Source organism: Spirochaetae bacterium HGW-Spirochaetae-1 (assembly GCA_002839375.1).
In the GTDB taxonomy this organism is placed as follows: domain Bacteria; phylum Spirochaetota; class UBA4802; order UBA4802; family UBA5550; genus PGXY01.
In genome coordinates this window covers 1-57,162 of sequence record PGXY01000009.1, presented here as the reverse complement: position 1 = coordinate 57,162, position 57,162 = coordinate 1, and the positions used below count along the sequence as shown (strand labels likewise).

The 57,162-nt window shown below is 45.1% G+C and carries 60 protein-coding genes, 3 tRNA genes and 1 pseudogene (1 of these 64 only partly in view); 23 read left to right on the top strand and 41 right to left on the bottom strand.

What is annotated here, in order from left to right; translation table 11 throughout:
* The 13 genes from CVV44_17525 to CVV44_17465 all read right to left on the bottom strand — a co-directional run.
* Positions 1-761, bottom strand: the 5' portion of a protein-coding gene (locus tag CVV44_17525; GenBank protein PKL36022.1) for a hypothetical protein. Its footprint begins 511 nt before the window's first position; the window shows 761 of its 1,272 coding nt (coding positions 1-761); its start codon is at positions 759-761; its stop codon lies beyond the left edge, outside the window.
* Positions 745-1,782, bottom strand: a complete 1,038-nt coding sequence (locus tag CVV44_17520; GenBank protein PKL36021.1) for an Lrp/AsnC family transcriptional regulator — start codon at positions 1,780-1,782, stop codon at positions 745-747. Before CVV44_17520 ends, CVV44_17525 begins: the two co-directional genes overlap by 17 nt.
* Entirely contained in the window at positions 1,746-2,834 is a 1,089-nt protein-coding gene (gene ahbD / locus CVV44_17515; protein ID PKL36268.1) for a heme b synthase, read from the bottom strand. Before ahbD ends, CVV44_17520 begins: the two co-directional genes overlap by 37 nt.
* 2 nt (positions 2,835-2,836) lie before the next feature.
* Positions 2,837-4,144 (bottom strand): glutamyl-tRNA reductase, encoded by a 1,308-nt coding sequence (locus CVV44_17510; GenBank protein ID PKL36020.1) that lies wholly within the window; start codon positions 4,142-4,144, stop codon positions 2,837-2,839.
* A gap of 97 nt (positions 4,145-4,241) precedes the next feature.
* Entirely contained in the window at positions 4,242-5,534 is a 1,293-nt protein-coding gene (gene hemL / locus CVV44_17505; GenBank protein PKL36019.1) for a glutamate-1-semialdehyde-2,1-aminomutase, read from the bottom strand.
* A gap of 182 nt (positions 5,535-5,716) precedes the next feature.
* Positions 5,717-6,685, bottom strand: coding sequence for a porphobilinogen synthase (locus CVV44_17500; protein ID PKL36018.1), 969 nt, complete (start codon positions 6,683-6,685; stop codon positions 5,717-5,719).
* A 20-nt stretch (positions 6,686-6,705) separates the two neighbouring features.
* Positions 6,706-8,202: a uroporphyrinogen-III C-methyltransferase gene (gene cobA / locus CVV44_17495; GenBank protein ID PKL36017.1), complete on the bottom strand. Its 1,497-nt coding sequence runs from the start codon at positions 8,200-8,202 to the stop codon at positions 6,706-6,708.
* Positions 8,199-9,101 carry a hydroxymethylbilane synthase gene (locus CVV44_17490; GenBank protein PKL36016.1) on the bottom strand — a complete coding sequence of 301 codons (903 nt, stop codon included), beginning with the start codon at positions 9,099-9,101 and terminating at the stop codon, positions 8,199-8,201. The genes cobA and CVV44_17490 overlap by 4 nt, the downstream gene beginning before the upstream one ends.
* 318 nt (positions 9,102-9,419) lie before the next feature.
* Entirely contained in the window at positions 9,420-9,743 is a 324-nt protein-coding gene (locus tag CVV44_17485; GenBank protein PKL36015.1) for a plasmid stabilization protein, read from the bottom strand.
* A complete protein-coding gene (locus tag CVV44_17480) occupies positions 9,740-10,018 on the bottom strand; it encodes a prevent-host-death protein (GenBank protein ID PKL36014.1) in 279 nt (92 codons plus the stop codon). The genes CVV44_17485 and CVV44_17480 overlap by 4 nt, the downstream gene beginning before the upstream one ends.
* Positions 10,019-10,277: 259 nt before the next feature.
* Positions 10,278-13,328 (bottom strand): hypothetical protein, encoded by a 3,051-nt coding sequence (locus CVV44_17475; protein ID PKL36013.1) that lies wholly within the window; start codon positions 13,326-13,328, stop codon positions 10,278-10,280.
* Positions 13,325-13,519, bottom strand: coding sequence for a hypothetical protein (locus CVV44_17470; GenBank protein PKL36012.1), 195 nt, complete (start codon positions 13,517-13,519; stop codon positions 13,325-13,327). Before CVV44_17470 ends, CVV44_17475 begins: the two co-directional genes overlap by 4 nt.
* Before the next feature lie 147 nt (positions 13,520-13,666).
* A complete protein-coding gene (locus CVV44_17465; GenBank protein PKL36011.1) occupies positions 13,667-14,878 on the bottom strand; it encodes a hypothetical protein in 1,212 nt (403 codons plus the stop codon).
* 227 nt (positions 14,879-15,105) lie between these two features.
* Between CVV44_17465 and CVV44_17460 the strand changes: the two genes are divergently transcribed.
* A complete protein-coding gene (locus CVV44_17460) occupies positions 15,106-15,285 on the top strand; it encodes a hypothetical protein (GenBank protein PKL36010.1) in 180 nt (59 codons plus the stop codon).
* A 26-nt stretch (positions 15,286-15,311) separates the two neighbouring features.
* On the top strand, positions 15,312-15,518 hold the full coding sequence (locus tag CVV44_17455) for a hypothetical protein (GenBank protein ID PKL36009.1): 207 nt from the start codon (positions 15,312-15,314) through the stop codon (positions 15,516-15,518).
* A 20-nt stretch (positions 15,519-15,538) separates the two neighbouring features.
* Here the strand turns inward: CVV44_17455 and CVV44_17450 are convergent, their stop codons facing one another.
* Entirely contained in the window at positions 15,539-15,817 is a 279-nt protein-coding gene (locus CVV44_17450; GenBank protein ID PKL36008.1) for a hypothetical protein, read from the bottom strand.
* Between the two features lie 103 nt (positions 15,818-15,920).
* Between CVV44_17450 and CVV44_17445 the strand changes: the two genes are divergently transcribed.
* Positions 15,921-16,379, top strand: a complete 459-nt coding sequence (locus CVV44_17445; GenBank protein PKL36007.1) for a hypothetical protein — start codon at positions 15,921-15,923, stop codon at positions 16,377-16,379.
* Between the two features lie 299 nt (positions 16,380-16,678).
* Here the strand turns inward: CVV44_17445 and CVV44_17440 are convergent, their stop codons facing one another.
* The 3 genes from CVV44_17440 to CVV44_17430 form a co-directional block, all read right to left on the bottom strand.
* Entirely contained in the window at positions 16,679-17,614 is a 936-nt protein-coding gene (locus CVV44_17440; GenBank protein ID PKL36006.1) for a hypothetical protein, read from the bottom strand.
* 525 nt (positions 17,615-18,139) lie between these two features.
* Positions 18,140-18,391, bottom strand: coding sequence for a hypothetical protein (locus CVV44_17435; protein PKL36005.1), 252 nt, complete (start codon positions 18,389-18,391; stop codon positions 18,140-18,142).
* A gap of 203 nt (positions 18,392-18,594) precedes the next feature.
* Positions 18,595-19,509 carry a hypothetical protein gene (locus tag CVV44_17430; GenBank protein ID PKL36004.1) on the bottom strand — a complete coding sequence of 305 codons (915 nt, stop codon included), beginning with the start codon at positions 19,507-19,509 and terminating at the stop codon, positions 18,595-18,597.
* A 326-nt stretch (positions 19,510-19,835) separates the two neighbouring features.
* Here CVV44_17430 and CVV44_17425 point away from each other — a divergent pair, with 326 nt between their 5' ends.
* Complete coding sequence (locus CVV44_17425; GenBank protein ID PKL36003.1) at positions 19,836-20,126, top strand: hypothetical protein; 291 nt, start codon at positions 19,836-19,838, stop codon at positions 20,124-20,126.
* 259 nt (positions 20,127-20,385) lie between these two features.
* Here the strand turns inward: CVV44_17425 and CVV44_17420 are convergent, their stop codons facing one another.
* The gene (locus CVV44_17420) at positions 20,386-20,973 is read right to left on the bottom strand and encodes a hypothetical protein (protein PKL36002.1); all 588 of its coding nucleotides are present in this window, start codon (positions 20,971-20,973) and stop codon (positions 20,386-20,388) included.
* A gap of 226 nt (positions 20,974-21,199) precedes the next feature.
* Between CVV44_17420 and CVV44_17415 the strand changes: the two genes are divergently transcribed.
* Positions 21,200-22,879, top strand: a complete 1,680-nt coding sequence (locus CVV44_17415; protein PKL36001.1) for an FAD-binding dehydrogenase — start codon at positions 21,200-21,202, stop codon at positions 22,877-22,879.
* An 83-nt stretch (positions 22,880-22,962) separates the two neighbouring features.
* On the top strand, positions 22,963-23,397 hold the full coding sequence (locus tag CVV44_17410) for a hypothetical protein (protein ID PKL36000.1): 435 nt from the start codon (positions 22,963-22,965) through the stop codon (positions 23,395-23,397).
* 527 nt (positions 23,398-23,924) lie between these two features.
* Here the strand turns inward: CVV44_17410 and CVV44_17405 are convergent.
* From CVV44_17405 to CVV44_17395, 3 genes are all read right to left on the bottom strand, one after another.
* A complete protein-coding gene (locus CVV44_17405) occupies positions 23,925-24,242 on the bottom strand; it encodes a hypothetical protein (protein ID PKL35999.1) in 318 nt (105 codons plus the stop codon).
* 65 nt (positions 24,243-24,307) lie between these two features.
* The gene (locus CVV44_17400; GenBank protein PKL35998.1) at positions 24,308-24,676 is read right to left on the bottom strand and encodes a hypothetical protein; all 369 of its coding nucleotides are present in this window, start codon (positions 24,674-24,676) and stop codon (positions 24,308-24,310) included.
* Between the two features lie 38 nt (positions 24,677-24,714).
* Complete coding sequence (locus CVV44_17395; GenBank protein ID PKL35997.1) at positions 24,715-24,975, bottom strand: hypothetical protein; 261 nt, start codon at positions 24,973-24,975, stop codon at positions 24,715-24,717.
* Positions 24,976-25,219: 244 nt separating this feature from the next.
* Between CVV44_17395 and pepF the strand changes: the two genes are divergently transcribed.
* On the top strand, positions 25,220-27,025 hold the full coding sequence (gene pepF, locus CVV44_17390) for an oligoendopeptidase F (GenBank protein PKL35996.1): 1,806 nt from the start codon (positions 25,220-25,222) through the stop codon (positions 27,023-27,025).
* Positions 27,026-27,341: 316 nt separating this feature from the next.
* Here the strand turns inward: pepF and CVV44_17385 are convergent, their stop codons facing one another.
* Entirely contained in the window at positions 27,342-27,668 is a 327-nt protein-coding gene (locus tag CVV44_17385) for a hypothetical protein (GenBank protein PKL35995.1), read from the bottom strand.
* Between CVV44_17385 and CVV44_17380 the strand changes: the two genes are divergently transcribed.
* Together CVV44_17380 and CVV44_17375 are read left to right on the top strand one after the other, a co-directional pair.
* The gene (locus CVV44_17380) at positions 27,633-28,064 is read left to right on the top strand and encodes a hypothetical protein (GenBank protein ID PKL35994.1); all 432 of its coding nucleotides are present in this window, start codon (positions 27,633-27,635) and stop codon (positions 28,062-28,064) included. The two genes, CVV44_17385 and CVV44_17380, sit on opposite strands and share 36 nt — an antisense overlap.
* A 58-nt stretch (positions 28,065-28,122) precedes the next feature.
* Entirely contained in the window at positions 28,123-29,526 is a 1,404-nt protein-coding gene (locus CVV44_17375; protein ID PKL35993.1) for a hypothetical protein, read from the top strand.
* Here CVV44_17375 and CVV44_17370 read toward each other — a convergent pair whose 3' ends face one another.
* Both CVV44_17370 and CVV44_17365 read right to left on the bottom strand, forming a co-directional pair.
* Entirely contained in the window at positions 29,527-30,624 is a 1,098-nt protein-coding gene (locus CVV44_17370; GenBank protein ID PKL35992.1) for a hypothetical protein, read from the bottom strand.
* Between the two features lie 275 nt (positions 30,625-30,899).
* Entirely contained in the window at positions 30,900-31,193 is a 294-nt protein-coding gene (locus CVV44_17365) for a hypothetical protein (GenBank protein PKL35991.1), read from the bottom strand.
* Positions 31,194-31,392: 199 nt separating this feature from the next.
* Here CVV44_17365 and CVV44_17360 point away from each other — a divergent pair, with 199 nt between their 5' ends.
* The 3 genes from CVV44_17360 (at position 31,393) to CVV44_17350 (ending at position 33,284) form a co-directional block, all read left to right on the top strand.
* Positions 31,393-32,046, top strand: a complete 654-nt coding sequence (locus CVV44_17360) for a 7-carboxy-7-deazaguanine synthase QueE (GenBank protein PKL35990.1) — start codon at positions 31,393-31,395, stop codon at positions 32,044-32,046.
* A gap of 139 nt (positions 32,047-32,185) precedes the next feature.
* Positions 32,186-33,064 carry a radical SAM protein gene (locus CVV44_17355; GenBank protein ID PKL35989.1) on the top strand — a complete coding sequence of 293 codons (879 nt, stop codon included), beginning with the start codon at positions 32,186-32,188 and terminating at the stop codon, positions 33,062-33,064.
* 7 nt (positions 33,065-33,071) lie between these two features.
* Entirely contained in the window at positions 33,072-33,284 is a 213-nt protein-coding gene (locus CVV44_17350) for a hypothetical protein (GenBank protein PKL35988.1), read from the top strand.
* Between the two features lie 2 nt (positions 33,285-33,286).
* Here CVV44_17350 and CVV44_17345 read toward each other — a convergent pair whose 3' ends face one another.
* From CVV44_17345 to CVV44_17335, 3 genes are all read right to left on the bottom strand, one after another.
* Positions 33,287-33,805: a hypothetical protein gene (locus tag CVV44_17345; protein ID PKL35987.1), complete on the bottom strand. Its 519-nt coding sequence runs from the start codon at positions 33,803-33,805 to the stop codon at positions 33,287-33,289.
* Between the two features lie 25 nt (positions 33,806-33,830).
* Positions 33,831-35,207 (bottom strand): hypothetical protein, encoded by a 1,377-nt coding sequence (locus tag CVV44_17340; GenBank protein PKL35986.1) that lies wholly within the window; start codon positions 35,205-35,207, stop codon positions 33,831-33,833.
* A 96-nt stretch (positions 35,208-35,303) separates the two neighbouring features.
* Entirely contained in the window at positions 35,304-35,780 is a 477-nt protein-coding gene (locus tag CVV44_17335) for a methylglyoxal synthase (GenBank protein ID PKL35985.1), read from the bottom strand.
* A gap of 175 nt (positions 35,781-35,955) precedes the next feature.
* Between CVV44_17335 and argB the strand changes: the two genes are divergently transcribed.
* On the top strand, positions 35,956-36,819 hold the full coding sequence (argB, locus tag CVV44_17330; GenBank protein PKL36267.1) for an acetylglutamate kinase: 864 nt from the start codon (positions 35,956-35,958) through the stop codon (positions 36,817-36,819).
* Between the two features lie 27 nt (positions 36,820-36,846).
* On the opposite strand, the gene CVV44_17325 is transcribed toward argB, so the two are convergent.
* Both CVV44_17325 and CVV44_17320 read right to left on the bottom strand, forming a co-directional pair.
* The gene (locus CVV44_17325) at positions 36,847-39,102 is read right to left on the bottom strand and encodes a hypothetical protein (GenBank protein ID PKL35984.1); all 2,256 of its coding nucleotides are present in this window, start codon (positions 39,100-39,102) and stop codon (positions 36,847-36,849) included.
* 294 nt (positions 39,103-39,396) lie between these two features.
* Positions 39,397-40,185: a hypothetical protein gene (locus tag CVV44_17320; GenBank protein ID PKL35983.1), complete on the bottom strand. Its 789-nt coding sequence runs from the start codon at positions 40,183-40,185 to the stop codon at positions 39,397-39,399.
* A gap of 268 nt (positions 40,186-40,453) precedes the next feature.
* Here CVV44_17320 and CVV44_17315 point away from each other — a divergent pair, with 268 nt between their 5' ends.
* From CVV44_17315 to CVV44_17275, 9 genes and pseudogenes are all read left to right on the top strand, one after another.
* Positions 40,454-41,344 carry a hypothetical protein gene (locus tag CVV44_17315; GenBank protein PKL35982.1) on the top strand — a complete coding sequence of 297 codons (891 nt, stop codon included), beginning with the start codon at positions 40,454-40,456 and terminating at the stop codon, positions 41,342-41,344.
* A gap of 66 nt (positions 41,345-41,410) precedes the next feature.
* A tRNA-Ser gene (locus tag CVV44_17310) sits at positions 41,411-41,494 on the top strand.
* Positions 41,495-41,554: 60 nt separating this feature from the next.
* A tRNA-Ser gene (locus CVV44_17305) sits at positions 41,555-41,639 on the top strand.
* A 48-nt stretch (positions 41,640-41,687) separates the two neighbouring features.
* Complete coding sequence (locus tag CVV44_17300; GenBank protein PKL35981.1) at positions 41,688-42,167, top strand: hypothetical protein; 480 nt, start codon at positions 41,688-41,690, stop codon at positions 42,165-42,167.
* A 12-nt stretch (positions 42,168-42,179) separates the two neighbouring features.
* Positions 42,180-42,253 (top strand) — tRNA-Arg (locus tag CVV44_17295).
* A gap of 149 nt (positions 42,254-42,402) precedes the next feature.
* A complete protein-coding gene (locus tag CVV44_17290) occupies positions 42,403-42,666 on the top strand; it encodes a hypothetical protein (GenBank protein ID PKL35980.1) in 264 nt (87 codons plus the stop codon).
* A 196-nt stretch (positions 42,667-42,862) separates the two neighbouring features.
* Positions 42,863-43,666, top strand: a pseudogene (locus tag CVV44_17285) (DNA-binding protein).
* A 14-nt stretch (positions 43,667-43,680) separates the two neighbouring features.
* Complete coding sequence (locus tag CVV44_17280; GenBank protein PKL35979.1) at positions 43,681-44,037, top strand: hypothetical protein; 357 nt, start codon at positions 43,681-43,683, stop codon at positions 44,035-44,037.
* A 26-nt stretch (positions 44,038-44,063) separates the two neighbouring features.
* Positions 44,064-44,714: a hypothetical protein gene (locus tag CVV44_17275; protein ID PKL36266.1), complete on the top strand. Its 651-nt coding sequence runs from the start codon at positions 44,064-44,066 to the stop codon at positions 44,712-44,714.
* 276 nt (positions 44,715-44,990) lie between these two features.
* On the opposite strand, the gene CVV44_17270 is transcribed toward CVV44_17275, so the two are convergent.
* The 8 genes from CVV44_17270 to CVV44_17235 form a co-directional block, all read right to left on the bottom strand.
* Positions 44,991-45,311 (bottom strand): nucleotidyltransferase, encoded by a 321-nt coding sequence (locus tag CVV44_17270; GenBank protein PKL35978.1) that lies wholly within the window; start codon positions 45,309-45,311, stop codon positions 44,991-44,993.
* Positions 45,281-45,682 (bottom strand): DNA-binding protein, encoded by a 402-nt coding sequence (locus tag CVV44_17265; GenBank protein PKL35977.1) that lies wholly within the window; start codon positions 45,680-45,682, stop codon positions 45,281-45,283. Before CVV44_17265 ends, CVV44_17270 begins: the two co-directional genes overlap by 31 nt.
* 494 nt (positions 45,683-46,176) lie before the next feature.
* Positions 46,177-46,518, bottom strand: coding sequence for a hypothetical protein (locus CVV44_17260; protein ID PKL35976.1), 342 nt, complete (start codon positions 46,516-46,518; stop codon positions 46,177-46,179).
* A gap of 45 nt (positions 46,519-46,563) precedes the next feature.
* On the bottom strand, positions 46,564-47,061 hold the full coding sequence (locus CVV44_17255) for a hypothetical protein (GenBank protein PKL35975.1): 498 nt from the start codon (positions 47,059-47,061) through the stop codon (positions 46,564-46,566).
* A 42-nt stretch (positions 47,062-47,103) separates the two neighbouring features.
* Positions 47,104-48,675: a hypothetical protein gene (locus CVV44_17250; GenBank protein PKL35974.1), complete on the bottom strand. Its 1,572-nt coding sequence runs from the start codon at positions 48,673-48,675 to the stop codon at positions 47,104-47,106.
* Positions 48,676-48,958: 283 nt separating this feature from the next.
* A complete protein-coding gene (locus CVV44_17245; protein PKL35973.1) occupies positions 48,959-49,447 on the bottom strand; it encodes a hypothetical protein in 489 nt (162 codons plus the stop codon).
* 250 nt (positions 49,448-49,697) lie between these two features.
* A complete protein-coding gene (locus CVV44_17240) occupies positions 49,698-49,913 on the bottom strand; it encodes a hypothetical protein (protein PKL35972.1) in 216 nt (71 codons plus the stop codon).
* A gap of 167 nt (positions 49,914-50,080) precedes the next feature.
* Positions 50,081-50,422, bottom strand: a complete 342-nt coding sequence (locus CVV44_17235) for a hypothetical protein (GenBank protein ID PKL35971.1) — start codon at positions 50,420-50,422, stop codon at positions 50,081-50,083.
* Between the two features lie 195 nt (positions 50,423-50,617).
* Between CVV44_17235 and CVV44_17230 the strand changes: the two genes are divergently transcribed.
* Positions 50,618-50,980, top strand: coding sequence for a hypothetical protein (locus tag CVV44_17230; GenBank protein ID PKL35970.1), 363 nt, complete (start codon positions 50,618-50,620; stop codon positions 50,978-50,980).
* A gap of 235 nt (positions 50,981-51,215) precedes the next feature.
* Here the strand turns inward: CVV44_17230 and CVV44_17225 are convergent, their stop codons facing one another.
* The 4 genes from CVV44_17225 to CVV44_17210 form a co-directional block, all read right to left on the bottom strand.
* Positions 51,216-53,510, bottom strand: a complete 2,295-nt coding sequence (locus CVV44_17225; protein ID PKL35969.1) for a hypothetical protein — start codon at positions 53,508-53,510, stop codon at positions 51,216-51,218.
* A 59-nt stretch (positions 53,511-53,569) separates the two neighbouring features.
* Positions 53,570-54,577 carry a hypothetical protein gene (locus CVV44_17220; protein ID PKL35968.1) on the bottom strand — a complete coding sequence of 336 codons (1,008 nt, stop codon included), beginning with the start codon at positions 54,575-54,577 and terminating at the stop codon, positions 53,570-53,572.
* A 130-nt stretch (positions 54,578-54,707) separates the two neighbouring features.
* Positions 54,708-55,427, bottom strand: a complete 720-nt coding sequence (locus tag CVV44_17215; protein PKL35967.1) for a hypothetical protein — start codon at positions 55,425-55,427, stop codon at positions 54,708-54,710.
* Positions 55,424-55,948: a hypothetical protein gene (locus tag CVV44_17210; protein PKL35966.1), complete on the bottom strand. Its 525-nt coding sequence runs from the start codon at positions 55,946-55,948 to the stop codon at positions 55,424-55,426. Before CVV44_17210 ends, CVV44_17215 begins: the two co-directional genes overlap by 4 nt.
* Positions 55,949-57,162: the final 1,214 nt, after the last annotated feature.

Genomic DNA, 57,162 nt, shown 5'->3' with positions numbered 1-57,162 from the left:
GAAAAATAATCATCGGTGCGTTCAATGATGATATCCATGGCATGACGGGACTCCCGGTAGGTCAGGTCGTCATTGAACATGCTGCTGCCCCTGCCTGAATAGACCAGGTGATAGAAACAGGCCCGGTTTATCCCCTCGGTCTCGATAAAATCAAAAATGCGGTGCAGGTCCTGATAATTCCGCTTTGTCAGGGTGAGCCGCAGGCCCACGCGCTGATCGGCGTTACGGCAGTTTTCAAATCCCTTCATGGCCTTTTTATAGGCCCCTTCTACGCCGCGGAAGCTGTCGTTTACCTCTTCCATGCCGTCCAGGCTTATCCCCACGTATACAACGCCGGCATTCTTGATGTCTCTGGCCGTGTCCTTGTCGATGAGGGTCCCGTTGGTTGAAATGACGGGACGCACATTTTTTTTGGCTGCGTATTCGATAAGCTTGAAGAGGTCATGCCGCATCAGGGGCTCCCCGCCGGAAAAAAGAAGTGACGGGATGGAAAAATCAGCCAGTTCATCAATGAGCTGCAGTCCCTCCTCGGTAGTCAGTTCACCGGCGTATTTCTGGTTATCAGAATCGGTATAGCAGTGAACGCACCTGAGGTTGCAGGTACGCGTGGTGCTCCACACGACAATGGGACGCCTGTCACTGGCCAGGGTGGCCACGCGGTGCGGGGCGTTTCCGTGCGAATCGGCGGTAGCCTTGGTACCGTACCTGAGTCCGTCTCCCGTTGAACTTCCACCGCAGTATATTTTACCTATATCTATCATAATACAACCTTTTCCATTCCTGAAATTCCGGTGAAAAATATATCACCTTCTTTTTTTTATATTCATGAACCGACCTGAGCACAAGCCTTTCGGTCAGCCCCGAATCCCCTGCGAGCTTTTCCAGAACCGACTCCAGTTCTTCGCTGCTTTTTGCATGAACCATGGCAAAGAGAGGGAATTCCCAACGGCCGGGAACCACCGTACGCAGGTACAGATGGGTCACGGACCGCTCTTCCATGAAAGGCCGTATCCTTTCATCGGCATTGACATCGTTCCCGAGTTTCCACGCCGTCATGGCATTATGGGTAAACCCGGCCTTTTTGTGCCGCAGTACGGCCGCGTATCGCCTCATGACGCCCATCTCCAGAAGCCGCCTGCCCGTCTCAATAAGCGAACTCCCGCTGAAACGATCGCTCTTTTCCGCAAGCGCATCGAAGGGCCGGTCTACGAGCGGCAGGTCCGACTGGAGCAGATACACCGCCTCGCGGTCCTCCCGGCTCAGGGTTCCCCTGAATGGTTCGGTTCTGACTCCGGAACCCGTCTGCTCAGATCCCGTATCATCCTCCCCGATGGCAAGCATGAATCCGATCTTGAAAAGCTTTTCATTGCGGAGCATGAGAAAATCTTCGGCACCGCATTTTTTCGCGATGGTTCCTGCGCTCTCCCGCAGGCTATCCTCATCCTCCTCGGCCAGGGTGAACCACAAATTAAAATCATTATCGCGAAGATAATTATGACTCACGCCGGGATGGCTGTTGATGACCGAGGCCGCCTCGTCGGTCTTCTCCTTCGGTACCCTGAGAGCCACCAGGCTCAGGTGATAGCCCAGACTCTCGCCGTTGAAAATACCGGCTATATTACGTATTATATTGCGCTCTTTCAGGTCCTTCACGAGCCGCAGAACTTCCCCGCCGGAGACCCCTGCTGCGGAACCCATCTCTTCAAAAGGCTTCTCCGTAAGAGGAAAGTCCCTCTGGACCAGGTTCAGGATTTTTGCTTCGCTGCTGCTGAATTCCGGCATTGTTCTTTCCCCTTCGGCTCATACAGGCAGTACGGCTCTTCGTCCAGGTAACGGCCCGTGGCATAGTGCGCCCTGGCCCGGCAGCCCCCGCATACCATGCGGTATCCGCATTCGCCGCATTTACCTTCGAGACGGTCAGCGTCGCGCAGCGACAGGAAGAGCTCCGACTCCTCCCATATTTTTTTAAAATCATCAGCCAGGACATTCCCCGCCACCAGTGGCAGGTATCCGCAGGGCTGAACGTCGCCGCGGTGTGAAATGAAGCATACGCCGCTTCCGGCCAGACATCCCCTGGTCATGGCAGCCATGCCGTCATGCTCAAAGGACAGGGTGCGGCCTTCTTCCCGGGCCCGCTGGCGTATAACACGATAATAATGAGGAGCGCACGTTGCCTTGAGTTCCATCTTCGTGTCTTTCGAGCGGTCGTAAAACCAGTTCAGAACTTCCTCGTATTTTTCGCTGGATATCATGTCGGTTTCGGCGATTTCAACACCGCAGCCCACGGGGACCAGCATGAATATATGCAGGGCCGCGGCACCTTCTCCAACGGCGAATTTCAGAATATCCTCGATCTCATGAACATTTCTTTTTGTCACGGTGGTGTTGAACTGAAATTCCACCCCCTGTTCCCTGAGAAGACGGGCTCCGCGCACGGCGCCGTCAAATGAACCGGGGATACCGCGAAAATCGTCGTGTGAGGCGGCCGTGCTTCCGTCAATGGAAATGCTGACGCGGGCGATACCGGCATCCCTTATTTTAGCGGCGCAATCGGTGTCAATAAGCGTGCCATTGGTTGCCAGGGCCACGCGGAGTTTTTTTTCACCGGCGTACCGGGCAATATCAAAAACATCATGCCGATACAGGGGCTCGCCACCGGTGAGGACCAGTATGGGACTGGAAAAATCCGCTATGTCATCGATTATTTTTTTTACCTGGTCCAGCTCAAGCTCTCCGCCGTAATCGATGTTTTCAGCCTCGGCGCGGCAGTGTTTACATGCCAAATTGCATTGCTTTGTCAGTTCCCAGAATATGAGCCTGGGTTTATCGGGCATTTTCATTTTTTGCTGAATAACTCCTCTATAAACTTGGTCTGAAGGCGCAGGTGTTCTTTTTCAGAATGATCATCACCGGAAGCGCGGTGATAGCGCTTCAGATTCATAATGGGATTATGAAGCGTCTTCGTCATAATCTGTCTGGTCAAATCCTCTATCAGTGCGAAATCATCATCACTGAGATGTTTCAATTTTTTCTTCCTGTAGCGACCCAGCTCCTTCGAGCGGATTTCATCAAAGGTGTTCTGTATGGAGACGATCGTGGGAGCCACGGACAGTTCCTGGAACCACTCAAAAAAATCTTTTACGTTAGTCTCGATAAACTCCCGGGCAAGGTCGACCTCCTTGATCCTGCTCTTCAGATTATCATCGGCGATGTCCTGGAGGCTGTCTATATTGTAGAGATGAACACCCTCCACGTCGGCCACTTCGGGATCAATATTCCTGGGGACAGCTATATCGATAAGAAACAACGGGCGGTTTTTCCTTATCTTCATGATTTCCCTGGCCATCTCGGCGGTTACCATGTAATGGGGCGCCGTAACCGATGTAATCACGATATCGACTTCGGCTGCCGTTTCGGTAATATCCTCCAGAAGCACAATCTCGGCTTCACGATTGATTTCTGCGGCAATCCTCTCAGAATTATGGATCGAGCGGTTGGCGATAGTGACGTGGCCTATATCGTACTTGGTAAAATATTTCAGTATAAGCTCTCCCATTTCACCGGCGCCCACAAGCAGCGCTTTTCGATTCTGAAAATCGGGAAAAAGTTTCCGTGCCAGATCAGCAGCGATATAGGCCACAGACAGGGGATTGCGCGAGATATCGGTTTCGGTTTTCACCTGCTTCGCGGTGCGGAAGGCCTGATGAAAGAGCTTGTTCAGGACGGGACCCACAGCCTTGTTATACACGGCATGGGTAAAGGCGTCCTTCACCTGGCCCACAATCTCATTCTCGCCCAGCACCATGCTGTCCAGGGAGGATATGACCGAAAGAAGGTGATGAACGGCCTCCCGGGAAGTTTTCACATAGAGGTGATCCTTGAATTCATCATACGGCATGCCGGATATCTCTTCATACATCGCGGTAATCTTTTCAATGTCTTTCTTCACGGAACGAGATGCTATGTAGGTCTCAACGCGGTTGCATGTGGCCATATATACGGCCTCATCAATGGCATGTTCCCTCATTTTCCCGTAGAGTTCCGGCAGAATGTCATAGTGAATCGAGAAACACTCCCGTTTTTCCACGGGCGCCGTTTTATGACTGAAACCTATTACCGCTATATCAGCTGTTTTATGCCCCATCTCATTTATCCTGTTCGTTTTGCCTTCATAATAACATGGTACGCGATGCGTTGTAAATAACTATTCTATCGCCCTTACGAAACCGGCCCCGGCACGATCATCCCAGGACCGCTGCCAGTGAATGACTCACGGCGTCGGCCGTTCGTATCAGATCTTCGTCGCTGTGAGCCAGGGAAATGAATCCCACCTCATATCCCGATGGTGCGAGATACACTCCCTTTGACAGCATCTCATGATGAAACCTGGCAAAGAGTTTCATATCGCCCTTTTTTATATCATCCACGGAGATGATAGTCTTTTTGTCCGTGAAGCAGAATGAAAAAACCGATCCTATCTGCTGAAACAGGAAACGCCCCTCGTATTTCGCCAGGGAAGGCTTCAGTATATCGCGGAAATAATCGGCCTTATGCTGAAGCATGACATAGGGAGAACCGTTGACCAGCTTTTTCAGGGTGGCAATCCCCGCGGCCATGGCCAGGGGGTTGCCTGACAGGGTGCCTGCCTGGTACACAGGACCATCGGGAGCCACCATTTTCATGATATCCTCCCTGCCGCCGTAAGCCCCCACGGGAAGGCCGCCGCCGATTATCTTGCCCAGCGTGGTCAGGTCCGCCTCAATGCCGTAATATTTCTGAGCGCCACCGTCGGAGAGCCGGTAGCCCGTAATAACCTCATCGAAAATCAGTACCACGTTGTGCCGGGTACAGAGAGACCGGACACCCTGGAGATATTTTTCCGACGGCATGATGAGGCCATAATTGCAGGGAACGGGTTCCATGATGACAGCGGCAACAAGAGAATCATTTTCTGACAGGCATGCCGCGAGAGCATCCAGGTCATTGAAGGGGAGTACGATGGTGTCCCCGGCATTGGCGGCCGTCACCCCGGCGGAATCGGGCGTGCCCAGGGTAGCCAGGCCTGACCCGGCCGCCACGAGCAGATGGTCGGCATGACCATGATAGCATCCGTCGAACTTGATGAATTTGTCCCTCCCCGTAAAACCCCGGGCCAGGCGTATGGCACTCATGACGGCTTCGGTGCCGGAGTTGACAAAACGGATTTTTTTTATGCTCGGAAAAGAGCCGGTCACCAGTTTTGCCAGCTCCACCTCATACTTATGGGGTGTGCCGAAACTGGTTCCACTCTCGGCCGTTATCTGAACGGCCTTGACTACATCGGGATCGGCATGGCCCAGGATCAGCGGACCCCATGACATACAGTAATCTATGTATTCATTGTTATCTTCATCGAATATACGGGACCCGACTCCCCTCTTCATGAAGAGCGGGTCGCCTCCCACGGAGCGGAAGGCGCGCACCGGCGAATCGACCCCGCCGGGGAGGAGCTTCAAAGCCTCGGCATACAGCAAAGCGGAATTTTTTGTATTCATAAAATCAACTCCAGTTTAAAGTTCATTCTCCCCGGCCCCCGATGCAGGGATAAACTTAATTCAGCAAGACCCCGGCAAAGTGATTCATAGGATATATAAATAGAAACCCGCCACCCCTGTAAGGGGTTTAAAATATACCTTTTACAAGTCCCCCTCCGGAAGATTTAGGGGGCCTGTGTCATCTACAGCCACTTATTCTTCAGCAGATCCCTGGTGTGATATGAAATCACCATGTCGGCCCCGGCCCTGAATATGGACGTCAGTATTTCCAACGTCAGCCGCCGCTCATCACCCAGGCCGAGACGCGCAGCCGCCTTGACCATGGAGTATTCGCCGCTCACGTTATAGGCGCACACCGGCACGGGAGAAATCTCCTTTACCCGGTATATTATGTCAAGATAGGACAGCGCCGGCTTCACCATGACGATATCGGCTCCCTCGTCGAGATCCAGGATTACCTCGCGCTCGGCCTCCCGGGCGTTGCGGCAGTCCATCTGGTAGCTCTGGCGGTCGCCGAACTGCGGGGCGCTCCCCGCGGCGTCCCTGAAGGGACCGTAAAAAGCCGAGGCGTACTTGGCCGAATAGGCCATGATTGCCGTTTCGTCAAAACCACCGCCGTCCAGTGCATCGCGGATGGCCCCGACCCTACCGTCCATCATGTCCGACGGGGCCACCATGTCTGCCCCGGCAGCGGCATGGGAAAGGGCCGTCCTGGCCAGAAGCTCCAGGGTGGGATCATTGAGGACCCGGCTGTCGCTCACGATACCGCAATGGCCGTGACTGGTGTATTCACAGAGACACACGTCGGTGATAACGCAGATTCCGGGGAAGCGTTTTTTTATTTCCCGGACCGCCTGCTGGACGATTCCCGATTCATCCCAGGCCCCGGTCCCCTTTTCATCCTTCTCATCGGGAATACCGAAAAGAAGAACCATAGTGATTCCCAGGTTAAGATCCGATTCAATGTCTTTTATGAGATTGTCGAGGGAAACACGGTCGATGCCGGGCATGGAAGTAATTGCCTCTCGTATATCTTTTCCCTCGCGGACAAAATGTGGCATGATGAGTTTCGAAGGCATGACAACCGTTTCGGAAACGAGGTCCCGTATGGTTTTCGTTGTTCTGAGTCGTCGCGGCCTGTAGGTTGGCATCGTCTATCCTCCCCTTCTTCTTAATTCTTTTCCCGGTAATAATCGGTGATGGCCTGCACCAGGCCGTCGATGGTATACTCCCCGGCTTCCACAACGGGCGCATGGCCCAGTTCACGCAGCGTCGACGACGTCACAGGGCCGATGCTGGCCGCAACAGCTTTCGTTTCGGGAACCATATCGAAAAAATGCCGAACCGTTGACGAGCTGGCGAAGGTGATCATATGGGCATTCCTCACTTCTTCCATTTCCTCAACCGGTACCGGTTCCGGTTTTTCCGGACGATAGATATGGATGCGGTCAACGCGGGCTCCCAGCTTTTTCATTCCCTCGTACAGGGTATCCCGGGCGTCTTCGGAGCAGGGCAGCAGGATAGTGCCGTCGGTGATACCGGTCTTTTCCAGGGAGGCCAGGAGGCTCTCGGCCACGAATTCTTCCGGCACCACGTCGGGCTTCAGTCCGTACCGCAGCAGTTCGTCGCCCGTGGCCTTCCCGATGACGGCTATGTAACAGCCCGCCAGGGAACGGGTGTCCCTGCCCATGGCAAACAGATGTTTGAAAAATATATTCACGGCATTCTGGGACGTGAAAACAATCCAGTTATAGTTACCCAGCTTCTCAATGGCCCCATGAAGGGGCCCCGCGTCTTCCATTTCCCGTATCTCCAGGGCGGGCAGCTCGATGACACGGGCGCCAAGAGACGCCAGCTTTTTCGTCAGTTTCGAGGCCTGCTGCCGGGTACGGGTCACCACGATCTTTTTGCCGAAAAGGGGCAGCGTGTCAAACCACCGGAGTTTTTCCCGGAGGAGCACCACGCGGCCCACGACGATGATGGCGGGCGGCCGCACACCGGACCTGGTCACTTCCCCGGCAATGGTGGTCAGAGTTCCCGTGACTACCTGCTGTTCCGGCCTGGTTCCCCAGGATATGATCGCAACAGGCGTATCGGCCGGAAAATTTTTTTCTTTTATCAGCGAAGCCGCTATGTGGGCAAGGTTCTTCATGCCCATGAGGAACGCGTAGGAACGGCATGGATCATAATCGGGGAAATTGACGTCCTCTTCGTCGGAGGCGTCGCTCCGCCGGTGTCCCGTGATAACCTCAAAGGCATTGGCGTAATCGCGGTGCGTCAGGGGAATGCCCGCATAGGCCGGCGCTGAATAAAAAGACGATATGCCCGGAACAACGCAGAAGGGAATACCGGCATCCACCAGGTCCTCGGCCTCCTCGCCGCCACGGCCGAATATATAGGGATCGCCGCCCTTGAGGCGCACAATGATCTTTCCCTCCCTGGCCTTGCGTACCAGGAGATCGTTTATCTCTTCCTGGGGCAGGGTATGATCGCCGCCCTGCTTGCCCACGTAAATTTTTTCACAGGTATAGCTGCGCAGAAGCGACGCGTTGGCAAGATAGTCATAGATGATGCAGTCCGCTTCCTCCAGGGCCTCCAGGGCCTTCACGGTTATAAGCCCCGGATCACCGGGACCGGCACCCACGAGATACACAAAACCGGTTTTCATATCAGCCTGTCCGCTCCTTTATCCTTTAATAGCCGGGCGAGCCTTGATCCGGCGCTTTCCGGGTCCGTATCGGTTATCTCCTCCCTGAGGGATTTGCTGCCGTCCGTGGAGGCCACAACCCCATGAAGCCGTATCGCACCGGCCTCGTCCACGGCAAAGGCGCCCAGGGGGATATGGCAGCCGCCGCCGAAATGACGGAGAAAGGCACGCTCAGCCGAAACAAGCCGTTCGGTTCCGCCGTGATTCAGGGGAGCCACGGCGCGAAGCGTATCATCGTCATCTTCGCGGATCTGAAGGCCCAGAGCCCCCTGTCCCGGCGCCGGCAGGAATATATCCGTGCCCAGGACAATCGATTTAAAATCATCCACTGCCAGGTCTATCCGCTTTATGCCCGCCGCCGCCAGCACGATGCCGTCATAGCGCCCTTCACGCAGTTTCCGTATCCTCGTGTTCACATTTCCCCGGAGAGGTTCAATGAGGAGATCGCTGCGGAGAAATTTCAGCTGGGCCATCCTGCGCATGGAACTGGTACCGATCACGGCATTCTCTTTCAGATGCAGCGGCATATCGTCATCCCAGGCTTCGGGACTCATGAGCAGCCGGTCCGCGGGGTCCTCGCGTTCCGGAATTGCCGCGATGACCAGTCCCGCGGGATTTTCCGTAGGCAGGTCTTTCAGGGAATGGACCGCCAGGTCTATCCTCTTATCCAGCAGGGCCTCTTCTATTTCCTTGGTGAAGAAACCCTTGCCTTCCATCTTGTCAAAAGAGACGTTCTGGATTGCATCACCCTGGGTTTTTATTACTATGATCTCGGTGCGTTCCGGACCGATGAGACCGGCCACAAAGCGGGCCTGCCACATGGCCAACTCGCTTCCCCGCGTACCTATTTTAATTTTCATATATTCCTGATATTCCACTAAAATACTGAAATGATATCACTTCAGTTGAAAGAATGGTGAATTTATGTCAAATGTTTTATTCCTCCGCTGTCCTTCGCAGACAGACCACCGTCAAAATCAGCCCTGGGTATACAAAAAGTAAACAGATGGGATTAAATTGCCGGAATGCCCTTCGGGGATATATATCTATACATTAAGAATACTCAGTCTGCCCTTCAGCTCTTCAGGATATTGGCACGCCGGTGGACCCGGTTGCCCTTCACCGGTATTGCAACTGAAAAGGGACTTTCTGCCAGTACCGGCCGGGATATTATCCTGTTATCGCAGTAATCTTTTTGCCAGAAGGTCCTGAAGATCACGCCTTCCGTCAAGAATACAATGAATGAAGACTTTCCTGCCGTCAATCTCGTAGATTATCCGATAGGGTTTGAAGTGAACTTCGAGAAAGTGGGAAACATTTATTCTCGACAATTCCGGCGGGACATGCCGCCTCTGCGGCAGTTGTTCCAGGCTCGCGCAGACTTTTTCTATCTCATTCAGCACGTACTCGGCGTTATGGGAGGAATCGTGCGAAAGGATGTATGTGTAAATTTCGAAAAGATCGTCTTCCGCGTCACTGACGATATTTACCTGGTAGTTCACGAAAGATCCTTTACACGGTCTCGAACCGATTTGAATGATTGCCTGCTGGTTTTAAATTTTCCTTCTTTTTTGCTTACCATACTCTGCGCGAGCATTTTCAGCATGGCAAGACTATCCTGCGTTTCTTCATAGGTCTCCAGATCCTGAACAATGACCTTTGCCTCTCCGTTTTGCGTAATGATCAATGTCTTTCGGTCTTCCGAAACCTCACGCACCAGTTCTGAGGCATGGGCCTTCAGGTAGCTGATGGGTTTAATCGCTTCACTCAGTTTCATTTTCCACCTCTGACCATAATTTAGTCCAAATTCAGGTCAAGTCAAGCTATTTATTCGTGGGGAGAGACGAAGAGCGCCAAGTTTTTCAATCCAGAAGCAATGTGAGGTGGACTGAAGGATCAGATAACAGGTCTTATCGGAAGGCCGTTCCTGATGACCAATATGTCAAATTATTAACAGAAAGTTCCCGGCAGGCAAGACTTTTTAAAAATTTGATAGAACAATTCTTAATTTAATTACTTTCCTGTATCCTCAGAATTTAATATTGGTCAAGCACTCCCCGAATTTTTTTTGTAAAATCAATAATTGAGAATGGTTTTTGAATGAACTGAATGGCCGGATCAAGAACGCCGTGGTGAATGATTACGTTACTCGGATAGCCTGACATGTATAAAACTTTTATGCTGGTATGCCCACCACTGAGATTTTCATAAGGCTCCCGACCGTTTCCATCAGGTAGTATTACATCCGTTATCAGAAGATGAATATCACCTCGATGCAAATCTGCGGTTTTAATGGCGGTTTTTAAGTCGTCAGCTTCCAGCACCATGTATCCGCAGTCTTTGAGAATCTCAACTGCAAGGGTCCGTACATTTTTCTGATCCTCTACAACCATTAGTGTTTCATTACCGGACAGCGGTGCATCCTGTTTCAGGACAGGTTTGGCGATCATAGCCGAGTCGCTATGCAGCGGGAAATACACACTGAAAGTAGCTCCCATCCCCTCTTCACTGTAGACAGAGATGTGCCCTCCGTGCTGCTTAACAATGCCGTAGACTGTTGCAAGACCGAGACCAGTACCTAAACCTTCTTTGGTAGTAAAGAATGGTTCGAATACTTTTTTACAGATTTCCGGATCAATTCCCTCTCCTGTATCAGCAATCTCCATGACATTATATAAACCTGCTTCTACATCCTCATGTTTCATGGCGTAATCATCATCAAGTTTTATCATTGAAGTTGTTATGAATAAATCACCGCCTTCTGGCATGGCATCCTGTGCATTGACCGCAAGGTTAAGCACTATCTGTTCGACCTGCCCCACATCAGCCATGATTGATCCCTGTGAAATCCCAAGATTGATTACTAACTTAATGTTTTCATGAAGGGTGCTTCGAAGCATATTCTCAAATCCGGTGATTATACTATTCAAATCAACATTGCTCATTTCAAGCGGCTGTTTGCGTGCGAAGGCTAAAAGCTGGCGAACAAGGTCCCGGCATCTTTCGGATGCACGGATAATCACATCCAGCTTTTTTTGCCTTGGATCTTCCTGTGACAGGCTATTTTTAACCAATTCCGCATACCCGAGAATCGGGGTAAGCATATTGTTAAAGTCGTGGGCTACCCCACCAGCCAGCCTTCCCACGGTTTCCATCTTCTGCGCCTGGATCAGTTTTTCTTCCAGCTTTTTACGGTCTTCCAAATCATGCCTGCGCTCAATAATCCGCCACATTCCTTCCATCAGCAGGGTCAGCTGCTGAATATCGGTTTCATCATAGTCATTTGCCTTATTGCCGACACCCGCAAGTAGAACAATCTTTGATCTCACTATCAACGGAATGTTCATATGCCGTTTGATAGCGACATGCCCTTCCGGGCACCCTTTTTTTAATTGATCAGGGGCGTTATAGTCATTGGTGATAATAGCCCTGCGCTGCCGTATCGCTTCGCCCCACAGTCCGGCGTTTTTAACCGAAAAATGTAAAAACTTGTCGGCTGTTTCGCATGCAGCCATTACATCACGGGACCAGGCCTGTACCTCCATCTCTGTCTCATCATCATTCATAAGTCCCAGGTAACCCATTTCACTCTGTGTTAATTTGACAGCTTCTTCGAAAGCATATTCTATGATTTCATTAAGAGGGGCATCAGTCATCTGGTTTATTTTCAGCAGGGTTTCAGTTCGTTCAGCGTTGAGCCTGAGGGCCCCTTCAGCCCGCTTTTGCCCGGTAATATCAACAAGCGTTTCAACGGCACCAATGATGACGCCATCCGCGTTCCGAAACGGAGCTGCGGTGAAATACAACCATGTCCCGCCCTTCATCTCCGGGAAAAAGTCGATGGCTTCAAAAGCATCTTTTATCAGTCTGGAATGACGATACTTGCCGGCATACCACTGAGTTACCCTGTCTATTAAACCATCTACCAGCAGATCGGCCATACACGGACGCTCCTGGCCATAGAACGCCCGCCACTGCTGGTTTGTGCCGATAAAATCCTCCGATTTAAACCCGCTATACGCCTCCAGAGCCCTGTTCCAGTGAATGATACAGTGATTCCTGTCTATAACGAACTGCGGAATTGGAGAACCATCTACAATCGCTTTAAACTGATGCTCACTCGCCCTAAGGGCGTCTTCTGCCCGTCTGCGCATGGTAATATCCCGGAATACTCCCTCAACACCTGCAACATCACCTGCATCGTTAAAGTAGAGATGACTGCTCGTTTCAACAATAACAGGTGTACCGTCTTTTCTCTTCAAAACAACTTCATAATTTGTCACTCTTCCATGTTCTTTGATTTTCTCTAGAAATTCAGCGCGTTTTTCAGGATTGTAATATAATGTCTCTGCAATCGGTTTGCCAAGGCAATCTTCAAGAGATTCATGCCCGAGGAGAGTCAAAAGGCTGGGGCTTGCCATAATGAGATTACCCATGGCATCGCTGCGATAAAAGACATCCTGTATATTCTCTATAACGCTGCAGTAATTTGCTTCACTTTTTTCCAGATCGTCGTAGTGCTTATGCAGTTTTATATTGGCTTCTTCAAGATTTTTCCCTGCAAGCCCCATTTCGCCGATGAGGCGGGCAAGACGGGAAAAAAAATCCATCATCGTTTTTACCCTATCCTCGGAAAAAACCGGAACCCGATCCAACGCAGCAAGATAATCCGTTTTATCAAATCCGAATTCCTCTGCCTGACGGATGAAGTATTCTTTATCCGGCGGTTCAAAGAAAAACTGACCTGTAAAAAAATTAGCGACATGTTCTCCACTGATCATAATGGGTACAGCAACGTCAACAAGGCCGTTTTTGCATTTGTATACGTTATAGTATTCTCCCTTTTCAAGTCGGCTGGCTAAAATGGTATCGCTTTCTCTGCAACGGTTTGCAGTAATGGCATTTACACGATGAAATTGTGTGCACAGATCCTGCCATCCGGTGGCGATCAGTATATTTCCTTCCAGGTCAAGAATAGCTGTCACTGTGCCGGTGATTGCCGTAAAGCTCTCACATAATCCGCGTAGTTCATCTATGTTTACTAGTTCCAAAAAACGAAGATTCGTTCTTGTAACTTCATTTTTCATGACCTGCTCCTTAACATATCTTCATAAATAAACCATATCTTATTTATGGATATATGGCCCGCATTCATTAACAGGATAAATGTTTTAATAATTAATAATATTTCTTTTCCGAAAGGAAAACAATAATTTCTGTTCGAAATATTTTGATACATAGGAAATTCCGCCACCAGAAACCGGTTCAGGGAACACAACAGGTCTTATTGGAAGGCCGTTCCTGATGACCAATATGTCAAATAATTAACAGAAAGCACCCTGCAGTCAATGAGGAGCGGGTTGGTGAGCCTACTGGCACCGGTCTAATTAAAGATTATAATTAAGCATAGAGAACAGCGGGTAAATTAACTTTTCATCTGCAAAAAGGCCATAAGAACCTTCCACGACATGTTCAGCCGTTTCTCAGTGCCAAAAACCTTAAACATCATTTTCTCGGCCATGATGATATCTTTATAGGATTTTTTAATATACCGGTAGATATCCCACTTACGATAATTTTTTAATACTTCCTTTTTAAAATTACTCTGCCAGAAATTTGTATCACTGTGCTGTTTTTTCATGACTTCACGAACCCAGAAATCCGCCTGGGCCATACCGAAATAGAGACCGGAAGAACCGTTTGCTTCACTGAATCCGATCGTATCTCCCATAAATATTAAGCCACCATTTTCATGAGGAATAACATCTTCAAAAAGGAACCTGTTCGAAATAACCGTTAACTTTTTGTAGCCTGTTTTCGCATTCTTAAAGAAATGTGAAAAACCGGGATAGCTTTCAGTCAGTTTGTCCCATACCTGCATCATAAGTTTTTCATCAGGAATCTCGATTCCCTTGATGGCATCCAGCTGGCTCAGTCGAAGCATGAGGCCGGCTTCCATTTCACCATCTTTTAATGGAAAAACATAGGCCACGGCCGGGGGAAGTTTTGGAGCAAAGTCGAGCATCTTTGGGGGTATAATATACATTTGAAGATAGGGATATTCTGAGAGTTTTACATTGGGGGCATTGCTGCTGAGATATTTAATTGTCGGACAGTCAACAGTGGTTCTTTCAATGCCGAAGTCTTTACCCAGGGGATCGGTGTGTCCCATACATCCGAAAATTGTATTTCCCCTTATTTCAAGATTAGCATTTTTTTTGTGATTATAGTGCAGGCCCACACAGCGGTTGTCCTCTTCGATAACTCCTGTTACCTCTGATTCAAAAAGAAATTCAGCTCCCGCCTCGCGGGCAAGTTTTTCCATGTGTTTCATCAGGGTATTCCAGCGAAAGAAGTAGTAAGGCTGACGAACATCAATGAGAGTATTTTTTTTGTCCCAGGGGCTGTGGAAGCGCCGGTAAGGGGGATCAGTCAAACAGTTATTTTTAAGCCAGTCTTTTCCTAAAAGTTCATTCATGAAGGGATACTGGGCAATACTCTCTCCCCGTGGTTCAGGCCCCGGGGTTTTACCTTTTTCAAGAACAATGCATGATGCACCAAGCCGTCCGGCGCTTATGGCTGCGGCAAGACCGACCGGTCCGGCGCCTGCGATAATGAAGTCATACTTTTTGTTCATAGCAACCTCGGTACTGATTTTTTTGCCGGTCCGTTTTCAGGTTTCTAATTGCCTTTTTGAGCCGTAATAGTTTAAACTTATATAAAGTTTTACATGGCCGGGGATTTTTGTCAATATTTTAACATTCTGAAAAGATGGAAGTCCCGGCTTATCCCCTTGACATGGAGATTTTTATAATATAGAATTCATCTTCTTGCATCTCCAATTCTCCCAATGTAACAGGAAACATGACAGATCTTCGTGAGTATTCCATTATGGGAAGCTGGACTCTTATAACCGGTTTTATCATCATATTCATGGGCTCTGTTCCCGGGCCGGTGGCACTGGCTGTCTCCATCGGAGGCGGGTTGATTCTTTTTTCTCTTTCCAGTTACCTGTCCGGGAATGCAGGGAGTAAGGAAGCGTGAACAGGATAATTCAGGAAGAATTATCAATGAGCAGCGGTAATCTTTCAATCCAGTTGAAAAAGCTTGGTGATGAATCATATATTACTATTAAAAAGAAATTTAAAGAAAACAAGCCCCTGACTTTTGCAAGATTGACACAGACTGGGTATTCGGCCCTCGAGGAATACCTTGATGAAATGGAGAGTATCATTAAAAGTATCCGGGTCAGGAAGCAGAACAGCAGCGAAATCTGAGTAAAACAAGTATGGCAATTTTACTTTGGGACCGCTTCCCGGGCTTTTCCCAGGATAGCTTCATGAACCACCATGACCCTTCCAAGCTTTACCGGGCCGAGGGCCTCTATTCTGGCCTTGATAGATTCTACGGCCTTAGTGCTCATGTTTTTATATGTTTTTTCAATGAACTGTGGGCTGACTCCCTTCAGGGCAATGGCAAGTTCTTCTGCGTCCAGGGACCGCAGTATTATCTGAAATTCAGCATCATCAAGATGTACAAGGTCTTCAATTGTTTTGAGTGTCATAACTTCCTCCATACTGTTATCAATGTAGCGCTATCTTTCAGAGCCTGTAAAATATTCCTTGCAAAGCATAATCTTTTTATAATACTATATGTACCATGTTTCAGGAGAAAAAACCATGAAAAAAGTACTGTCTGCTCTCTGCATAAGCTTCTTTCTAATCCCTTCATGCACGGGAAATTCTCAAAAACAGGAAAACCGTGAAGGCTTCATTGACGAACACACATTCAGGGTTGTGGCTACAGGGGTCGCAGTGCCATCTGAAAAAGATATAACAAAGCGAAAAGAGCAGGCCTTGAAGGCGGCCCTTCTTGCCTGTCAGTACCGGATGTTAGAAAAGTTCCGGGGGTACTGTATTCAGCTGGTCCCCTTCTACCGTCCGGCGGGGACTCCCCCTGAGGTGCTTGAAGAAGACCGTCGCATACTCAAAAAGAACAGGGAACTTTTCAGAAAACTGGCGGATCAGGTCAAAGACGGGAAGGCCGTTACCGCGCTCTATGATGAACACCAGGTATGCACGATTGTCTACCAGGTCAGGATACAGAATCTCAAGGTGCTGCTTACCCGGTGCTACTAAAACCGGGAATTCTAATCCTGCCCGGGCTGTTTATTTCTCTGTTTGATACATAGATAATTCCGCCACCAGAAACCGGTTCAGGGGACACAAGATGTCTTATCGGAAGGCCGTTCCCGAACAACGCTAAGTTAATGTATTGACAAAATATTCCGGGAAGGCAAGGCTTTTTTAAATTTTGTCCCGATTGTGCCAAAAATATTGTTTCCCGGCATTCATATTAAGGATGAGGAAAAATAAATTCTTTTTTTTAAGAGAGGTTCATCCATGGAAAATTCAGGCTTTCCATGGATGAGTAATCTTTACAGTTTACTCCCTTTTTCAACATATGATACCTTTCCGATAATACAGGGCTTATCGTTTTTCTCTATGCAGTAATCAAATCGTGTAATATCATTTTTTACCGAACGCATGACATAACTTTTTCTTTCGATAAAAAGCGGTCCTTTAAAAGCAAGATCAACCCTTAGCGGCTTCCTGTAGTTTTGTAATTTCAGTTTCCCGATAGAATAGGCGGTTGCCCACATGGCATGCGCTATATCCCTTTTGAATCCGAAAAGTTTAGCCATAAATTTAGAAATATGGATAGGGTTATAATCGCTGCATATCTTTGCATATCTCTTCCCTATCTTTTTAGGAATAACTGAATCTGAAATTTTTTCTGCGTCAGATATCGGTTCTATTAAATTGCCTCTCTGAGGTATCTGGAAATCCTTGCCGAATTTTCCCTGTTTTAAATATGTTGTAATACTGTTCCATACAGCTTCACCACCAGATTTTACTGTAATAAGATAATCAAATTCAAAACCCTGCTTTACTATTCTATGCTCATCAAGTCGTACTTCAACATTGAGTACTTCATCAGATTTTATAGGGCGATGCTGAATAAGGTGATTCCGGTAATGAAGCATCCCGAGGAGCGGTATAGGAAAATCTTTATTGCTCAATATTGCCATATGAAGGGGGGCTGTAAACACGTGAGGGTAAAGTATCGGGAGATTTCCATCATCCTCCAGCTCGCAGATCTCCCTGTATGCCTTTAGTTTTTCCTGATTGATGGAAATATTATTAATAACGGCTTTAATATCAGGAAAGCTATCCCCTGGTTTAAATCCCTTTTTTCTTGAAAAAAGTATTTTTAGATAGATAGGCAGGATTCCTGGTATATTATTAAACTCAAGTTCTGTTTGCATAGAGACTCTCCGGATATAATATTTTATTGAAAAGATCTGAAACATAAAGCACTCAACGGATGAAATAGCACATAATCTGATATTTCGAAGAAGCGATAGCGACTGAGAAATCTGATTCTTGAAATGAATTTTAAGATTTCTCACATGCGTTCGAAATGACAAGTTCTAATTAAACCGTTAACTGCTATAGTCAAAAAACTTGAATAACCTTGTATCAGGGTTTGTTCTTTTTTCAAGAAATTTCTTTGTTAGTAATAAATTGTTTCATGTTTTTTATAATTATATGTTTGATCAATAGCCGCGCTGTTAATCATCTTCTTTTAAAATGTGCCGGTATGACTTTATTGAAACAGCGTTTGTTCATTAACGGGATTTACACCGGGAATATAGGGGAAAACTACAAAAATAATGCATTTATAAAGGCAAAGCTTTTAAAAAATTTTGACTGATAACAGCAAAAAGGGCTTCCCTAAGGAGGCCCTTTTTTCATTACATTCGTACCGAGTATATAAAAAGAGGAGCAATTTTCAGAGAAGAGCTCTTCCTGTATTTGGCATCTGGGTCCCGTATTTACAATGAATCACAGTAGTCCTCGAAATCCTGAACGGCCGTTATATATTGTGACGATGTGGACCAAGAAAATTTTTGTCCGTTTACCTCGAAATAACCGTCACCAGATGAATCTCCACAGATTTTTATTTGCAGATTACTGCATGTGGGATCGCTGTCGATGACGTTGCATTCCATATCGTCTTCAAAACACCCGGACAGTAGCAGGAATGAAAAAGAAAAAGTGATTAAAAGGATAAGAATTTTTTTCATAAAGTCTCCATAGTGTGATGTAATACTTGGTAATTTCAGCAAAACAAACAACACTAAAGAGTCAAGCTGTTTTTAATACATGGGAAACTCCGCCACCAGAACCCGGTCCAGGGGACAGTAAATAAAAGTTGCAAGTATCAAGTAAAAAGGAACAGGGCCGGGGCCGGGTATGCATCGACAATAAAAGTTTTTCCACGGATATGTCAAAATATGCCGGTGACCATTACATGTACCGAATAGATAAAGTAACCCATTGTGGCGAAACCACCTGTCATGTTCATCAGTGTTCTTGGCGGTTGTAATGCCATCATGATTCTTACCGGAATAATTCCACTTACCAGAAGATAGACAAACATGCCCGGCACTGAGACTGTCTTATTGTGTGACAGAGCGCCATTAATTCTTCCCCAGAGGTATAATTCTTCCCAGATGCAGAGAAATGCCAGCACAATGAAAGGGAATACTGATTTCATGAAATTTTGATAAAATGCGCTTAGGGGTTTCTCCCCCTGCTCATCAAGAACATTTGATAATTTTATACATCCCAGGGCGCAGACGAACACAAGGATAAAGCATATAAAGGTAAAGCCTATATTATCGATGAAAATTCCCCCAAAGAAACCCAGATAAAAAAAGAAGAGGCCGCCTACAACCGACATCCCTGCCAGTCTTTTCGAGAGAACCGATTTTTTCTCCAGGGCGATATACTCTGTGCTGCCAAAAATATATCCGCCAATTATTCCAACCAGTGATCCAAAATAGCTTAAATCGACAAAACTGTTATCCTCACCGCCAATGCCGGAGAAACTGCTGACAAGAAAAACGCTCATGGAGCATGGAATCCATAATCCAAGAATGGAAAGAAAAGTATACAGCTTGCTCCGTGTTTTATCGCATAACCGTAACAACAGGAGCCCCACATACCAGCTGATAAAAAATGGTGTGAGAATGCTCAGGGGAATAAACCACTCATGACTTATCACCTGGTAGAACATTTTTCCCCTGAGCACTATGGAATAAAGAAAAAATTCCGTGTAGATGAAAAGAATCACATCAAAGATTATTTCATCTTTATTAATTCTCAGACACTTCTTTTTTAGATAAACAGGTTTTTTCATGGGCGACTATAATCATATAGTCATATCAGTTTGATTGCAATTATTTAATAAATAATAGTCACTGAACTACCGGCAAAGCCGGTAGCTTGAGAAAGACCCCTTAGAGGGGGCACCTTTGTATTATTTAATTTCTGCATTTCAGTAAAACAGACTACCAATATCTTGATCTTCTCATAACTTAAATTGATTTTTTATGGAATGACAGAACATTCCGGAAAGGCATGACTTTTTTGAATTTGATACATAGGAAAGTCCTCCAACAAAACCCGGTCCATGGGACAGTAAATAGAAGTTGCAAGTATCAAGTTAAAAGGAACAAGTAAACTATGTCGGAAAGTAAGACTTGTTCCTTGCACCTTTCATACATCTACGTGGTTGACGGTAATGGAAATATTGCCGCGCCGGGAGAGACGGGGGAGCTCGTTGTCAGAGGTTCCAATGTCATGCAGGGGTACTGGCGCGCTCCTGAAGACACGGCACGCGTGTTGCGGCCGGGCAAATATCCCCATGAGCGCGTTCCCCATACCGGTGACCTTTTCACGACTGACGAGGAGGGATATCTTTATTTTGTGGCCAGAAAGGACGATATAATAAAAACCCGGGGTAAGCGTGTCTGAGTCCTTCATGGTCCCCGTGGAAATTATTTTTCTGGAAACGCTTCCCAAAAGTTCCTCGGGAAAGGTGGACAAGCGCGAGTTAAAGCTGATGCATGAAAACGGTACGTGGGCAAAGCAGGCCGGCGCCTGAGAAGACGATGCCCGGATCGTGAGTTGCCATGCAAGTCCCCCAATATCACCTCTTTATGCAACAGAAACGCGAAAGGCTTCTTCCAGTGAATCTCCATTCCCCTAAGTTCCGGAAAACTGCCTGAGTCATTCAGCTCTCTTTTTTTGTACTTTGAATATATTCCGATGCAATTTGATTAATATTGTTAGCTGCCTTTTTGAAAATATCTGTTATTATCTCAATAGGCGTGTTCATTTCATTTTCAAACCATTTTTTTAAGACCATATAAACTCCTCCGGCAAGGTAATGCACAAGGCTTTGATGGTATTCGTCAAGTTCCTGTATATGCTGAACTTTCATGTGAAACAGGGAAAAAAATTCCGATAGCTTTTCCAGAGCCTGAAGGCCAAGGCCGGCTTTGAGCAAAGCTTTAAACAATGCTTCATTTCGTTGCCATACATATACCAGCTGTTTTACCTCAAAATCCCAGGTTAGATCATTCTTAGTCTCCATGTTTTTTTGAACTTTTTTAACATATTCATCAAGGATGTCATCCATTTCAGATAAAAGAATGTCATCCATATTGTCATAATTGCGGTAAAAAGTCTGCCGCGCAATGTCCGCATTCTCAGTAAGTTCGGTAATGCTGATCTCGGAATACTCCTTTTTTTCAAGTAATTCCAGCAATGTTTCAAGAAGCCATGCCCTTGTTCGTTTTGAGCGTTTGTCCTGGTTCATTCTATGCACCATTTTTTATGATTTTGTTGCGTAAATCTATCGGTATTTTCATCACGCTTGACAACAGTAAATAGTATATGTACATTTGTCAAGTAAGTTACACATGTATCATAATTGACTATTGTCCATTATAGTGGAGCAAAAAACTGGAAAGTCGAACCAGGAGTGCGTTCAGATAATTATTAGTACGTCCAACTATTGTTAGAAAGTAAAAAAGGAGAAAACGATGAAAAAGAGAGAAAAGCCTTTTGCAACTAATAACCCGTGGTATGGTGCTGAACCTGATATTCCCCAATCGGCTGTTACTGAAACAATTGAAACTGAGATACTCATCTGTGGCGCCGGAAATGCCGGTATGGCCGCTGCTATTGTTGCCGGGAATAGGGGAGTAAAGACCATTGTCATAGAGAAAGACAAAAAGATGGGCTTAATCAAGCCATATATGGGGGCAATTGATTCGAAGGCGCAAAAAGCGGTCGGTGATAAAGCCAGGATCGACAAGGAAGAGATTATACAGGAACTGGTACATTATTCAACCAAATATACGGATGAGAAGAAAGTATATGGAGGCTATAGGCGATCTAAATACCGGGGAGCCAATAAAGTTGATGAAAAACTTGTACGACTCTGGGCAGATGAAAGCGGTCCAACTTTTGATTTTCTGGCTGAAGAGCTGTCAGAATACGGCATCAGGCATGTGGCTGAATATGACATTGGGCATGGCCACCATGGCCCCTTCAAGGCCTTCCCTGTGCATACGAAATTACTTGTACCCTTTCGTAAAGGAGGACCTCTTGCAATATCGCATGCCGGCGTATATGTGCTGGAGAAGTTTTTCATGAAGAAGGTTAAAAGCTACGGCGTCAAACTCATGTTTAACACATGTCTGGTCAAAGTCATTAAAGAAGGGAACAGGGTCCTTGGAGTTATTGCCAGGAAGAAGAATGGGAAATATATCAGGATCAATACAAGTAAGGGTGTACTAATAGCAACCGGTGGGTATGCAGCCAATGAGGAACTGGTGGTACAACGCAATCCTGAAGCTGTAGCGGTGTCAACACTCAGGTACGTGCAAAAGGGAAACCTGGGTGACGGCATCAGGGCAGGAGTGTGGGCAGGAGGAGAAAAGGATGAATATCCCTCAGCCATGGTGTTCGACCGGGGCCCCATCAAGCCTGGCGGAAAAGCAGGTGCTCCCATAAGAACCGGCGCTACTTTTGATTCATTCTTCATGGCGAGTCAGCCCTTTATGAAGGTCAATATGAATGGAAAACGCTTTACCAGTGAATCTGTCCCCTATGATATTTTTCTTTATCCGCTGCAAGATCAGAAGAACGGCGTGTCCTGTATTATCTGGGATGCCAACTACTGGAAACATATAAAGGCTTTTAATACTATTGGCTGTTCACGAATTATTAAAAGCAAAAGCAAGCCCAAAACCTTTGAGGGGATGAGGTTCCTGCCGAATTACAGCTTGATAACTCTCATGAGGCTCAGGGGCTTGTTGAAGAAATCAAGAACGATAGAAGGTCTGGCAAAGAAACTCAAGCTGCCCCCTGAAGAACTTAAGGCTACGGTTGAGCGCTATAACGAGATGGCAAGGCGCGGTGAGGATAAAGACTTCGGCAAAGATCCCGACACACTTCTTCCCCTGGTAAAGCCGCCTTACTATGGTATTACAAATGCGGGATGGCTCCTCACCACGATGGACGGGCTTCGTATTAATACAAATATCCAGGTTGTGGATACCGAGGGAAATGCTATTGAAGGACTGTACGCGGCAGGAGATGTTGCCGGTGGATTTTTTGGAGACAACTTATATCCGGAACTGTGTGTAGGTGTTGCTGTCGGTAAAACAATGACTTTCGCCAGGCATGCGATACTCCATATGACAGGTAATATATAGTAACCGAATTGACCGTTGTCGATGATTTCCTAAAAAGAATAATGCATAAAATATTTTAACAACAAACACTGAAGGAGAAAAAAATGTTTAATACAGTATTATCCATAGATCATGTTGAAAAATTAATGGACATGAAAGCAAAGGTTACCAGTCTTGTGGATTATGGACCAACAGCTTCAGGAGTTCGTTTTGATGTCGGTTTTGAAGGCCGGTTAAGCGGAGAAACAATTAATGGGAAAATGCAGGGGGTCGATTATTTCCTAATGCGTCCGGACGGAGTTGGGCACATTAATGTTCGTGCAGCGATCCATACGGATGATGGGGCGAAAATTGCCGTGTCTATCGCCGGATTTATGGCTGGACCTGAAATCAAGGATTCCCATGTTCGTTTTGAAACCAGTGATGAACGGTATCAGTGGCTCTGCAATGCCGTTGTTGTCGGTAAAGGGCAAAATATTCCGGTCGAAGGCGGTGGGCTGCCCCAGGAATTTGAAGTTGTATATTATGTGGTTCGTTAAAACAACAGGATGAATTTAGCCACATAACAACATCAAGCATTCTGTCTTTAAAAGTTAAAATAACAGCAGGCCACAGGAGAGATCGGCAGGTGAGATAGTCGCCTGCCGATCTCTCACACCACACTGCGGATAGTTCTGATTACGGTGATACATAGGAAATTCCGCCACCAGAAACCCGGTCCAGGGGACAGTAAATAAAAGTTGCAAGTATCAAGTAAAAAGGAACAAGTTAGACGGCCGGGGCGGCCGGCAACTTTTCACTTGCACCTTGAAGCTTGCCACTCTCTTTTTGTATTGATAAAATATTCCGGGAAGGCAAGGCTTTTTTAAATTTTGACACCAAATGAAATAAAAACAAAACTCCTGGCCAATATGACCAGGAGTTTTATCTATGTTTTAACAAAGCTCGCAGGATTGGATACGGCTAGAACTTTTATGGCCGAGTTCAGCCTTGGGTGGTCTGGGTTGTAAATTACTGAATATTTTTTTCAAGGGTTATATTTTGAAAAGATATTCAGTAACAAAAACTATTCCTTATATGCTCTACCGTTTCCAGAGTAAGTTATACCACCTTCGCTACTTTTTGCAACAATAACATCAACTACCAATAAATTCCCACCAAGCTCAGCTGTTTTATTCCTTAAATCATTTTGAACACTTACTACACTCGGATGATTAGAGAACATACCCGATTCAATTGTTGCCAGCATTTTTGCACCTGCCGGGGGTTCCTCTTTCATTATAATTCTCACTGCACCGCCTTCTTTTGTAAGGGCAGTTTGACAACCAGAAAAAACGAACATTGCAACAAGTAAGATCAGTGATACTTTAAGAATATTTTTCATTTTCATCTCCTGAACATAAATAAGTTATTTAGTCTAATGTTCTTATTAAGAGCGAAATGTCAATTTTATTTTATTACTTTCATCATTTTGGTAGTTATATTTTTATTTGTTTTCACTAATAATCCGCCAAAGCCTACGAAAAATATCATTACAAACATACCTGAGAAATAATCGTCGAAAGAGGCAAAGGGATTTGATGGGAAATATTCAAAAAATTCTGGTGTCAAAAGAATACATATAACAGTAATGATGGCAAGTAAATTGAAGCCGACAACTAAAAGTAAAACGATACCTATTGAAGATTTCCAATTTTGAAACCGGCATATAGCAGCACCAATAACCAGAAAGATAAAAGCAGGAATGCTAAATCCGCCCATAAGAGCAAATTGATATATAGGAAAGTCCGCCAACAAAACCCGGTCCAGGGGACACAACAGGTCTTATCGGAAGGCCGTTCCTGATCACCGCCAAGTTAATGTATTGACAAAATATTCCGGGAAGGCAAGGCTTTTTTAAAATTTCGCGCGTTATCAATCTTTACGATCTGGCGGTTATGAAAAAAGCCGGCAGCAATATATTCCGCAGCCCTGAAAAGAATTTCATTATTATCTCCCTTTACCGGTTTGAAATAGACATGGAAACCGATGGTGTAGTGGGTAATAAAAAAATCATGTTCACTTTTTGTAATGATACCTTTTCTCAAATGAACTGTGGCAACAATACCCGGCTCCATCGTTCCAGTCCCGGAAGATAAAGAGATTTTTCACCATGTTCTGAACAGATGTACGCATAGAGTACACAAAGAGAGTGGGCTTTTATTGAATGAATAATTGAACACTGCCGATACGGGGCTCTGACCCTAAATTTACATCCAGCTGCATAAAATCATTGCATCAAAAAGAGGTCTTCTATATTAATGAAACAGTTTTATCTGAGTTGAAACACAGTTTATACCATAATATACAAGGAGCGCACCCATGGCGGAAAAAATAAAGGATCGGATCAATATCCCCAAAGAACACCAGTGGGACCTCACACCCCTTTTTAAGAATGATGAGGAATGGGAGGCCCTGTTCAGTGAACTGGAAAACACCATAAGCGGATACAATCAATACCGGGGAAAACTTCACGAGTCCGTGGCTACCTTTAAAGAGGCGCTGGAATTCGACCTGTCGGTCTCACGCAAACTGGAACGGCTCTACACCTATGCCCACCTGAAAAGCGACGAGGACAAGACAAACCAGCAGTATCAGGCCCTGTACCAGCGTTCCATGAATCTCTACACGCGCATATCCGAGACGGCCAGCTTCCTCACACCGGAGATCCAGTCCATACCCGACGAAACCATGAAGGCATACCGGGAGCATGAATCCATGCAGGAATACGCCTTTTTCCTTGAAAAAATTCTCCGTTACAAACTGCACACCCTTTCACAGGAGATCGAGGAAATACTGGCCATGTCGGGCGAAGTGGCCCAGGCCTCATCGCAGGTCTTCAGCCAGCTGGATAATGCTGATCTGAAATTCGGCACCATCACCGACGGGAAGGGCCGTGAGGTGGAGCTGTCCCACGGCAATTTCAGCTCTTTCCTCATCGATCCCTCGCGGGAGCTCAGAAAAAAGGCCTTCTTCCAGTATTACGAGGCCTATGAGAATCATAAGAACACCATGGCTGCCACCCTGGGCTTCTCCAATAAAAAAGACCACTTCTATTCCCGCGTGAGAAAATTCGACAACAGCCGTCATCCATCGCTCTTTTCCGACAATATGCCCGAGAGCGTCTACGACAACCTCATCGCCACGGTGAAAAAAAATCTGGGCCCCCTCTTCGACTACCTGGCCTTCAGGAAGGAGGCCCTGGAACTGGATGATCTTCATTTCTACGACACCTATGTGCCCATTGTTCCCGACATGGATTTTCACATGACCTATGAAGAGGCCGTGGATACCTGCGTTGAGGCCCTCCGTCCCCTGGGAGAGGAATACTGCTCTGAGCTAAGATCGGGCCTCCTGGGAGGATGGGTGGACCGGTACGAGAACCGCGGCAAAAGAAGCGGCGCCTATTCATCGGGATGCTACGACTCCCCTCCTTACATCCTCATGAATTACCGCGACGATAATATCAACAGCCTGTACACGCTCATTCATGAAGCGGGCCACTCCATGCACTCCCTCCATTCCCGGAAGGGCCAGTCCTATATCTATCATGACTATACCATCTTCGTTGCCGAGGTGGCTTCCACTTTCAACGAAACGCTTCTCAGTCATTACCTGCTGGAAAAATACCGTGACGATCCACGCATGAGAGCTTACATCCTGAACCGGGAGATCGACAATATCAGGGCCACCCTGTACCGGCAGACCATGTTTGCCGAATTCGAGAAGGAGTCCCATGCCATTATCGAAGCCAATGATCCCCTGACACTGGAAACGATTACATCGATCTACAACAGGCTCCTGCGGGAATATTTCGGCGGCGCCATGGTACTCGACAATGTGCTGGACCTGGAATGCCTTCGCATCCCCCATTTCTATTCGGCCTTCTACGTATACAAATACGCCACGGGCATTTCCGCAGCCATAGCCCTGGCGGAAAAAGTGCTGAAGGAAGGAGCGCCGGCCCGCCAGGCCTATATGACCTTCCTCTCCCTTGGCGGAAGCAAATTTCCCCTGGACGAACTGCGCCAGGCCGGTGTTGATATGGGCTCACCGGAACCCGTGCAGTACGCTATCGATCATTTTGCAGCGCTGGTCCAGGAGCTTAAAAAAGCCTTACAGCGATGACACATCGATACAGTCTCTTGCCGCCCCCTAAATCCCCCCGAGGGGGACTTTAAAAGAAGATAAAAATTTTAAACCCCTCACAGGGGTGGCGGCTCCTGGTTTATGTATGGCTTGTTTATCTTCGCCGGGGTCTCTCCTTCACGGCCTTTCTGTAAAGAAAATGCGCCAATAAATGTACTTGACTCATCTGAAAGAGAAATGTAGGATAAAACAAATCCGGAACCGTACAAATCTGAATGGAAAGGTATATTTCATGAATCTGCGCAGTTTAATATCCCTGACGGCAATAATACTTCTAGTTTCCTGGCCCGTGACCTCACCGGCCCGTTTTTTCACGGACCCTTCCATCCCCCTTACACAGATAGAAATCGACAAGGATGAACCTGTCGAGGAAATAAAAGAAGAGAAAAAGGAACAAATACAGGAAGAGAAAAAAGAAGAGCAGAAAAAAGAACAAAAAGAAGAGAAAAAAAAGCAGGATACGCCGGCGCAGAAACGTAAAACGGCCCAGCTGGGAGTTAAAATAGGATATAACTTCAAACCTACCATCAAGGAAGACGACCTGGGGAAAGTATATACCGACTCCAAAGACCGCTTCAGCTTCGACATGGCAGCCGAACTGGTTTTCAATCCCTTCAAGCACCTGGGCCTGGGCATCGGCGCCGATCTCATGGCTGATGCCTTCGATGATGTTAACGGCGACCGGCATTTTCTGGGCGCTGTTCCGATCTACGGCATTTTCAAGCTCTACCTTCTGGATGGCACCACGCCCTATGTAGCATTCAACATCGGCTATAATGCCGCTACCTTATACAACGTGGATACCACAGACACCGGCAATGACTATGACATTTCGAAAGAAAAGGGCGGTCTCCATTATTCCATAGCCGGAGGAATCCTTGTGGGCATGGGACTCCAGATCGAGTTGGCCTACAGCGTCACCCGGGGCGGCTTCACCCAGACTGTTGCCCCCTATTCGCCCGTTGATGTATCATTCGAGCACAGCCGTATAACCTTGTCACTGGCATATTTTTTCTGATGGACACATATAGTTCACGAAATTCATAACTAAAAGATAAGAATCGAGGGAACCCCAAATGAGGAAAATCAACAAACTCCTGCTGCTTGCATTCATTGTAATAATTTCGTCATGCTCACCCGACTATACCAAGATCATCAAAGAGCCGGAGAAAAAATTTTACAACGGACAGCCCGTGGAAGCGGCGCGCGTGTTCATCCCTCATATAAACAAAAAAAACAAAGACCAGCTCCTCTTCCTCATGGAGGCCGGGCTCATGCTTCATACAGCCGATGAATTCACCAAAAGCGCCGAGGTTTTCAGCAAGGCCGGCCACGTGGCGGCCACGATAAGTACCAGCCTGACGAAGCAGGCCGCGTCCCTTTTTCTCAACGAGAAAAGCACCAATTACAAGGGTGAAGATTTCGAGCGTGTTCTCATTCACATGTACCTTGGCATCAACTATCTCATGGTAAAGAACCCCGAGAGCGCCCGCGTAGAATTCAAAAAGGTCAATGATGAACTGAACCGTATCAACCAGCAGAGCGGAAAACAGTACCGCCAGAACATAATGGCCAAGTACCTGACGGCCATCGCCTATGAAATGATAGGCGACATGGACAACGATCAGGAGGCCTGGGAATACGCCTATGTGGAATACAAGCAGATATACGGGCTCCAGCCGGGACTTGCCCTGGTGTACAGGGATCTGGAGCGTATCTCGGCAAAACTGAAATACACCGATGATTACCGCCAGTGGCTCCGCAAATTCGGCAAAAAAGATGCTATCCCGGCAGGGGCCGGCGAACTCATCGTCATATACCAGGCCGGAAGAAGCGCGATAAAACAGTCCCGGGGACCCCTCATGTCCGACAAGGCCATGGCCGGGGCCATACAGGTCGCCATTGGCTCCATGTCCTTTGAAGCCGGGGTTACCATAGCTGCCATAACAGCCACGCTGCGTAATGCCGAACATCCTATCCCGAAATTCGTCAAGAGGTCGAACCGGATACAGAAACTCAATATTGTCATAAACGGCCGCACGGAAGGATCGACCATCATGCTGGAGGACATCGAGAACACGGCGGTAAAAACGCTGCGTGACGATTACAGCCGCATCTACAAAAAAGTCGCCGCAGGCATAGTCACCAAGGTGGCCGCCTCCATAGCGACGGGGATCGCCGCCAAAAAGATCGCCGAACAGGCCGATAATGCCTACATCAAAGCCGCTTCTGGATGCATCGGCATCGCCGCAGGGGCCGGAACGGGCGCCGCTCTCATGTCGCAGATCAAACCGGACCTGCGATGCTGGCATTCCCTGCCGGCAAACCTTCAGCTGGAAAGAATTTTCCTGAAGCCGGGTAAATATACCCTGACGCTCCAGTTCATCGACAAAAACGGCGCTGTTGTGCGAACCGAAACCGATGAGGTTGAGGTGACGGGAGGCGGAAAAACCTTCGTCAATTACCGGACACTATACTGATTACAGCGGGTATATCTCGCCCACTTCGAGCGTCTTCAACTCACCATTTATTTTACCTTCATGACGAAGAGACGACATGACACGTATCGGCTCTCCACGGGGCTCGTCGGCCAGATTATAAGTGCCATAGTGCATGGGAATAAAAGTTTTGCCTCCCAGGTCATGGAAAGCGTCGAGGGATTCCCATGGTGACAGGTGGCTTCCCTGCATGATAGAAGCGGGCCGGTAAGCACCGATAGGCATGAGACATACGTCAATCCCGGGAAACAGGGAACCTACCGTTTTGAAATGGGGGGCATAAGCCGAATCTCCGGCAAAATAAACGCTCTTTTTCTTTCCGCGGATTACATAACTTCCCCAGAGCACCTGATTCACATCTTTGACAAAGCGCTGTGACCAGTGCTGAGCCGGCATGAGATATACTTCAGGGCTCCCGGGCCGCACGGTGTAGCGCTGATACCATCCCGCTTCCTCAACGGTAAGGTTTTTATTCATGGAGGAAACCAGTTCTCCCATCTTCAGGGGCACCAGAGCCCTGGTTCCCCGGAGATCAAGTTCCTTCATGGTCCCCTCATCAAGATGGTCGCGATGGGAATGGGATATGAGAAGATAATCTATGTTTTTTATATCCCCCAGATCACAGGGCGAACCAATGTATCTTTCCACGAACATGATATCCCTGAGACAGGGATCGGTCAGAAAGGACACGCCGTCGAGACGGATAAAGAATGTGGCGTGACCGAACCATACCAGCATATCGTCCCCGCTTTCAAACATGATCCTGTTTCTACGGACAGGCAGAGCGAAGAGATCGTTCACCTTTTCGGCTGCGCCCTTCTTCCGAGTCATGCGCCATTTCATCACCTCGCTGAAGGGTATCTTCGGCTTGGGGACTTCATTTACGAATTTCCCATCCACGAAGGGATTGCCTGCATAGCCCTTCTTAATGACAGAAAGTGATTCATTTTTGAGAAACAGGGACTTCTTCCTGTCCGGTGAGGCCAGGCTCCGAAAAAGGGGAATGGCCGAAGCAAGAAAAGTCATGGCTCCGAGAAAGAGAAATCTTCTTCTGCTGTAGGCCTTTTTATATACGGTCATATCCTGCTATTTTCCCCTTTTTTTCCCCCTGTTTATATGTCGTCTGTATTTCAGAAACCGGGAAGGATTGCATGCTTTTACAATTCAGCACTGTTTCTATACTTGGAGGAATAAACCGGCAGGGTGTTACATATTTTTTCTCAAAGACCTGTATCGGTCTCTGTAATGGAGGGATGCAATCTGTAACCAAAAATATAAACAGGTTTTTACCGCTTCACCTGGTCACGCAATGAAGGGTTTTGCAGGTACAATCAGTTTAATAAAACCGAAAGTTCCTATCCCTCATACATGAAGGGCTGCCCCAGCTCTTTGAAGGAAAAAGTCTTAAAGGCCCGCGAGCCGTCATAGTCGAGAATACGCAGATCGTCGGTCTCCCTGAGATCGCGTATGACCGCTTCATAATGGCCCGTATACCGTTCCTTTGCCTTGTCAGCGGGAACCTCGTAGGCAATAAATTTATTTATTCCCTTTGCCTTGAATTTCGCAATAAGGGCGTCATCAATATGACTCTTATGCGAAGTAAGATACACCAGAGCGCCTGTGCCAGTTACCAGAACACCTGCCTTCATCTCATGCCTCCTGTTTTAAAAATCATATTCATTCCAGCAGAACCGATTGTAACTCCAATACATACATTGTACCTGCTATAATTAAAGTATGAAAAATTGACGGTATAAGCAAAAAAAACACAAAATTATTGAATTATTTCCACGTATACTGTAATGTCGGAAACCATGAGAAACAGGAATTAAAGAGGCGGCCCTTACAATGAAACTGATCGTCAAAGAAATATTTTTCTCCCTCCAGGGAGAAACGACAACAACGGGCTTTCCTTCCCTGTTCATTCGTCTCACGGGATGCAATCTCCGGTGCCGATATTGCGATTCGGAATACGCGTGGAACGGCGGATCTGAAATGGAGATCGCGGCCATCATGGCAAAAATACACAATGAAACGGGCATCCACCACATCACCATAACGGGCGGAGAACCCCTGTGCCAGGAAAATGTCCGGTATCTCATAAAGAATCTCTGCGACGGGGGATACAATGTTCAGATCGAAACAAATGGCAGCCTGCCACTGGAAAAAATTGATGCCCGGGCGAGAAAGATTGTCGATGTAAAAACACCCTCGAGCGGCGAAGATAGTTCCTTTCTCATGGAAAATCTCACCTGTCTCAATCCTCATGATGAGATTAAATTCGTCATCGGTGATACGACGGACTATAATTTTGCCCGGGACTTCACAAGGAAGCATCTCGAAAAGCTCGATAGCACGGTCAATTTCTCACCGGTATACGGGAACATAACCTATAACACCATGGCATCGTGGATACTCAGGGACCGGCTGATGGTTCGGCTGAATCTGCAGCTGCATAAGATAGCGGAACTGGAGACCGATGGCGAAAAGAATTTCTTGTAACATCGCCCGCATCTCTCCGGACAGAGAAAGCATCACCTCGATGTCTTACCCAGGGCGGGACATGTAAATAAAAAGATATCAATAGATTTGACAATATTGACGGTTTTTATACCATTGTCCTTATATAAGGAGAATTTACATGGATTATATCGGTCACGTCATTCGGCCTCCCAGCGAGGCTTACAGCATGATTATCCAGGTCACGGTGGGATGTTCGCACAACCAGTGTACCTTCTGCGGCACCTACAAGGGCCAGAAATTCCGTTTAAAAGATATCAGCACAGTCAAGCGGGACATCGACGAGGCCTCCAGCTACGGACATGATTTCACCAAGGCCTTTTTTGCCGACGGGGACGTGCTTATTCTCCCCACGGAAACCCTGCTGGACCTCATGGCCTATACGAAGAAAAAAAGCCCTTCGGTGCAGCGCTTCGGCGTCTACGGCAACACCAAGGCTATTCTGAAAAAAACGCCGGCCGAACTGAAGGAATTGAAAGATGCCGGACTGGGGATAATATACCAGGGGATTGAAAGCGGCAACAAGGATGTTCTCCGTCATATACGCAAGGGAGCCTTCCCCCACAAAATGATAGAAACAGCCCAAAAGATCATCGACTCGGGCATTCTGCTTTCCCAGACAGTTCTCCTGGGCCTGGGAGGCCAGGACATGACCAGGGAACATGCCATTGATACGGGCAAACTTCTCGGCGAAATGTCGCCCGATTACGCCTCGGCGCTCACGGTCATGCTCCTTCCCAACACAAAGCTCTGGCAGGAGGCCCAGGAAGGGACCTTCCGTCTGCCCGATAAATTCGGTCTCCTGAAGGAACTGCAGCTCATCATTGAGAACATGGATGTAAAAAGACAGTGCTACTTCACATCAAACCACGCGTCGAATTACCTTCCCATCAGGGCCGAGCTGCCCCGGGACAAAAACGCCGTTTTGAAAATGCTGCATAAGGTCATTTCCAACAGGGATGAAAGCATGCTGAAACCGGAATTTTTACGGGCACTATAACTTTTTTTTGATTTTCTGTGCCGTTATGGTATATATTACAAATGTGGGGGGGGGAACCATGGATGATCATGTAAGAGAAGCTATCAGGTATATCGGTGCTATACTGAAATGCAATGAACATGCGGACAAAGCCAAACTGGTGGAAGAAGCGGCGCAAAAATACGATCTTAATCCTATTCAGACTGAATTTGTCACCAATAAGTTTCTTTTAAGCCGATAAGATCAGCCATTGATTGATTTTTCAATCATGGAGGCCAATTCCGCCGCCAGGTCCTGAAAAAAGAGATACCAGTTCTCCCGACCGGCAATTTTATAGGTGAGCCGGGCCGTTGTGTTATCACCCGCACAATAAATGAAGGTGGTACACACATAGGGACGACCCTCGCGTATCTCGCTTGAACCGTCACCCCTGCCGTCCGTCTCAAGATCACCGTATATAACATATGCCGCGTTGTATTTCACGGCGCATTCACGTATCTGCGACACCGTCATGCTTCTGAGCGGTATGGCCGTTTCCCCGTTTTGGATGGCTTCCAGATCCATGACGGGCACAACACTGAATCCCTTCTGCGCCAGGAGCCTCAGAAGAGCCTCGCGGAGATAGGTATCCTGCACATCATCCATGAGAGGAGATCTGAACCCCAGCACCATTATCCTGATTTTATCCCCGGCACCGGCAGGGGATAAAGCCGACCCCCACAGCATGATGAGGATCAAAATAAGGTATCTGCATTTTTTCATAGTATCAGCCCCGCACCCGTCGTTATCATTTCAGATACACCTTCTCTTCGCCGGGGACAACCAGGGAAGAATCCAGGTCCCCGGGCTCAACAGCCAGGAGCGGTGATATCTCCAGTTTTTGTACCGCGTCGGGCACGGATATCCCCCTTTCCCGGAGCCACCGCCGATGCAGTTCCATCATAAGAGACTGCGACGTTTCCAGGGAATCGACACCCGTGGCGTTTTTCACCGGCGCGAACTCTTCTTCACGTATTGTTTCAAAGACTACATTTTTATCGGTCAGGGGAAGAGCGTCAAAGACAAACTTCTCGAATTTATATCCGTCAACGCTTGTCTGTTTCCCTTTTTCAATAACGGCAAGTTTCTTTTTTGCCGTGTGAAAGGGCAGGGAAATATCGGCGCCCCCCGTTATGCGCTTTACGAAGCGCGCGTCGAAAAGATGGATGGCGATACTGCCGGCCGTATATACCAGGTTCCCGGCCCCGTCTTTCTCGTGGGCCTTGTCACTTGATAGATCGGAATATTCCACGACACCGATGCGGCCGCCCGTAAACGTAACAAAAACACCCACCTTCTCTTCGGGATAGGCCTTCTTCAGCGCCTTGCTGGAAATCTCGGCTCCCCGGAGAACATGAAAACCGATGAACGCCGGATCCACTATTTTCACCAGGGGATTGTCAACCTGGAAATAGGATATGGTTTCAATCCCTCTCTTAATCATCTCGTCAAGCACGCCCGACGAATTCAAAGCCGTGAGGCTGCCGCCATGACCGTCGGGATTTTTAAAGAGACTGCTCTTTGATTCCATGACAAGGTTCCCGCCCGTGTCCAGGGAGGGGATCATGTTCTGGGGGAAAATGAAGACATCCTTCTCATTGATTCCAAAATAGCTGTTCTCCCTGAAATAGACCGCTGTTTCTTCATGATTTCCCTTTGATGTCATGACCAGCCACGGTATTACCGTGTTATATTTTTCAGAATATTTGGCTATCTTCTCACCGTGAATCTGGAAGAGGGTCCGGTCGCTTACGGGTCCCACGGGAAACTTACCCTTGGGGCCTTCAAAACCAAGCCGTGATCCCTGTCCCCCGGCTACAACAAAGGCCGCCACTTTTCCTTCCCTGATATGCCCGACTCCCGCGCTGCGGGCTTCGTCATAACGAGCTTTTTCTTCGCCCGTGGAGGGAACGGCAATAAACGGCGCCGGTCCGAAATCCCCGGGCTCTTCGCTCCTGATTCCATCAAACAGGGACTTCATCAGGGTTAAATCAACACTTTTCAGGTCCTCAAGAAGGTTCACCTTTTCATCGTCGCCCAGTTCGTCCCAGTAGGCGAAGACGTGGCCCTGGCCATGGTCCAGGACGTTCCGTATTACTTCATCATACCCTTTGTACGAAATCATAAGAGCTCCTCATTCAGAATGACTGCCGGAATATCCGGCCATGATTTTCGACACTACATGTCACTTTGAAATATTTCAAGTGAATTTTGTGCCCTCCTAGTTAAAGTCTATGTTTCTAACCATGTAGGAAGAGTAGTCCTTGAGTCGCGGATGGTATGGCTCTTTCATGAGGGGCGATGATATGAGAAAGTCTGCCGTTGAACGGTTCGAGGCCATGGGGATATTATACACCGTGGCGATTCTCAGCAGGGCCTTCACATCCACATCGTGGGGCTGGGCCTGCATGGGGTCCCAGAAAAATATCATTATGTCTATTTCCTCTTCAGCAATCATGGCCCCCAACTGCTGGTCGCCGCCCAGGGGTCCTGATTTCAGTTTCACGATATGCAGGTTGTATTCAATCCCGTCTTCTTTACATTTTCTTTTCATCGCTTCTTCAACAAGTTTGCCCGTTGTGCCGGTGCAGACTATGCGATGTTTCATGAGCCCCTTGTAATTCCATTCAACCCATTCCACCATATCTTTTTTCCGGTTGTCATGGGCCACCAGGGCGATGTTCTTGATTCTATCCATAGTTAAATCCTCTTATAATATATATAGTAAAATTGCCTGTTTTCCCGAAACACACCATGCAGTATGATGGGTAAAATCTGTCAATTACTGTTTTTTCTTATAAAAATAAATTGACGGGGAAGATGGCGGCCTTATGAGTAATCATTTCCACATCCTGACGGCAGGTGAAACAATTATGAAAAAACATCTCGATACGGTAAATACCCTCATTGAATCTTTCCCCTATATACAGGAATTCTCGGGAAAGACCATCGTCATCAAATACGGCGGCCATGCCATGAAGGACGATGCCCTGAAAAGATCCTTTGCCAAGGACATGGTGCTCCTCAAGCTGGTGGGAATACACCCCGTCATCGTTCACGGCGGAGGTCCCCAGATAAATCAGCTGCTGGACCAACTTGGCATCAAATCCGAATTTGTGGCCGGCATGCGCGTAACCGATCAGCCCACCATGGAAATAGTGGAGATGGTACTGGTGGGAAAGATAAACAAGGAGATCGTAAATAATATCAATATCATCGGCGGACGGGCCGTGGGGCTCTCGGGAAAAGACGGGCAGCTCATTGCGGCTAAAAAGATATACCACGAAGAGAATGGGAAACAGGTGGACATTGGGCTTGTGGGTACCGTCAAAAAAGTCAATCCCCTGGTGCTGGAGACCCTGGAGACAAAAAATTTTATCCCCGTCATCGCCCCCATCGGCGTTGATGAACAGGGTCTCACCTATAACATCAATGCCGATATCGCCGCCGGCAAGATTGCCGAGGCACTGAAAGCGGAAAAACTCATTCTCCTCACCGACGTGGATGGGGTGAAAATCAGGAACGCCCTGGCCTCGACTTTAACCAACAGCGAGGTGCCGCAGCTTATCGCCGAGGGAGAGATCTCCGGCGGGATGATACCCAAGGTAAACTGCTGCCTGGACGCGCTCTCAAAGGGCGTGGGGAAAACGCACATAATCGACGGTCGCGTCGAACACGCCGTGCTGCTGGAAATATTCACTGATGCCGGTATCGGTACTGAAATTATAAACGCCTGAACAAATTGGAGAAGAAATGCCTGCTGGTCATCCGCTGGTATTTTTTGCAATAACGGCTTTCAGCGACTGCAGCAGTTCATATAAAGTGTATGGTTTTGGAAGAAAGGGATAATCGTTTTCTACAATAATATTCCACAACGATTCCTTTTCCATATAGCCGCTGGTGAGAAGAAACCTGAAATTTTCTTTCTCATATTGCAGCTGCTGTATCAGATCAATACCGGTCCTGTCAGGCAATTTGATGTCGCTCAGTATTATATCGATATTGTCCCTTTTCTCCCTAAAAATTCGCAGAGCATCCTTTACGGTGGACGCCTCGGAGGTTATATAACCGAATTTGGTCAGGGCGCTCACGGTGAATTTTCTCACCTCATCCTTGTCCTCAACAACCAGTATATGTTCACCGCAGCCCGACAACTCCTCAATGGGTTTTCTCTTTTCCCGGTTTACTCCCGATAATTCCCGGACCGCGGGAAAAAATAATCGAAAAATCGTTCCGCTTCCCTCGCCGCTGTTTACATTAATCCATCCCTCCTGCTGCTGGGTGATGGCGTATATCACTGAAAGCCCGAGTCCCGTACCCTTGCCGTTTTCCTTTGTTGAAAAGAAGGGCTCGAAGATATGGTCCATGTGTTCCCTTTTGATTCCCACACCCGTATCCTGCACGGACAGGCAGGCGAAGTCGCCCGGCCTGGCCTTCTCAAGGGCAACGCAGTCATATTCGGTAAAATGCTTGTTCTCGGTTTTGACGATGAGCCTGCCGCCGTCGGGCATGGCATCACGCGCGTTTATCACCAGGTTTAAAATTATCTGCTCGACCTGGACCGGGTCGATTCTGATCGACCAGAGGTTTTCCTCGAGCTCCGTGATCAGTTCAATGTTTTCACCGATGATCCGTGAAAGCATTCTCTGAAGGTCCATTACCTCCATGTTTATGTTCATGACAACGGGATAGAGCATCTGCCTTTTACTGATAGTAAGCAGCTGCCGTGTAAGAGCCGATGATTTATCCGAGGCCTTGAGAATTTCCTCCACGTATTCCACCCGTGAATCATCATCATCCATCTGGCTTATGAGAAGACTGCCGTATCCCGCAATAGCCGTGAGATAGTTATTGAAATCATGGGCCACACCGCCGGCAAGTCTTCCCACGGCTTCCATTTTCTGCGCCTGGATAAGCTGCGATTCAAGGGTTTTTCTTTCCGTCAAATCCGTGACCACGTTTGCGAAGGAAAAGGCTTTCCTCATGTCATCTCTCAGAAGAAAAATGTTCTGCAGTGTCAGAACATAATTTCCGGAATTGGCGATCAATGGCAGCTCTCCCGACCATGATTTATGCTCTTTTATGAGAGGGACAATTTCCTCCAGAAATTTGTCACGGTATTCACCGGGAAAGTATTCAAGGACTGAATCTCCACGGACATCCACATCAGTATCAAGCCCGACGATTTTCCTCATGCTTGCGTTTGTGTAGAGTATGAAGCCTTTCAGGTCGGTCATAACAAATCCCTGTGTCGAGGCCTCGGCAAAATCTTTAAAGATATTCAGTTCATTATTGACTTCCATTATCTCGTTTGAATTCTCTTCAAGCGCCTCATTCATAGATTCCATTTCTTCATACATGGCCTGAAGTTCCTGGACCTTCATCTCCAGGCTGTCGCTGAGCTTTTTATTTTTGATCAGTTCTTCTTCGGTTCCCTCAAGCGCCCTCTCCGTAATAACCGACAGCAGAATGGCGGTTATATAGGCGGCAATAAGGGCGATGACCAGATTTATCGTTGAACCGGCTGTCATGCTGGCAACGGGTGAATTAAAGGCGTAGACAGCAATAAGAGCGATGGAAATATTGAACAGTATGAGAAACACGAATATTATATGAATAAGGGCTCTCGTCGCCAGAAGAGCCACCAAGGTTGCAATCACAAAAGTAAAATAGATATTATTGTTGAATCCCGACTGGACAAAGAGATCGAACTTGATAATAATCCCCGACACCACGCGCGACAAAATAGAAAAAGCTATAACAAAAACCGCTCCATTATACCTCCCCTTCAGCAGAACAATAAGTCCCGCTATATTGAGAAACATATTCACCAAGTTCGAAATTGAAATGAGATAAGGGTGAGTAGATGCGGAGGTAGTTAGATTAATAACATTGACAATCATGTACACGAGGATCGTACATATAAACAGCCAGAACAATACATAGGCTTTCTGCTGAATAATGTACGACTCATCATTATAAATAAGTCCAAGCCGTTCTTTAAATTTGCCTGATAACATGAATTCTGTATGTCTCTTTTTTTTATACTGTCGCAGAATGTTTTTCTCCTGTCAACAAAAGATACATGAACTTCTGCAAATAAAGTTCCTGCCAATTTTCTGCATGCCCCGGAAGCAGTGCAAACACATGTATACAGACCGGCCATGACGCATTACCTGACCAGCGTAAACACTATAAGAGTATCTCATAAAAAAATTTTAGACGCTCACATACCAATGCCGTGCTCTCTCCTTGAAAAAGAACACGGCATATTAGCGTTGTACGAAATTGTTAATCGCCTTTGATGGTTCTTCTCACACGGGAACGTGCCTGAAGGAACGACGGTTTTTCATGATAAAGCCGAATATCCCCGGAAAAATACCAACCTGAAATACTTCATCGCCGTTTTCATAATCGAGAAGATTAAAACAACGGGTATTGTACTCCACCTTCCGGTGCCGCGGAACGGTCTCCACCGTATCGGGATACAGCATAGTACCATCGTCCTGGAGCCGGAATCCCCGGATTACAAAAGACCCGTCTATCTGCGGTAATTCACTGAGATCCCATTCTTTAATGTAGGTATTGAAAAACAGATCCTTGATTTTTAAATGAAAATTTCCCGCCTCACGCCCGGTTCTGCTGTCGGGATACACACGATAAAACTGCTCGCTGAACATGCCGAATATTTTTGGAACATGGGTCAGGCTGGTTACATAGACCTTCCGGAAAAAAAGGTTTTTAATCATTATATATAATCCTGCAAAACCGTACAGCAGCTTCATGGTGCCCTGGTTTTCCGCATTCGAATAAACGGCACCGCAATGGATGACACTTCTTTTCCTGTAGGTGCCCAGATACGACAATACGCAGCATGAACAATCATCCTTGGTTTTTTTGTCGGCGCAGATGACCACCAGTTTATTGTTCAGATATCTCACATCCTTAAAAAAGCTGAAGCGGGGTTTTGTTTTGAGTCTTTTTTCCGCAATGCCGCTCAGACGCTCCTGCAGATGCTTGAGGTCTTTTTGATTCATCCACACTCCGGGTTTGCTGTAAATTTCAAACCGGTATTTTTTAAAGTTAAATTTTATTTTTTTCATTCTGCCCTCCTTTTATTGACAGTATGTTTGATAGAGATATAAAAAACCGTCTGGTTGGTTTTTTATAAGGATAAAAAACTATTAGCCGGGGTTGCTGTCAATGCAATTTTGAATATTACAAGAAATATATCGTAAAGCGTTATTATAGCGGGCTGCCAATATATGGGGGGCGTTAAAAGCATGTTTCGTCCTTCATGACATATTCATCTTGACAGAGAAAAACAAGCGCCTTATCAGTGTTTCAATATCATCCACACGAGGATCTGTTATGAAAACGATTCAACCTTCCGCCCTGCTCATGTTTTTACTGTTGTTGCTCTGTCCCCTTTTCGCTGCGGATCAGCTCTACACCATAAAAATGAAGAGGGCCTTTCTACCAGGCAGCCAATATGGCATTAATGTGACCATGAAAGAAAATTTTGCCATGTCAGCGATAACCGTAGACAGAAAGGAGAAAATTGTAAATAACACCTACTCGAAACATTTAAACCTCGAAGCTGATGTGGAGATATCCCGAGTCTCTTCCACAGGGGAGCCAATACAACTAGTCTATACAATCCGTCAATTTACTGACCTGAACATAGAGGGTAATCCACCAATTCTCCCCCGGGGCTCATCAGTAACCGTGAAGATTGAAAACGATGATGAATCGTTCTTCATAAATGGGCAGGCAGTAAATGATAAACTGAATGAGCAGCTATCCGCAGTTATCAGCATCGATTCAGAGAAGGATAACACGGACTTGCTTTTTGGCACAAATAAAAAAATGTCCATTGGTGAGAAATGGGCTGTCAATACCTTGAATATAGTTGAAGGATTTAGCCACAAAAAGCTCAGCATACCGGAAAATGACATTGATGGATCGTGTTCCATCAGCAACCTATTGAAGGTGGGGGACCAAGATTGCATGAAAATCATCTGCCAGATGAATATTAAAAACGTCAACCTCTACTTTCCCGATACTATCGAGGTTAACAATTCCCTGACCAGTTTAACCTTTGAAGGCATCTATCCGTTGGATATGAACCGTAAATGCCTTAAGGATACTCTGCATATGACCTTTTCACTCGATGCTGTGGGAAAATTAAATCAGGATACTCCACCGGTCACGGTAACCGTCTCGGCTGAAATGACTAAAAAATCCATATATTCATATTAGAGGCCTTTTCCCGGCCCCCTTCTTTTTTTATTTGACATAAAATGGTGTTTGGATACCTTTGCTCCCGGAGAGTTGTCCGAGTGGTCGATGGAGGCGGTCTTGAAAACCGTTGGGTCAAAAGCCCCGGGGGTTCGAATCCCTCACTCTCCGAATCGAGTGATGGGTTAAGAATCACATTATTCACCGATCATTCGTTATGTATAGCTTCAAGGAGAGGTGCCCGAGTGGCCGAAGGGGGTTGCCTGCTAAGCAATTGTGCCGTATGGTACCGGGGGTTCGAATCCCCCCTTCTCCGAATACATTTTCCTAAACCACTTTCTAGTTCAGATACGGTAGAATCCAGTTGGATAAAAAGCTTTTAAAAGAAAAGGTCGCAAAGATTAAGACTGCATTGATAAGCAGCAAAATGTGGACTTATATTGGCAGGCTCAATAATCCGATTTTGAGACAAAAAATAATGGAGAAATGGGACATTATAAGCAAGAGTAACATGCGCAATAATATCCTGAAACAAACCTACTTCCCCTTTATCGGATGGATACTGACTATGGCGTATCTCAACGATGACGAGAATGCCCGGTATCACAGCAAGCAGGCCCTGGTACTGGCTGTTTTCTTTGCCTCGGTACTCACGGTCCTGAGTTTTTTCCTGGTTTCGCTTTCGTTGAACGACAGGATAGCACGGCTGATTTTCACGATTCTCATATATCTTTTAGAAGTGGTTTATTTCTCGCTTTGCATTACAGGAACCGTGCTTATTGTTAAAAATAAAAAGATAACGGTCCCTGTTCTTGACAAATACACAGGCTATATTAATATTTAATATATACAAAATGCGTCTGTAGCTCAGCTGGATAGAGTGCCGGACTACGAATCCGTAAGTCGGGGGTTCGAATCCCTCCAGACGCGCATAAAAAAAGGGATGTCTCTTAAAAAGGGTCATCCCTTTTTTATTCCCAAAACCCCGTGAATCCGCAATGAGATGTTTCGGTCTGACCCCTCAGGCCGGACTATGATAATTACTAAAAACATAATCATGTCGTTTAATAATTGTTGACATGTTGTGCAATATAGAGCATTTCTTTGGTGATAAATTGCACTTCAAGGAAAAGATCGAGAAGATACTGGAAAGCGAAAAAGAAAAGAAGCACACCGAGAAAAAACTCGAAAATATCAAATTCAATATAGATGAGAAAAACGGCAAATACGTTATCGAGTGCAAAAAGGAAGATTCTGATTATATTATCCAGGCAATACTCAAATATGAGAAACAGATAAAGCTGTATGCGCAGTCGTTGAAGGAAAGTTCAAAGAGTGAATAATATTTGAGGCATGACAAAGCCAGCTTTTCTAACGGTAAGCGCAATGAAAGGAAAACCGGCGGAGAGGTGATACGGGATTTGAAGGATATTGTCAAGTTTGCCGGGAAGGGATGATGCTCTCTATGCAATTCGAACAAATGCGACGTGATATTCGGCATGAACTGATTGATAGTTATAATTTTAGAAGGGACGAATAATGAGTAAAATCGAGGTACAGGGAAAAGAAATAAATATTCTTTCTCAAAATGAAGAGGATTATATTCCCCTCACCGACATGGTACGGGATATTGAAAACGGCCTTGCCCTTATTGAAAAGTGGCTGAGAAATAAGAATACCATCGAATTCCTGGGTATATGGGAGGAAATATACAATCCTGATTTTAATTCCCCCGAATTCGAGGGAATTAAAAATCAGGCCGGTCTTAACCGTTTTGTCTTATCCGTCAAACAGTGGGTTGAAAAAACAAAATCCATCGGTATCATCGCAAAAGCCGGTCGCTATGGCGGGACATACGCCCACAAGGACATTGCCTTTGAATTCGCATCGTGGATTTCTCCAAAGTTCAAACTATATCTCATAAAGGAATTCCAGCGGCTTAAGAATGAAGAACGCAAGCAGCTGGGGTGGGACATACGGAGAAACCTTGCCAGGATCAATTACCGCATTCATACGGACGCCATTAAAGAGAACCTTATCCCGGATGAACTTTCCAGGGACCAGATTAACCTTGTGTACGCCTCCTAGGCGGATGTGCTAAATATGGCGCTTTTCGGCATAACCGCCAGGGAATGGCGCGAAAAGAACCCAAGTCAAAAAGGAAATATACGAGACTATGCTGATATTTCACAGCTGGTATGCCTGTCGAACCTTGAGAACCTGAACGCGCATTTTATCAATGAGGGGATTTCGCTGCCTGAAAGGCTCCTTCGGTTGAATAATATCGCTATCCAGCAGATGCGGCTGCTTACCGTTGACAGAGGGATAAAGAAGCTTGAGTGATATGAGGATTATTCATGATGCAACCTATCAATCGAAGTGCCGTCATTATTGCGCCAAAGCAGTCTTTTTTCACGATGCTAAAGGAAATTTCCGGTAAACTGGATGAGCAGGCTGGGGATCCTCTGGATGAAGACGAGTCCACGATATACCTGCTGCCGGAAGCCGAGCTTGACGACCCGGACCTGGAAGGAAGATTGGCCCGGCACTACAGAGACATATTTTATGAGGAGCTCGAAGGATGGTTCACTGACAGAGAACGGTGGCCGAAAAATATCACCTGGCGGGAATTCCAATCATGGTTTTACATATCTTTCCAGTCAGTGGTAATTGATATGCTGGATTATGAGATTATTCATGAAGATGACATGTAAAATACATTCACGCGGCTGAAAATCGAATGGACAGAAAAGATTACATACACATTCAGAATAAAATCAGCACCGTTCTTGGCGACGATAGAAGAATCGAGTTTATTCACGGCGTTTTTTCCGCCGCTCTGTGTGCGCCCGAGATAATTCCTCCATCGGTCTGGCTTCCACTCATGCTAGAAAAAGACGGTGAGGAAATAGAATTCACTTCAATGGATATCGCCAATGAAGTCGTAGGGACTCTCATGGGTTTATACAACGACATAGCGAAGTCCCTGGCAGACGGTGAGTTTTATCCTCTTTTCTCGCACACAAAAGCCCCGGGGAAAGGACAGTTGCAAATGGACCCCGATACCGCTCAGTTGTGGTGCAGTGGTTTCGTGGGCGGACTGGGACTCTGGGAAACGGATTTTGTACCCGATGAAAAAGTAAGAGGTATTTTAACGCCGATTTTTCTAATAGTCGACACTGATGATGTTATTGAAGAAAATCCTGAAATTCCCGTTGATCTGATAAAAAAGCTAAAAAAGGAATCCGTCACGGCGGTCGCTGAATCCGTTGCCATGTTAAGAGAATACTATTTAAAAAGGACAAAGGCAGTCAAAACTCATACGGGCAGAAACGAACCGTGTCCATGCGGCAGCGGTAAAAAGTATAAAAAATGCTGCGGCATAATCTAATACGCGATAAACAGGTATGTATAATCTAAAGTAGAAGGAAACATATTTAAAGATGTAGAAACAGAAGTAAAGCTTGTTTTTCGCATAACACGGCGTTATGCGACATAAAGAATATTATCAGAAGAGTGCTCAATAAACTACTCGATCAGAATTCACCAGCGCATGGGGGAAATGTCGATGGAACCGGGGTCCATTCAGGTTTACCAGGACAATTCAGTCGAACCCTGGAGCGGGATGGGGAATGCAATGGTTTATGACAATAGTACGCCTGTCGTTTCAACGTATCCTGATTCCCGTCTCCATAACCTCTTTTGCCATGGGATGGGAGAGTACGAAATCACGAGAATGAAACGGGAGTGGCTCGATCCGAAGATCAATGCCCCGCCTCAATCTCATGAGAGCAAGCCTGTCATCGACAGGGTCCCCCGTAAAATCATCAGCGACGACAGCAACGTCAATATCGCTGTCTTTGTCTTCGTTTCCGCGGGCCCTCGAACCGAAGAGATACACGCCGCGCAGGCTATACTGTGCTTCAAGAACGCTCGCGTACCTGCAAAGAATGTCCTTTATATTTTCTCCAACAGCGATATCAGCCATTTACGAATCTCCTCTATTTTTTCGATAGATGCGCCGGTATAATCTTTTGAACACTTGCGATAAAAATCCTGCCGGTAATCAGGATACCTGGCATTGATATTAAATGTAGTCACGATATCCAGGGCATCTTTCATTTCTTCACTGGTAGTCACGCCGGAGCGCTCGGCAAGAAACGCGAGATCATGCGTTCTTGGAGGAATCGCGCCCTCATCATTATTCTTCACATATAATGCCTTAAGAAGCTTCTCAATCACAAGATGGCCCATGAACAGACTCCAGTGATAATCCCCGCTCTTGTAAAGATTCCTCATAGTCCCATAATCGCGATCAGAGGTCTCTTTCCAATAGTTTATCAGTTCTTTCTTATCCATAGCTCATTATATGTGGCGGTTATCAGTACTGTCAAGCCATATATGGCACAGTCTCTCTTTGTCCTGATCTGTATTTTTTCACATGACTATTTACTGTAATATACAAGATGTCATTCTTTGAAATTTAGAGAAAGACCATAAACGGCAACGAGTATTGTTACCTCAAATACCGGGAAGATAGAAAGGTAAAAACAGCGTACCTCGGGAAGCCGGGCAGCGATACGGTTGCCGAGGCCGAGGAAAAGCTCGAGCAGTACCGGCTGAGTACAAAGAATAAATTACAGAAACGTGGGATTGGAAAATATATTGTGCAGACTATTAGATACAAGGAATGGGATGATATTGCTGGCGTATCTTTCGTAACCCTAACGTACGCAGAAGGATATGTGACCGCCTTCAGAACCTTCGATACAAAAACACCTATAAGGATAATGATAATGTTGTTGGGGAATATTAACCTTTTTATATGCTTTAATGTGGGTTAATATCTATGATTAATTATCATCATATTCACTCCACCGCCATTCATGAGTTACTTCATAACCTCTTTCATTACCCAGAGCTTCAATAACATCATGAGGTCCTTCGATACTGCCCTCAGTCCAGTTATCCCACTCAAAGGTAAGCACAATTCCTTGTCTTTTCAGTTTTACTTTTCCATAATCTATCCAGGCATCGAAACCATTATAAACATATATTTTTTTCCAACCGGAATCGATTAGTTCTTCAATTATTTTATTAAATTGCTTTGTTGGAATATCTTTAATAGTGGCCAAATTCAGCTGTTTAAACCGTAGCTTGGCAAACTGTCTTAATATGCGTCCAATCAATTCCATGTTTAATTCCTAAATCAGATTTGTAAAAAAGTCTTTATGATATGATTATTCCCCCCACAGCCCTACCCTGCTCTCCCTGGCTTCGCGGTAGGCCTTCAGGAACCGGTCCTTGTACTTCCCATTGGGCGGGATGGTCATAACACTGGCGTACCCTGCCCTCACGATTTCCTCGTTGAGCATCCTCCCATCGGGAAAATAGAGATATGCCAGAAGCCGGCCGTAACGGTCCCGGCGCTCCACATCAAATTCAATTTCCAGCACACTGCCCTTCCCCACCAGGCTTTTCACAAAGGCCGCGGCCTTCTTCCCCTGGGAAGTAATGACCTGCAGGTCTTTGCCGGAACGGCCCGCGTCGCGGCGGGCCTTTGTATTGTCAAGGTGATTTACTTGGAAAAACTCGAATCCTACGGGAACAATGCCTTGGATGATTCCTACACCGACGCCATAAAGTCCTCTAAAAATTTCGGCACGGTTACTTCCGACCTGAAAAGGGAACTCATCGTCATTCCCTTTATTTTCGGGTATTATTCCCAGTGAATATATTTATATATGATGTGCTGGGACAAAATGCCTTTTAGCTGTCGATTACTCTTGGAGAGTCATTTTATATAAATCACCGTGATATAAGGTACCTTCAGAGGGTACACGAACAAAAACAACTGTGCTACCGCTCCAAGTTGCTTGATGATCAGGTCTCCCGTCGAATGTTAATTGTGTCAGATTATCACCCGACAGACTCATTACATAAAGTCCGTTGGGTTCGCCACCATCTGCACCGGCAATAATTTTTGATCCCTGAGGGGACATGCATGGCCAAGGAAAATTTCCAGTATTCTCTACCTTTATAGGTGGATTAATGCTCTGACTATCTGATGGTATAAATGTATATGCTCCGCATGTTTCGCCAATAAGAGGATTAAACAATGCAATTCTTGGGTTGGTAGTTGTCGGATTATTAGGACTGGTTGGGTCTGTCCCCCAGGCTAATCTAAGAGCTGAATTACTTAAGGGCCAGCCGAAACCCAGGTAAAGACCATCGGTAACACCATCACCTCTATATTCCATAACTGTAAACCAGGATGATGACGGTACAGGAGTGAGATCGCAAATCCAGAAACAAAATGAATCAACAACATCTAAAGACCATGTCTGCGTTAGGTTTGTTCCATTAGGACTGATTTCCCAGAGGGTTCCTCCAGTGTGGCCGGAGTAGGATCCGGCAACTTTAATAAAACCAATATTAGCGCCATCGGGAGTCCATTGCGGACAAAATTCGCTATCATTGGGCGTATTTGTTACATGAGTCAAGTTCGTACCATCTACATTAATGGTCCAAATATCCGAGGTGGCATTATTTGCTGTACTGGTAAGTCGAACAAATGCAATTTTTAAGCCATCAGGAGAAAGGTGAGGATCACAACCATCCCTAACAAGTAAGCTTGGAGAAGCGCGGAAAAACGCACTGATGGTGTGATTGGAACCAACATTGTAAAATGTATAACTTGATACAGGGCCTACATATATACTATCAGCCCATACAGTTGAGATAGCATAGCCTTCATCCGGTGTTATTGTGAATGTCTGATCATCATCTTCTTCTACAAATACTCTACCAATCGGTGATATGCTGCCTCCATTACCAGCTGTTGCCACTATTGAATAGGTAGTATCTTCACCGTCAACATGTAAAGTGCTTCCTGTGCATAAACCTACATTGTTGCTTTCATTACTTTCTTCAATAGAATTGGTACTGTCTATGACATAAAGGATATAGTAATAACCGGAGGGTATAGATGGAAACTTAATAAAATCATCCGGCTCAATAATGATTATAACATCGCTTGATTCTGCCGGCATGGAAGACACTCTCTGTCTGGCAATAAAATAATCACTTGTCCCGGTAAATCTCTGATCAGTTGAGGCGTATAGATCGATATAAAAAGAACCTGCATCAACTTCGCTGTTATTTCCAACCATACAGAGAGCCTGAAAATTTTCTCCATAACTCACCGGATTTGGTATTAGTTGTTCATAATAACTACCGCTGTCGACTAAATCAGGCTTATGGTAATCAGTATCATCAGTATTTGTGTTTTCACATGTGATGAAAATGGATGCTGCAGCTATAAAAAAAATATATACAATAAATTTTTTCATGGCATCCTCCAGTAATAATTGGTTGTTAGTATATAGATTGTTTTAAAAACGCTTCTAAACTGATATTTTACTAAAAATTAATTCCCCAGCTTCCGCTCGATGTCACCTCGCCACATATTCTCCAGTGATAGAATCCTCCATAGTGTTGTAGAACTTTCCACTAATGGGAAAGTAAAAGGGAATTATATTTCCCATTTACATAAACCGAAAAATAAAATATCTCCATCATATACATCAGATGAATAAAATTTTATATATCCCTGTCTGCAAACCTTTTTCCTTGTTAAATCTTTGTACAGCATTGACCTTTTTCACCATCCATAGCTAAATAAAGATATTCACTGCTAAACCAGTAATCGAATTGGTGTTTTGAGCCGATTCGAAAATAATAATCATCTGCGTCGATATTATTTACTACTTCAAACAGTAATTCACTATCTCCAGAATCTATTAATTTAAACTCGACTACCCATACTGTTTCAAGATAATAATATCCTGAAAGACTTAAGGCCACTTTCTTTACTGTTAAGGATGTTTCTTGAAAATTATGAATTAGATTTGCACATATTCCTTTATCATCACATGTTCTATAAAACGCATATATTCCTGGAGAGCTTGTTTCAACTGCATAAGTATCAAAATGCCACTTGCCGTTTAATTTAGATGGGATTTTTATGGAAGATTCGTCTGATGAACCAGAATCATCGCAACAAAGTAAAATACATAAAATTGATATAGATATAATTTGAAACAATAAATTTTTGATTTTCATTTTTTCTCCTTTTCATCAGAACCATTGTTCGTATATTTACTTGCTATTTCATCTTTACTTTTCATATGGTTCTTCTTATTTTTTAACTGAAACAGTAATAAAAGAAATATTACTATCCGTATTTCAATCATTAGCTTAATAAAATAACTGTTCGTTCCAGAATAATTCACCTCTGGAGTATAGATAAATAATAATAATACCCCCAACTTTGTAATTAGCAGGGAGTAGAGATAATAAGGCTTTACATTATTTATATAGCAGAAATGCCTGAAAAAATAAAATCATTCGTCACTTTCTTCATCCTTAATTGTGTCAATCTCTTCTGGATAATAGGAAGTGGTTTTTTTAATGATGTTTGCATGCTGATTAACACATTCACACTGGCATTTGTCGTAACACCCTTCAACACTTTCTTCACAATTTTGAGGTGTCCCGCCCTGATCATAACATTCTTCTCTTGCAGCATCACAGGCATCCTCATTCTCACATGAGACGGAGATAACTGATGGCAAGATGACGGCAGTGAAAAAAATAAAAACAAATGTCACAATCTTTCTAACAATATACGATTTCATAATTACTTTTCTTAATATACGCTCTTTCATTTTTCAAGACCTCCGTTCGCTTTTATTTTTACCCCGCCTTTCCTTTAGTAAAGCGATCCATAACGGAAAGAACGAAGTCAATATCCCTATCATCAGCTGTATCTAAAAAAAGCAGCATCCTGGCCATCCGCGGATCTTTTAACAGCTCTGTTGTATCCTCAGGGAAAATCATGGGTCCTTGACCGCGCAACAGCCATTGAGCAGAGACTGGGTATTTTTCAAGGATCAATTGTATGTATTCCAGGTCCGGATGTGCTGCTCCGGACTCAACCGCTTTTAAACATGTAAAGGGTAAACCGGTTTTGTGTGAAAACTCATGCTTAGTTATATTCAACAATTCCCTCAGTTCTCTGATCCGTTTTCCGGGCATAATTCCCTCAAATTATCATATAATAAGATAATATAATGCATAAAGATACAAAATATCATATATTATGATTTGCAGAGCTATACTTATATAAAAAATATTTTTATCATTTTAATTTTTTAGTGGATAATTATTTATATTATAGAAGAAACAGGATATTTATTCAGAACGACAAAAAATATATGAACAAGGAATCCAATGATAATAGGCACCCGTATTAAAGAATTAAGGAAAAAATTAAATTTCACCCAGGCCGAACTTGCAAAAAAACTCAATATATCAAAATCAATGATTGCAATGGTCGAATCAGGGGCCCAGAGCCCTTCCTTTGCCTTTATTATGCTGCTGCTGCAACAATTCGACTGTTCTGCTGACTGGCTTATTCAGGGCAGGGGAGAAATGTTTCCTGAAAAACATGATAAGTCCCTTGATGAGGCGCACCATTATCGCCGGGAACTCATTGAGATGTTTTTCAAAACAGCCGGTATTGAGGATTGCGAACTGGTGCTGAAACTCATGGAACGAATCATACAGGATTACCCGAAAGAGAATAAGCAATAAAAAATTGAATTGCTTGTTATATCAGAAACAATCTATGCATTAATATATTATCCGCAAAATTCAATATTTCATCTAACTATAGGTATGAACATTTTATCGCTGTTGTTGATGTCAAAGAACAAATTTTAAAAGTCTTCCAGAAAAAAGAACAAATGGAAAAGTCTATTTATAATACCTGATGAGTCCTCAATTCTGTAAAATAAAAGTGTCAACAATGTTTCCTGGCATTCATCACTTACTCTGCAATCATCCAGAAAAGGTCCGTAACATCCGTTGCCGTCCACCCTGGATCCTGTGAAAAATCTTCATCATATACGACCTGACCGTTTTCTGTAATTATTATATTATCTATTTCGCCTGACGACATGCCGGACCCATCGCCACCTGGATCGCCAAGAATCAGTTGTGTTATTTTATATGGTGCGGATATATCTTCCATTGAAAAAGTTGCTACTATTGTACTTGTTGAACGGTCTTGTATTACAAGACTTGTAGTTCTCTCCTGATAATTATATGAAAGTATGCATCTGTACCAGTTTGTGTATGTGTAATCAAAATATTGTGTCTCAGCACCATCAGTCGTTGATAGCATTATATTCCTCCCTCCATCAGCATTACTGAAAATTAATATTGAACGGCCAGAATCAGTTATGTCAGGATTCCATAAACCAAGAAGTACACCTCCTGACCAGGTACATGCGTCGATTTTAATATCCGCTTCAAGTGTAAAACTTCCGTAGTTGATGTCTTCATAGACATATTCACCTTCGCTTTCAACACACGTTAAATGGTATGTTTCGGAAGAATTTATTCTGTATAAATCAGAAGGATCAGTGACAGTCCATGCGGGATCCTGTGAAAAATCTTCCTGGTATACGACCTGGCCGTTTTCTGTCATACTGAGATTATCAATCTCGCATGAAGCTGTACCATAGCCATCTCCACCAGGGTTACCGATCAACAGGCCTGAAACCCCTGCAGGAATGGGAGCATCTGTTATCGATGCCGTTGCTACAGTTGTTCCGCTTGAACGATTTTTAATTACCAATGTGCATGACTGCTCGCTCCAGTCGTAACTCATCAGGGCTGTGTACCATGTATCTAATGAATAATTGTAATAAGCTTTCTGAGAACCACCACCATCTATTGATAAAATAAATACCCGGCCGCCGTCATCATTGCTTACACCAAAAGTTGCTCTACTGCTGTTACCTATATCAGGATTCCATAAGCCAAAGGCTATACCACCGGACCATGTGCACTCTTCCATTTTAAAGTCGACCTCAAGTGTAAAATCACCATAGTTGATCTCTTTGTAGGCGATTTCTTTTTCGCTATCGACACATCGGAAAGAATATGTGCCATCTACCGCTTCTTCAACAATTATCCTGACGGCGGTCATTGCCATCGTGCCCGCAATCGGTCCATCTGGATCGTACCAGCTGAAGTTTATGTATCCCTGCTCAATGGCCGTCTCAAAATTGCTTTCATCTAACAGTGCAACGATATTGCCGTTTGTCCAGTCTGCTGTGCAACCGGGATGTGTGCCTGACATTAGTTGATCAGCATTATACGTCCCTGCCATGGCGACGACAATATAATATGTCCCGCTTTCACAGGGCACGGTTACGTCTATGGGAACCGTATAGTCATTCTCACCGGTACTTACATCACTGTTGATTGCCCAGTAGCTGCTTTCGGGGTTTCCCCAGGTAGGTGTTGCTGCCAGTGGCGCGATAGCGGCTGCCGGCATGTTGTTGATGACCCTGACAATCAAATTGCCGGTTATTTGTGAACACGCGTCAACAGTAATCTCCGGGTCTGACGGGCTTATCATGTAACCATTAATAATCCCGGACTGCAGGGTGATCTTGATTAAATAACTTGTGATTGTAAAGTATTCACTGAAGGCATAATGTTCAGAATCATAATAAACACGGACCCGATAATCGGCTCCAACATTCAAACCAGATGGAACATTATACCCAGTATAACTCCCATCATTAGTAGTGGATGAAATAATCGTGTCAACAAGAGTCTCTCCTTTATAGAGATCCAGCCTGACATTTCCGTCCAGGTCTCCATGCTCCCAGGTTACTTCTACATTTTCTTTATTCCACCACCATGTTGCAGAAGTGTTCGGGGACGTAACATCAATATCGCTGATATCAATCTCATATGTTGCTTCGGCAATATTACTGTTTTCCATACCGTCCTTTACTGCAATTGCTTTTATTGTTATTTCAGTGCCATTACCTGATATCAATACTGGTGTATTATATAGCGAGGAAAAAATAGTTGGAGCCTCTCCATTTTTTGTATAGTAAATCTGTGCATCTGGCGTTGTACACCCAATTTCAACACTAATGTCACTGTTGTATATGCCGCCAGCATAACTGAATTGTGGTGTACTCACACGATTCTCAGTGGGGTAATTACTCTCTGGATTTTCCCACACGCCGCATGATAGAATAAGAGATGACAACAAAAAAATAATCAGTGTTGCAATGCGAACATGTTTTTTATTCATAACCCGGCTCCTTTGAATAATATTCCTTTTGAACAGGTGATGTTTTGAAATCCAAACTGCTAAAATGAAATTCCTATTTTAACATTACAGTTAATCTCATTATAGTATTCATTGATACTGTTATCATTAAGATTAAAACTGAAGTAGATATTATTAACTCCGTCATTGTAATGAAGGATCCCCGGTGTATTGCTGCTGAAATCCGGTTTTGACAGAAACAGTACATCTATCCAGTTAAGCAGGTATATCCCGGCAAATATCCCCAGCGCTATATTTGCCTGTCTGAAGGCCTTCTGCGTTGCATCATAATTTTTATCGTGCAGGACCTGTTGCTCCGCTTCAGTTAATCCAGCATAATCTTCGTTCTCATAAATATTTCTTTTATCACTCCAGTTGTATATGGAATATCCGAAATAAGCACCGCCTGCAAGAAATCCGATACCGAAAAATGCGGCTTTAACGTACCTGTCAGAATAATGTTGCGCCAGTCCCGGGATGATGCCCCTGAAATAATAACCAGCCATAGTTTTATTTTCTGGAGGTGAGGGCTTGGCTGGCACTTTTACCGGTCCCTGTGTTAGATTAAGAATCCCTTCAGCGGATCTGTTAGCCAGTAAATTGATCGAGCTCTCTATTACCCCTTCCACATCGGCAATTTCGGAATCGGCATACATCACGCTGCCCTCTCTTACACCAATAAATTTTAATGTAATGGTGAATTTTGCCAGTTTATTCACGCTCCCCAGTACGACCATATCAACAGAAAGCATTTTGCCCAGTTCCACCGCGCAGCCCGTATCCGTGCAGCCCGTCTGTTCAAACCCCTGTTCCCGTAATATGGTTTCGATACGGTTTCTTTCAAGTATGTCAAAGGCATTTGTTTTATATAGACGTACTTCTGTAATATCGCGGACAACATTGGCATAGGAGGCAGGAACATTATTCGGTACAAAATTTAAAATTGCCACTTTCTTCTTTTCTAGTGCAAAAGCACTATGAACAATAAAAAGAAAAGCTGTTTGTATAATTAAAAATGAAATTGTAATAAATTTTTTTCTTTTTTTCATTTTGGTTCCCTTTTTATTTTATATTGTCCAATTAATTATTAACAGATATATGATAATTGGTTTTATCTACCTGTCTTATTTCAGAATTTGCTATATAGTCCGGTTTTACTTAAAATCGTGACAAAGATATTTACAATTTTTCAGAAATATTTTTTGCTATATCTGCACAGGCTGCCGCTGTTTCCTCTTCTGATTTCAGTTTAACGGAAATTAAATATTCAATCCGGGAGGTGCTGCTGTTTATGAGCTTGATTGTCAGGTATTTGGTTTCTCCCAGGTTTTGCACGGATCCCATTAATATTTTAGGTGGATTTATATCGATGGCCTTTTTACCGAGTATGAGCACTTTTCTTTTACCCAGGATCTGTTCCAGTTCAGAAGTAATTTTTTCGGAAATAATCACGGCATCGGCACTTCCCGTGAAAGAATCAACTCCAATCAAATAATTAACGGGTATTGCCGGATTCTGTTGTGAATCCGGGGCGATTAATTTATATTTTTCAATAATAGAATTATTTTCAATGGTCTTTTCCGGTAGATGTGGTGCTGACGGGAAATTTGAAAATAGAAAATAGAAGGATGCTGTGGTGAGAGCCAACATCACGGCTGAAGATAAAATGAGTAAAAATTGAGACCGGGCGATGGTTAACTTAATATTAAATTTCCTGGCTGCATATAGAATGAACAGCACTTTTCCGAAAATGAAGCTATAATCGCCGGCATTTTTCAGAATGACTGTGAGTCCCTTTTTGCTGTTCAATACCGCGAAAGACTGGATATCCTCAGGTACCGGATAGACAAATTTATATTTATCGAGAAGTTCGCGGAAGTTATTGACGATTACGGTCATAACAGCTCCTCAATGCTCTCTATACCATGATTTACCTTTAAATATTCCAGTATACCGTTTACTATTTTAATAAATTTGTATCCAATTTGTCTTTTTGAGAGGCCTAAAATATCTCCAACATTCGAATAGCTGTAGTTGTAAACAGCAATATAATCAAAAATGAGTTTTTCTTCCTCACTCATGTCAGCCTTCTCAATTGCTTCGTTAATTATGATTCTTGTGTCTCGAAATCCATTGGTAAATGTCAGCGCAATATCATCGAAAAGTCTGTCAATCTGTTCCCTGTTTTTAGATTTCTGTTCATAGTACCTGCAAGTAACATATCTCAATGTGCCAAATAACCACTTTCTGACATTTAACACTTCATCGAATTTTTCATACAATAGAATAAATACTTCCTGGCATATATCATTCGCGTCTTCTTTATTTCCTACTTTCGTAAACAATGCATTCATAACCAGCGGAAAATATTCGATATACATTTCTGAAAATCGATCACGTTTTTTTTTGTCAACAGCCATTGATTTTTCTTTTAAGTAGGTCCGAAATTTTTTTAAATCGATACATCATTACATGTATTTTAATATATAGACTGCATATTCAGATTATGGGTATCAGAAAGGGGCAAAGAGGGATTTGGGATGGTGTATGTAACTGATTTCAGGAAATTCACCTGAAAATAATTAGTTACAGGGTCCGGATCTACTCTATTCTGATATGCCAAAAGGTCCTCTACTGAGAGAGGATAGTATCTGTGCATTTAATAATAGTGTTTATTAACCGGTTCCAATTTAGAACAATATTGTGTAAATATGCTCTAAAAAGTCAATACAATTTTGTACACTAATCATGTCCCTGAAAAGTCCGATAATACTTTTCAGGGACATGAAAAGACCGGTCATTTCAATGCAGTTATGATATATAACAGGTATTGAAACGAGGTCATTATATCATGGTAACGGGAAGCTGGGAGGATGTTGACTAAACCTGTCAAATAATCACTGAGTGTCTCCGGCACCAGGTATTAATATGCCATTCGGGATTGTGCGCACACCGGGAATGGTTGCTTTACATTGACTCAGCTTTTCTTACACTTGCGCAGCGAACGGCCACACAGCGTGGCAATTGTTGTGAGTGCCGACGAGGCCTTTCAGAAGGTAATTTTTAGAGGGGTCGTATATGATTCTTTTTACGCTTTCATCATCCCTGAGATTTTTTATGGTATTGTTTCTTAGTGAGAAGTTTTTATTTTTATCCAGGGCAATAGATGCAATGAATTTCTGATCATTGATTCATGCTATGGCCTCTTCTTCAACGAACCAGTGGTCTCCCTTCAGGATAATTTTTTTTAAAAGGTCCTAGTCTCTAGCATCATCGTGGCCTGTGATCGTACAATGGAGCTTTTATTTCCTGACTGCTTTTTTTTAGTGCCTCGACCCGGATAATGTCTGTGTACGCTTTTACGGCTACTCTCTGGAGCTTTTTCTGGTCATTGAGATGTTCCAGAGCAAGGAATCGATTTCAGGAATTCTATCAGCGCCTTCTCTTTCGATTTGTTGTGTATATCAATTATTACCCTGCTCATAGCTGCCTCTTTCACGTTTTAAGAATAAAATATCCTTCCATGCAATACTGTCAAGACGAGTTTATGCAAATATCTTAGATTCAACAATTAAGTGCAACACCTTTCTTCAAAAACAATTCCATCGGTGTTGAAAAATCAAGCCGTTTTCTC

What these genes read in the sequence shown, in the direction of transcription:
- CVV44_17215 (PKL35967.1), bottom strand. Translation starts at nt 55,427, where the DNA reads ATGACCGTAATCGTCAATAACTTCCGCGAACTTCTCGATAAATATAAA.
- CVV44_17225 (PKL35969.1), bottom strand. Translation starts at nt 53,510, where the DNA reads ATGAATAAAAAACATGTTCGCATTGCAACACTGATTATTTTTTTGTTG.
- CVV44_17340 (PKL35986.1), bottom strand. Translation starts at nt 35,207, where the DNA reads ATGATTTCGTACAAAGGGTATGATGAAGTAATACGGAACGTCCTGGAC.
- CVV44_17220 (PKL35968.1), bottom strand. Translation starts at nt 54,577, where the DNA reads ATGAAAAAAAGAAAAAAATTTATTACAATTTCATTTTTAATTATACAA.
- CVV44_17435 (PKL36005.1), bottom strand. Translation starts at nt 18,391, where the DNA reads ATGAAAAAAATTCTTATCCTTTTAATCACTTTTTCTTTTTCATTCCTG.
- CVV44_17245 (PKL35973.1), bottom strand. Translation starts at nt 49,447, where the DNA reads ATGAAAATCAAAAATTTATTGTTTCAAATTATATCTATATCAATTTTA.
- CVV44_17270 (PKL35978.1), bottom strand. Translation starts at nt 45,311, where the DNA reads ATGGCTGATATCGCTGTTGGAGAAAATATAAAGGACATTCTTTGCAGG.
- CVV44_17365 (PKL35991.1), bottom strand. Translation starts at nt 31,193, where the DNA reads ATGAAGGCAGGTGTTCTGGTAACTGGCACAGGCGCTCTGGTGTATCTT.
- CVV44_17490 (PKL36016.1), bottom strand. Translation starts at nt 9,101, where the DNA reads ATGAAAATTAAAATAGGTACGCGGGGAAGCGAGTTGGCCATGTGGCAG.
- CVV44_17405 (PKL35999.1), bottom strand. Translation starts at nt 24,242, where the DNA reads ATGAAAAATATTCTTAAAGTATCACTGATCTTACTTGTTGCAATGTTC.
- CVV44_17480 (PKL36014.1), bottom strand. Translation starts at nt 10,018, where the DNA reads ATGAAACTGAGTGAAGCGATTAAACCCATCAGCTACCTGAAGGCCCAT.
- CVV44_17260 (PKL35976.1), bottom strand. Translation starts at nt 46,518, where the DNA reads ATGGAATTGATTGGACGCATATTAAGACAGTTTGCCAAGCTACGGTTT.
- CVV44_17520 (PKL36021.1), bottom strand. Translation starts at nt 1,782, where the DNA reads ATGCCGGAATTCAGCAGCAGCGAAGCAAAAATCCTGAACCTGGTCCAG.
- CVV44_17345 (PKL35987.1), bottom strand. Translation starts at nt 33,805, where the DNA reads ATGAAAAAATGCAGATACCTTATTTTGATCCTCATCATGCTGTGGGGG.
- CVV44_17465 (PKL36011.1), bottom strand. Translation starts at nt 14,878, where the DNA reads ATGAACAAAAAGTATGACTTCATTATCGCAGGCGCCGGACCGGTCGGT.
- CVV44_17250 (PKL35974.1), bottom strand. Translation starts at nt 48,675, where the DNA reads ATGAAAAAATTTATTGTATATATTTTTTTTATAGCTGCAGCATCCATT.
- CVV44_17210 (PKL35966.1), bottom strand. Translation starts at nt 55,948, where the DNA reads ATGGCTGTTGACAAAAAAAAACGTGATCGATTTTCAGAAATGTATATC.
- CVV44_17320 (PKL35983.1), bottom strand. Translation starts at nt 40,185, where the DNA reads ATGAAAAAAATAAAATTTAACTTTAAAAAATACCGGTTTGAAATTTAC.
- CVV44_17360 (PKL35990.1), top strand. Translation starts at nt 31,393, where the DNA reads ATGAAACTGATCGTCAAAGAAATATTTTTCTCCCTCCAGGGAGAAACG.
- CVV44_17355 (PKL35989.1), top strand. Translation starts at nt 32,186, where the DNA reads ATGGATTATATCGGTCACGTCATTCGGCCTCCCAGCGAGGCTTACAGC.
- CVV44_17235 (PKL35971.1), bottom strand. Translation starts at nt 50,422, where the DNA reads ATGCCCGGAAAACGGATCAGAGAACTGAGGGAATTGTTGAATATAACT.
- CVV44_17290 (PKL35980.1), top strand. Translation starts at nt 42,403, where the DNA reads ATGTTGTGCAATATAGAGCATTTCTTTGGTGATAAATTGCACTTCAAG.
- pepF (PKL35996.1), top strand. Translation starts at nt 25,220, where the DNA reads ATGGCGGAAAAAATAAAGGATCGGATCAATATCCCCAAAGAACACCAG.
- CVV44_17380 (PKL35994.1), top strand. Translation starts at nt 27,633, where the DNA reads ATGGCAGCCGAACTGGTTTTCAATCCCTTCAAGCACCTGGGCCTGGGC.
- CVV44_17410 (PKL36000.1), top strand. Translation starts at nt 22,963, where the DNA reads ATGTTTAATACAGTATTATCCATAGATCATGTTGAAAAATTAATGGAC.
- CVV44_17375 (PKL35993.1), top strand. Translation starts at nt 28,123, where the DNA reads ATGAGGAAAATCAACAAACTCCTGCTGCTTGCATTCATTGTAATAATT.
- CVV44_17425 (PKL36003.1), top strand. Translation starts at nt 19,836, where the DNA reads ATGTCGGAAAGTAAGACTTGTTCCTTGCACCTTTCATACATCTACGTG.
- CVV44_17280 (PKL35979.1), top strand. Translation starts at nt 43,681, where the DNA reads ATGATGCAACCTATCAATCGAAGTGCCGTCATTATTGCGCCAAAGCAG.
- cobA (PKL36017.1), bottom strand. Translation starts at nt 8,202, where the DNA reads ATGAAAACCGGTTTTGTGTATCTCGTGGGTGCCGGTCCCGGTGATCCG.
- CVV44_17510 (PKL36020.1), bottom strand. Translation starts at nt 4,144, where the DNA reads ATGGGGCATAAAACAGCTGATATAGCGGTAATAGGTTTCAGTCATAAA.
- CVV44_17420 (PKL36002.1), bottom strand. Translation starts at nt 20,973, where the DNA reads ATGAACCAGGACAAACGCTCAAAACGAACAAGGGCATGGCTTCTTGAA.
- CVV44_17445 (PKL36007.1), top strand. Translation starts at nt 15,921, where the DNA reads ATGAAAAAAGTACTGTCTGCTCTCTGCATAAGCTTCTTTCTAATCCCT.
- CVV44_17325 (PKL35984.1), bottom strand. Translation starts at nt 39,102, where the DNA reads ATGTTATCAGGCAAATTTAAAGAACGGCTTGGACTTATTTATAATGAT.
- CVV44_17440 (PKL36006.1), bottom strand. Translation starts at nt 17,614, where the DNA reads ATGTTTCAGATCTTTTCAATAAAATATTATATCCGGAGAGTCTCTATG.
- hemL (PKL36019.1), bottom strand. Translation starts at nt 5,534, where the DNA reads ATGAATACAAAAAATTCCGCTTTGCTGTATGCCGAGGCTTTGAAGCTC.
- argB (PKL36267.1), top strand. Translation starts at nt 35,956, where the DNA reads ATGAAAAAACATCTCGATACGGTAAATACCCTCATTGAATCTTTCCCC.
- CVV44_17460 (PKL36010.1), top strand. Translation starts at nt 15,106, where the DNA reads ATGACAGATCTTCGTGAGTATTCCATTATGGGAAGCTGGACTCTTATA.
- CVV44_17370 (PKL35992.1), bottom strand. Translation starts at nt 30,624, where the DNA reads ATGACCGTATATAAAAAGGCCTACAGCAGAAGAAGATTTCTCTTTCTC.
- CVV44_17450 (PKL36008.1), bottom strand. Translation starts at nt 15,817, where the DNA reads ATGGAGGAAGTTATGACACTCAAAACAATTGAAGACCTTGTACATCTT.
- CVV44_17395 (PKL35997.1), bottom strand. Translation starts at nt 24,975, where the DNA reads ATGGAGCCGGGTATTGTTGCCACAGTTCATTTGAGAAAAGGTATCATT.
- CVV44_17500 (PKL36018.1), bottom strand. Translation starts at nt 6,685, where the DNA reads ATGCCAACCTACAGGCCGCGACGACTCAGAACAACGAAAACCATACGG.
- CVV44_17455 (PKL36009.1), top strand. Translation starts at nt 15,312, where the DNA reads ATGAGCAGCGGTAATCTTTCAATCCAGTTGAAAAAGCTTGGTGATGAA.
- CVV44_17415 (PKL36001.1), top strand. Translation starts at nt 21,200, where the DNA reads ATGAAAAAGAGAGAAAAGCCTTTTGCAACTAATAACCCGTGGTATGGT.
- CVV44_17275 (PKL36266.1), top strand. Translation starts at nt 44,064, where the DNA reads ATGGACAGAAAAGATTACATACACATTCAGAATAAAATCAGCACCGTT.
- CVV44_17335 (PKL35985.1), bottom strand. Translation starts at nt 35,780, where the DNA reads ATGGATAGAATCAAGAACATCGCCCTGGTGGCCCATGACAACCGGAAA.
- CVV44_17240 (PKL35972.1), bottom strand. Translation starts at nt 49,913, where the DNA reads ATGCTGCAAGAGAAGAATGTTATGATCAGGGCGGGACACCTCAAAATT.
- CVV44_17430 (PKL36004.1), bottom strand. Translation starts at nt 19,509, where the DNA reads ATGAAAAAACCTGTTTATCTAAAAAAGAAGTGTCTGAGAATTAATAAA.
- CVV44_17475 (PKL36013.1), bottom strand. Translation starts at nt 13,328, where the DNA reads ATGAAAAATGAAGTTACAAGAACGAATCTTCGTTTTTTGGAACTAGTA.
- ahbD (PKL36268.1), bottom strand. Translation starts at nt 2,834, where the DNA reads ATGCCCGATAAACCCAGGCTCATATTCTGGGAACTGACAAAGCAATGC.
- CVV44_17315 (PKL35982.1), top strand. Translation starts at nt 40,454, where the DNA reads ATGAAAACGATTCAACCTTCCGCCCTGCTCATGTTTTTACTGTTGTTG.
- CVV44_17265 (PKL35977.1), bottom strand. Translation starts at nt 45,682, where the DNA reads ATGGATAAGAAAGAACTGATAAACTATTGGAAAGAGACCTCTGATCGC.
- CVV44_17230 (PKL35970.1), top strand. Translation starts at nt 50,618, where the DNA reads ATGATAATAGGCACCCGTATTAAAGAATTAAGGAAAAAATTAAATTTC.